The organism is Eubacteriales bacterium, assembly GCA_041390245.1.
Classification (GTDB): Bacteria; Bacillota; Clostridia; order Christensenellales; family JAWKQI01; genus JAWKQI01.
Genome location: JAWKQI010000002.1, coordinates 173,015 through 230,685 on the forward strand (window position 1 = coordinate 173,015; position 57,671 = coordinate 230,685).

63 protein-coding genes and 1 pseudogene (2 of these 64 running past the window's edge) are annotated in these 57,671 nt (G+C 37.4%); 11 read left to right on the plus strand and 53 right to left on the minus strand.

The window, feature by feature from the left end:
* Positions 1-199, plus strand: the 3' portion of a protein-coding gene (locus R2876_03940; protein MEZ4357764.1) for a TrkA family potassium uptake protein. Its footprint begins 470 nt before the window's first position; the window shows 199 of its 669 coding nt (coding positions 471-669); the start codon falls outside the window, past its left edge; it ends in the stop codon at positions 197-199.
* A gap of 56 nt (positions 200-255) precedes the next feature.
* Here the strand turns inward: R2876_03940 and R2876_03945 are convergent, their stop codons facing one another.
* The 5 genes from R2876_03945 to R2876_03965 all read right to left on the minus strand — a co-directional run bounded on the left by R2876_03945 (position 256) and on the right by R2876_03965 (position 6,553).
* Positions 256-594 (minus strand): P-II family nitrogen regulator, encoded by a 339-nt coding sequence (locus tag R2876_03945; GenBank protein ID MEZ4357765.1) that lies wholly within the window; start codon positions 592-594, stop codon positions 256-258.
* 15 nt (positions 595-609) lie between these two features.
* Positions 610-1,857, minus strand: coding sequence for an ammonium transporter (locus R2876_03950; protein ID MEZ4357766.1), 1,248 nt, complete (start codon positions 1,855-1,857; stop codon positions 610-612).
* A 302-nt stretch (positions 1,858-2,159) separates the two neighbouring features.
* Positions 2,160-4,217, minus strand: coding sequence for an ABC transporter ATP-binding protein (locus tag R2876_03955; protein MEZ4357767.1), 2,058 nt, complete (start codon positions 4,215-4,217; stop codon positions 2,160-2,162).
* Complete coding sequence (locus R2876_03960; GenBank protein ID MEZ4357768.1) at positions 4,214-5,941, minus strand: ABC transporter ATP-binding protein; 1,728 nt, start codon at positions 5,939-5,941, stop codon at positions 4,214-4,216. Before R2876_03960 ends, R2876_03955 begins: the two co-directional genes overlap by 4 nt.
* A 42-nt stretch (positions 5,942-5,983) precedes the next feature.
* Positions 5,984-6,553 carry a TetR/AcrR family transcriptional regulator gene (locus tag R2876_03965; GenBank protein ID MEZ4357769.1) on the minus strand — a complete coding sequence of 190 codons (570 nt, stop codon included), beginning with the start codon at positions 6,551-6,553 and terminating at the stop codon, positions 5,984-5,986.
* A gap of 190 nt (positions 6,554-6,743) precedes the next feature.
* On the opposite strand from R2876_03965, the gene R2876_03970 reads away from it, so the two are divergent.
* A complete protein-coding gene (locus R2876_03970; protein ID MEZ4357770.1) occupies positions 6,744-7,034 on the plus strand; it encodes a hypothetical protein in 291 nt (96 codons plus the stop codon).
* Positions 7,035-7,228: 194 nt separating this feature from the next.
* Positions 7,229-7,705, plus strand: coding sequence for a DUF4489 domain-containing protein (locus tag R2876_03975; GenBank protein MEZ4357771.1), 477 nt, complete (start codon positions 7,229-7,231; stop codon positions 7,703-7,705).
* A 137-nt stretch (positions 7,706-7,842) separates the two neighbouring features.
* Here R2876_03975 and R2876_03980 read toward each other — a convergent pair whose 3' ends face one another.
* On the minus strand, positions 7,843-9,045 hold the full coding sequence (locus tag R2876_03980; GenBank protein ID MEZ4357772.1) for an ATP-binding protein: 1,203 nt from the start codon (positions 9,043-9,045) through the stop codon (positions 7,843-7,845).
* Positions 9,046-9,297: 252 nt separating this feature from the next.
* On the opposite strand from R2876_03980, the gene R2876_03985 reads away from it, so the two are divergent.
* Positions 9,298-9,741, plus strand: coding sequence for a cell wall hydrolase (locus R2876_03985; GenBank protein ID MEZ4357773.1), 444 nt, complete (start codon positions 9,298-9,300; stop codon positions 9,739-9,741).
* Positions 9,742-9,766: 25 nt separating this feature from the next.
* Positions 9,767-10,336, plus strand: coding sequence for a hypothetical protein (locus R2876_03990; protein ID MEZ4357774.1), 570 nt, complete (start codon positions 9,767-9,769; stop codon positions 10,334-10,336).
* Positions 10,337-10,386: 50 nt separating this feature from the next.
* Here the strand turns inward: R2876_03990 and R2876_03995 are convergent, their stop codons facing one another.
* Together R2876_03995 and R2876_04000 are read right to left on the minus strand one after the other, a co-directional pair.
* Entirely contained in the window at positions 10,387-11,862 is a 1,476-nt protein-coding gene (locus R2876_03995; GenBank protein ID MEZ4357775.1) for a DUF92 domain-containing protein, read from the minus strand.
* Between the two features lie 5 nt (positions 11,863-11,867).
* Positions 11,868-12,698 (minus strand): phytoene/squalene synthase family protein, encoded by an 831-nt coding sequence (locus R2876_04000; GenBank protein ID MEZ4357776.1) that lies wholly within the window; start codon positions 12,696-12,698, stop codon positions 11,868-11,870.
* A gap of 402 nt (positions 12,699-13,100) precedes the next feature.
* Here R2876_04000 and R2876_04005 point away from each other — a divergent pair, with 402 nt between their 5' ends.
* Positions 13,101-14,843, plus strand: a complete 1,743-nt coding sequence (locus R2876_04005) for an ABC transporter ATP-binding protein (protein MEZ4357777.1) — start codon at positions 13,101-13,103, stop codon at positions 14,841-14,843.
* Positions 14,844-14,903: 60 nt separating this feature from the next.
* On the opposite strand, the gene R2876_04010 is transcribed toward R2876_04005, so the two are convergent.
* The 12 genes from R2876_04010 to cysK all read right to left on the minus strand — a co-directional run bounded on the left by R2876_04010 (position 14,904) and on the right by cysK (position 22,256).
* Positions 14,904-15,263 (minus strand): GIY-YIG nuclease family protein, encoded by a 360-nt coding sequence (locus tag R2876_04010; GenBank protein MEZ4357778.1) that lies wholly within the window; start codon positions 15,261-15,263, stop codon positions 14,904-14,906.
* Positions 15,260-15,553, minus strand: coding sequence for a DUF2087 domain-containing protein (locus R2876_04015; protein MEZ4357779.1), 294 nt, complete (start codon positions 15,551-15,553; stop codon positions 15,260-15,262). Before R2876_04015 ends, R2876_04010 begins: the two co-directional genes overlap by 4 nt.
* A gap of 2 nt (positions 15,554-15,555) precedes the next feature.
* Positions 15,556-16,038 (minus strand): DUF6530 family protein, encoded by a 483-nt coding sequence (locus tag R2876_04020; GenBank protein ID MEZ4357780.1) that lies wholly within the window; start codon positions 16,036-16,038, stop codon positions 15,556-15,558.
* Between the two features lie 98 nt (positions 16,039-16,136).
* Positions 16,137-17,042 carry a ribonuclease Z gene (locus R2876_04025; protein ID MEZ4357781.1) on the minus strand — a complete coding sequence of 302 codons (906 nt, stop codon included), beginning with the start codon at positions 17,040-17,042 and terminating at the stop codon, positions 16,137-16,139.
* 47 nt (positions 17,043-17,089) lie between these two features.
* A complete protein-coding gene (locus R2876_04030; GenBank protein MEZ4357782.1) occupies positions 17,090-17,749 on the minus strand; it encodes an undecaprenyl diphosphate synthase family protein in 660 nt (219 codons plus the stop codon).
* 146 nt (positions 17,750-17,895) lie between these two features.
* Positions 17,896-18,492 carry a hypothetical protein gene (locus R2876_04035; GenBank protein ID MEZ4357783.1) on the minus strand — a complete coding sequence of 199 codons (597 nt, stop codon included), beginning with the start codon at positions 18,490-18,492 and terminating at the stop codon, positions 17,896-17,898.
* 95 nt (positions 18,493-18,587) lie between these two features.
* On the minus strand, positions 18,588-19,619 hold the full coding sequence (locus R2876_04040) for a hypothetical protein (GenBank protein ID MEZ4357784.1): 1,032 nt from the start codon (positions 19,617-19,619) through the stop codon (positions 18,588-18,590).
* A gap of 3 nt (positions 19,620-19,622) precedes the next feature.
* A complete protein-coding gene (locus R2876_04045; protein ID MEZ4357785.1) occupies positions 19,623-19,964 on the minus strand; it encodes a PadR family transcriptional regulator in 342 nt (113 codons plus the stop codon).
* A gap of 192 nt (positions 19,965-20,156) precedes the next feature.
* Entirely contained in the window at positions 20,157-20,309 is a 153-nt protein-coding gene (locus tag R2876_04050; GenBank protein ID MEZ4357786.1) for a hypothetical protein, read from the minus strand.
* A gap of 161 nt (positions 20,310-20,470) precedes the next feature.
* The gene (locus tag R2876_04055) at positions 20,471-20,896 is read right to left on the minus strand and encodes an RrF2 family transcriptional regulator (GenBank protein ID MEZ4357787.1); all 426 of its coding nucleotides are present in this window, start codon (positions 20,894-20,896) and stop codon (positions 20,471-20,473) included.
* A gap of 5 nt (positions 20,897-20,901) precedes the next feature.
* Positions 20,902-21,300, minus strand: coding sequence for a RidA family protein (locus R2876_04060; GenBank protein MEZ4357788.1), 399 nt, complete (start codon positions 21,298-21,300; stop codon positions 20,902-20,904).
* A gap of 23 nt (positions 21,301-21,323) precedes the next feature.
* Positions 21,324-22,256 (minus strand): cysteine synthase A, encoded by a 933-nt coding sequence (cysK, locus tag R2876_04065; protein ID MEZ4357789.1) that lies wholly within the window; start codon positions 22,254-22,256, stop codon positions 21,324-21,326.
* A gap of 182 nt (positions 22,257-22,438) precedes the next feature.
* Here cysK and epsC point away from each other — a divergent pair, with 182 nt between their 5' ends.
* On the plus strand, positions 22,439-23,353 hold the full coding sequence (epsC, locus tag R2876_04070) for a serine O-acetyltransferase EpsC (protein MEZ4357790.1): 915 nt from the start codon (positions 22,439-22,441) through the stop codon (positions 23,351-23,353).
* Between the two features lie 44 nt (positions 23,354-23,397).
* On the opposite strand, the gene R2876_04075 is transcribed toward epsC, so the two are convergent.
* The 4 genes from R2876_04075 to R2876_04090 form a co-directional block, all read right to left on the minus strand.
* Positions 23,398-24,318: a CorA family divalent cation transporter gene (locus tag R2876_04075; GenBank protein MEZ4357791.1), complete on the minus strand. Its 921-nt coding sequence runs from the start codon at positions 24,316-24,318 to the stop codon at positions 23,398-23,400.
* Positions 24,319-24,383: 65 nt separating this feature from the next.
* Positions 24,384-25,622, minus strand: a complete 1,239-nt coding sequence (locus R2876_04080; protein ID MEZ4357792.1) for a hypothetical protein — start codon at positions 25,620-25,622, stop codon at positions 24,384-24,386.
* A gap of 279 nt (positions 25,623-25,901) precedes the next feature.
* Entirely contained in the window at positions 25,902-26,885 is a 984-nt protein-coding gene (gene msrB / locus R2876_04085) for a peptide-methionine (R)-S-oxide reductase MsrB (protein MEZ4357793.1), read from the minus strand.
* A 17-nt stretch (positions 26,886-26,902) separates the two neighbouring features.
* Positions 26,903-28,045 carry an aldo/keto reductase gene (locus R2876_04090; GenBank protein MEZ4357794.1) on the minus strand — a complete coding sequence of 381 codons (1,143 nt, stop codon included), beginning with the start codon at positions 28,043-28,045 and terminating at the stop codon, positions 26,903-26,905.
* Between the two features lie 233 nt (positions 28,046-28,278).
* Between R2876_04090 and R2876_04095 the strand changes: the two genes are divergently transcribed.
* Positions 28,279-29,709 carry an MFS transporter gene (locus R2876_04095; GenBank protein ID MEZ4357795.1) on the plus strand — a complete coding sequence of 477 codons (1,431 nt, stop codon included), beginning with the start codon at positions 28,279-28,281 and terminating at the stop codon, positions 29,707-29,709.
* Between the two features lie 45 nt (positions 29,710-29,754).
* Here R2876_04095 and R2876_04100 read toward each other — a convergent pair whose 3' ends face one another.
* The 13 genes and pseudogenes from R2876_04100 to R2876_04160 form a co-directional block, all read right to left on the minus strand.
* Positions 29,755-29,982, minus strand: coding sequence for a hypothetical protein (locus R2876_04100; GenBank protein ID MEZ4357796.1), 228 nt, complete (start codon positions 29,980-29,982; stop codon positions 29,755-29,757).
* Positions 29,983-30,053: 71 nt separating this feature from the next.
* Positions 30,054-30,677: a hypothetical protein gene (locus R2876_04105; GenBank protein ID MEZ4357797.1), complete on the minus strand. Its 624-nt coding sequence runs from the start codon at positions 30,675-30,677 to the stop codon at positions 30,054-30,056.
* Between the two features lie 24 nt (positions 30,678-30,701).
* A complete protein-coding gene (locus R2876_04110; GenBank protein ID MEZ4357798.1) occupies positions 30,702-31,013 on the minus strand; it encodes a DUF192 domain-containing protein in 312 nt (103 codons plus the stop codon).
* Between the two features lie 46 nt (positions 31,014-31,059).
* Entirely contained in the window at positions 31,060-31,722 is a 663-nt protein-coding gene (locus R2876_04115; protein MEZ4357799.1) for a type II secretion system F family protein, read from the minus strand.
* A 96-nt stretch (positions 31,723-31,818) separates the two neighbouring features.
* A complete protein-coding gene (locus R2876_04120) occupies positions 31,819-31,980 on the minus strand; it encodes a hypothetical protein (GenBank protein MEZ4357800.1) in 162 nt (53 codons plus the stop codon).
* Positions 31,981-31,994: 14 nt separating this feature from the next.
* On the minus strand, positions 31,995-32,921 hold the full coding sequence (locus R2876_04125) for a type II secretion system F family protein (protein ID MEZ4357801.1): 927 nt from the start codon (positions 32,919-32,921) through the stop codon (positions 31,995-31,997).
* Positions 32,922-32,946: 25 nt separating this feature from the next.
* Positions 32,947-34,271 (minus strand): annotated as a pseudogene (locus tag R2876_04130) (CpaF family protein).
* A gap of 22 nt (positions 34,272-34,293) precedes the next feature.
* Positions 34,294-35,400 (minus strand): AAA family ATPase, encoded by a 1,107-nt coding sequence (locus R2876_04135; protein MEZ4357802.1) that lies wholly within the window; start codon positions 35,398-35,400, stop codon positions 34,294-34,296.
* A gap of 53 nt (positions 35,401-35,453) precedes the next feature.
* Positions 35,454-36,149: a Flp pilus assembly protein CpaB gene (gene cpaB, locus R2876_04140; protein ID MEZ4357803.1), complete on the minus strand. Its 696-nt coding sequence runs from the start codon at positions 36,147-36,149 to the stop codon at positions 35,454-35,456.
* 15 nt (positions 36,150-36,164) lie between these two features.
* Complete coding sequence (locus R2876_04145; GenBank protein ID MEZ4357804.1) at positions 36,165-37,142, minus strand: pilus assembly protein TadG-related protein; 978 nt, start codon at positions 37,140-37,142, stop codon at positions 36,165-36,167.
* A 13-nt stretch (positions 37,143-37,155) separates the two neighbouring features.
* Entirely contained in the window at positions 37,156-37,644 is a 489-nt protein-coding gene (locus R2876_04150; GenBank protein MEZ4357805.1) for a TadE/TadG family type IV pilus assembly protein, read from the minus strand.
* The gene (locus tag R2876_04155; protein ID MEZ4357806.1) at positions 37,616-37,777 is read right to left on the minus strand and encodes a Flp family type IVb pilin; all 162 of its coding nucleotides are present in this window, start codon (positions 37,775-37,777) and stop codon (positions 37,616-37,618) included. Before R2876_04155 ends, R2876_04150 begins: the two co-directional genes overlap by 29 nt.
* A gap of 22 nt (positions 37,778-37,799) precedes the next feature.
* Entirely contained in the window at positions 37,800-38,444 is a 645-nt protein-coding gene (locus R2876_04160; protein ID MEZ4357807.1) for a prepilin peptidase, read from the minus strand.
* Between the two features lie 398 nt (positions 38,445-38,842).
* On the opposite strand from R2876_04160, the gene R2876_04165 reads away from it, so the two are divergent.
* Positions 38,843-39,907, plus strand: coding sequence for a hypothetical protein (locus R2876_04165; GenBank protein MEZ4357808.1), 1,065 nt, complete (start codon positions 38,843-38,845; stop codon positions 39,905-39,907).
* A 27-nt stretch (positions 39,908-39,934) separates the two neighbouring features.
* On the plus strand, positions 39,935-40,879 hold the full coding sequence (locus R2876_04170; GenBank protein ID MEZ4357809.1) for a M15 family metallopeptidase: 945 nt from the start codon (positions 39,935-39,937) through the stop codon (positions 40,877-40,879).
* A gap of 64 nt (positions 40,880-40,943) precedes the next feature.
* Here the strand turns inward: R2876_04170 and R2876_04175 are convergent, their stop codons facing one another.
* Both R2876_04175 and R2876_04180 read right to left on the minus strand, forming a co-directional pair.
* On the minus strand, positions 40,944-42,299 hold the full coding sequence (locus tag R2876_04175) for an NCS2 family permease (GenBank protein MEZ4357810.1): 1,356 nt from the start codon (positions 42,297-42,299) through the stop codon (positions 40,944-40,946).
* A 209-nt stretch (positions 42,300-42,508) separates the two neighbouring features.
* Positions 42,509-43,066, minus strand: coding sequence for a phosphoribosyltransferase family protein (locus tag R2876_04180; protein ID MEZ4357811.1), 558 nt, complete (start codon positions 43,064-43,066; stop codon positions 42,509-42,511).
* Positions 43,067-43,264: 198 nt separating this feature from the next.
* Between R2876_04180 and R2876_04185 the strand changes: the two genes are divergently transcribed.
* A complete protein-coding gene (locus tag R2876_04185; GenBank protein ID MEZ4357812.1) occupies positions 43,265-44,749 on the plus strand; it encodes an MBL fold metallo-hydrolase in 1,485 nt (494 codons plus the stop codon).
* A gap of 32 nt (positions 44,750-44,781) precedes the next feature.
* On the opposite strand, the gene R2876_04190 is transcribed toward R2876_04185, so the two are convergent.
* The 14 genes from R2876_04190 to R2876_04255 all read right to left on the minus strand — a co-directional run.
* Positions 44,782-44,997 (minus strand): hypothetical protein, encoded by a 216-nt coding sequence (locus R2876_04190; GenBank protein ID MEZ4357813.1) that lies wholly within the window; start codon positions 44,995-44,997, stop codon positions 44,782-44,784.
* A gap of 17 nt (positions 44,998-45,014) precedes the next feature.
* A complete protein-coding gene (locus tag R2876_04195; GenBank protein ID MEZ4357814.1) occupies positions 45,015-46,202 on the minus strand; it encodes a Ger(x)C family spore germination protein in 1,188 nt (395 codons plus the stop codon).
* Entirely contained in the window at positions 46,199-47,299 is a 1,101-nt protein-coding gene (locus tag R2876_04200; protein MEZ4357815.1) for an endospore germination permease, read from the minus strand. Before R2876_04200 ends, R2876_04195 begins: the two co-directional genes overlap by 4 nt.
* Positions 47,292-48,911 (minus strand): spore germination protein, encoded by a 1,620-nt coding sequence (locus R2876_04205; protein ID MEZ4357816.1) that lies wholly within the window; start codon positions 48,909-48,911, stop codon positions 47,292-47,294. The genes R2876_04200 and R2876_04205 overlap by 8 nt, the downstream gene beginning before the upstream one ends.
* Before the next feature lie 154 nt (positions 48,912-49,065).
* The gene (locus R2876_04210) at positions 49,066-49,365 is read right to left on the minus strand and encodes a hypothetical protein (GenBank protein MEZ4357817.1); all 300 of its coding nucleotides are present in this window, start codon (positions 49,363-49,365) and stop codon (positions 49,066-49,068) included.
* 397 nt (positions 49,366-49,762) lie between these two features.
* Complete coding sequence (locus R2876_04215) at positions 49,763-50,032, minus strand: hypothetical protein (GenBank protein ID MEZ4357818.1); 270 nt, start codon at positions 50,030-50,032, stop codon at positions 49,763-49,765.
* Between the two features lie 186 nt (positions 50,033-50,218).
* Positions 50,219-51,553, minus strand: a complete 1,335-nt coding sequence (locus R2876_04220; GenBank protein ID MEZ4357819.1) for a cohesin domain-containing protein — start codon at positions 51,551-51,553, stop codon at positions 50,219-50,221.
* A gap of 11 nt (positions 51,554-51,564) precedes the next feature.
* Entirely contained in the window at positions 51,565-52,641 is a 1,077-nt protein-coding gene (locus R2876_04225; protein MEZ4357820.1) for a cohesin domain-containing protein, read from the minus strand.
* Positions 52,642-52,673: 32 nt separating this feature from the next.
* Complete coding sequence (locus tag R2876_04230; GenBank protein MEZ4357821.1) at positions 52,674-54,671, minus strand: SpoIID/LytB domain-containing protein; 1,998 nt, start codon at positions 54,669-54,671, stop codon at positions 52,674-52,676.
* A gap of 336 nt (positions 54,672-55,007) precedes the next feature.
* A complete protein-coding gene (locus R2876_04235; GenBank protein ID MEZ4357822.1) occupies positions 55,008-55,364 on the minus strand; it encodes a NifB/NifX family molybdenum-iron cluster-binding protein in 357 nt (118 codons plus the stop codon).
* Position 55,365: 1 nt separating this feature from the next.
* Entirely contained in the window at positions 55,366-55,797 is a 432-nt protein-coding gene (locus R2876_04240; protein MEZ4357823.1) for a thioesterase family protein, read from the minus strand.
* Between the two features lie 56 nt (positions 55,798-55,853).
* Positions 55,854-56,675 carry an MBL fold metallo-hydrolase gene (locus tag R2876_04245; protein MEZ4357824.1) on the minus strand — a complete coding sequence of 274 codons (822 nt, stop codon included), beginning with the start codon at positions 56,673-56,675 and terminating at the stop codon, positions 55,854-55,856.
* Between the two features lie 59 nt (positions 56,676-56,734).
* Positions 56,735-57,094: a DUF134 domain-containing protein gene (locus tag R2876_04250; protein MEZ4357825.1), complete on the minus strand. Its 360-nt coding sequence runs from the start codon at positions 57,092-57,094 to the stop codon at positions 56,735-56,737.
* Positions 57,095-57,357: 263 nt separating this feature from the next.
* Positions 57,358-57,671 carry the end of an ABC transporter ATP-binding protein gene (locus tag R2876_04255; protein ID MEZ4357826.1) on the minus strand. Its footprint extends 502 nt past the window's final position, so the window shows 314 of its 816 coding nt (coding positions 503-816); its start codon lies off the right edge, out of view — the gene reads right to left on this strand; the stop codon is at positions 57,358-57,360.

The following is a 57,671-nucleotide window of genomic DNA, read 5'->3' on the forward strand; positions in this document are numbered from 1 at the left end:
ATGGGAGAACAAAACTCTAAGTGATATTGAACTTAGGAAAAATTATGGGTTAAACGTTATGGCTATAAAAACTCCTGACGGCGAACTGAATATCAGCCCGCTTCCCGAAAATGTTCTTAAACAAAAGGATATACTAGTAGCTATAGGCCGCCTTGAAGATATTCAAAGGCTCGAGTACTCCTCTAATAAACGTAAATAAAATTTATATAAAAAAGAGACATATTTTATGTCTCTTTTTAGTTGCTTATATAAAGATTACACTGCATCGTCTCCGCGCTCACCGGTACGTATACGTATTGCATTTGCTACATCGTATACAAATATCTTGCCGTCCCCCACGTCATCGCACTTTGCAGCACTCATTATTACGTTTAAAACCTTATCTAGGTCCTCATCTTTAACTACGAGCTCCATCTTGATCTTAGGAAGCATATGAAGTTCTATAACCGTACCGCGGTATACCTCTTTCCATCCTTTTTGCCTCCCGCAGCCCATAACTTGGCTTATTGTAACGCCATTGACGTTTATCTTTGAAAGTTCCTCTTTTACATCCTCAAATTTACTCGGACGTACTATCGCTTCTATCTTTTTCACTATGTATTCCTCCTCTTAGTCTAATCCTGTAAAGGACGGATAAGCAGATTCGCCGTGTTCTGAATAATCAAGCCCCTCACTTTCATTCCTGGCTGAAACACGGGATCCTTTAAATAATTTTAACACTTTCATGATAATAAATGTACCTGCAACTGCAATTCCGATTGTTACGCCTATGGATGCAAGCTGCGGAAGAAGCAGCGATCCTCCGAAGAAAAGGCCTTCGCTTGTAACCGCAGAATTAACTGTACTGGTTGCAAATAATCCGGTGGCAATTCCTCCCCATATACCCCCTATTCCATGGCATCCAAAAGCATCTAACGAATCGTCGTATTTAAATTTATGTTTAACAACGGTCGTAAAAAACATACAAAGCGGGCTAACTATAAACCCAATAACAATAGATGCCCAAATAGGCACATAGCCTGCACCCGGGGTTATCGCCACAAGGCCTACTACGATGCCTGTCGCTGCACCAAGTGCTGTAGATTTCCCGTTGAATATTTTATCAAATATCATCCATGATACTAAGGCGGCTGCCGCAGCTGTGTTTGTTGTCATAAAAGCATGAACAGCTGTTGCATTTCCGCCAAGAGCACTTCCGGCGTTAAATCCATACCATCCAAACATAAGTATCGCCGCTCCTAAAAGCACGAACGGAATATTATGCGGCACAAATTGCGACATATCATTATGTTTACGTTTGCCGAGCATGAGGCAGGCGACAAGTGCGGACACACCGGAACTTATATGAACTACGTTTCCGCCTGCAAAGTCTAATGCTCCTAAATTTCTCAAAAAACCTCCTACTCCCCAAACCATATGTGCAAGCGGATAATAAACGATGATAGACCATACCGCTGTAAATATCATCTGGTGAGAAAACTTCATTCTTTCAGCTACGGCACCTGTTATCAATGCAGGAGTAATTACCGCAAACATCATCTGAAAAGCCGCAAATAAAAGATGTGGTATACTGCCGGCATAATCTGCATTTGGAGTACCACCTACGCCGTTTAAAGCAAACCAGTCTAAGTTGCCTATTATACCGGCAGTGTCAGGGCCAAATGCCAAAGTATAGCCGATAAGAACCCACATTATGGAGGCGACACCGATGATTCCATAGGAGCCCATCATAGTATTAAGCACATTTTTTCGCCTAACCATGCCCCCGTAAAATAAAGCGAGCCCCGGTGTCATAACCAGTACCAACGCTGATGATATAAGCATAAATGCCGTGTCGCCTGAATTGATTGTATCCATAGATAAACCCCCTACTAAAAATAAAAAAGGCGCAAAGAAAACACACTGGTTCATCTTTGAGCCTTTTAATTACTTGAAATAAATAAAAATTATATAAATTTTATTTTGATTTGCTGATCTTATTGACACCATTGTCAATACAACCAACATCAATTATAACAAACAATAATCAAAATGCAATAAATATTTTTTATAATTTCATAAAAAATATTTATATAAAGATTATATAAACTCCAATCAAAAAAGCGCACCTAAGAAATTTTCTCTAAGCGCGCTTTAATTTATAACATTAACTAAAGTTATTAGGCCACGTTATTCCCTGTAAACTGGCTGTTATAAAGATCTGCATAAAAGCCGTTTTTCGCCATAAGTTCTTTATGGTTGCCTTGCTCTATTATTTCACCTTCGTTCATGACCAATATAGTAGAAGCATCCCTTATTGTCGAAAGCCTATGCGCGATTACGAAATTTGTTCTGCCTTTCATCAATTCTATCATGGCATTTTGTATATATGCCTCAGTACGTGTATCTACACTGCTTGTAGCTTCGTCTAATATAAGTATAGGCGGGTCTGCAAGAAGTGCCCTTGCAATCGTCAGGAGCTGTTTTTGGCCTTGGGATATATTCGATGCTTCTTCATTTAATATGGTTTCATATCCATCCGGCAAAGTACGTATGAAGTGGTCTGCATGCGCCATCTTGGCTGCCCTTATGATTTCTTCATCCGTAGCATCTTCCTTGCCATAAGCAATATTTTGTTTTATTGTTCCCCCAAACAGCCAGGTGTCCTGTAGAACCATACCAAACTGGTGCCGCAAGTTGTCTCTGGGTATACTGTTAATGTCCACTCCGTCAACTGTAATCTTGCCAGTATCTACCTCGTAAAAACGCATAAGCAGGTTTACAAGGGTAGTTTTTCCCGCACCCGTCGGGCCGACTATAGCAACTACATCTCCCGGCTCAACATATAAATTCATATTCTTAATCACAGTTACGCCCGGTTTGTATCCAAAGGACACATGCTCTAAAGTAACTGCACCTTTGGGATATCTTATGATATTATCGTGGCTGTCTGGCAAAATTTCTTCTTCATCTAGAACTTCGAAAACACGCTCTGCGGAAGCCACTGTAGACTGCAACACGTTTGCTATCTGTGCTACCTGCATAATTGGCTGGGTAAACTGCCTTGAATACTGTATAAACGCCTGAACATCGCCTATTGATATTCTGCCATTAATGACCATAACACCGCCTATCGCGCAGACAAATACGAATGATAAATTGCTTATAAAGTTCATTATCGGCATCATTATTCCCGATAGGAACTGCGCTTTCCAACCGACAGTATAAAGACGCTCGTTTATTTCATCAAACTTTTCAACGCTTTTTTCCTCTTTGCCAAACGCCTTTATTATTGTATGCCCCGCATACATTTCTTCTACATGGCCGTTTATATTACCTATTTCCTTTTGCTGGCCTTTAAAATACTTCTGCGATTTCTTAATTACCATCTGCGCCAAAAGCATGCTTAGTGGCAGTGCTACAATACTTACGAGAGTGATAATCCACGATATAGTGAACATCATTACTATTATGCCGATCAAAAGCGTAATAGACGATATTACCTGCGTAACACCTTGAGCTAATGTCGTTGAGACCGTATCTATATCGTTAGTAACTCTTGATAATATTTCTCCATGCGTTCGCCCATCAAAATATTTGAGTGGCAGCCTGGCTAATTTCTCATCTATCTGACGCCGCATATCGTATACGATAGTCTGTGATGTCTTAGCCATTACAAACTGCATTATAAATGAAAACAAAGCGCTTATCGCATATAGTATAAGTACTAATAATACTATATTTGCAATCTTTGCAAAATCTATTTTTAACTGGTTTGCTTCCTCCACCTTTTGCATACTGGAAGAGAGTATAGACATCTGCTCTGGGTTGCTCGTATCTACGTTTTGCTGAATCAAGCCCATTATTTCCTGCTCGTTAAGATCGCCGCTCGTTATTTTATCTATGACATCTTCAGGCAAAATCTCTTTTAAGTCTTCCATCGCCTCTATCTTTGCAGCTGTTGGTACAAAAAGTTCTGTCGTAGCATTACCTAATATCTTAGGCCCGAAAATCGAGAACGTCGCGCTGCCTATTGCCATAACTATTACGAGTATCAACGCTACTTTATGTTTTGCGAGGTAAGTCATAAGGCGTTTTAATCCGCCTTTAAAGTCCTTTGCCTTTTGAATAGGCATACCGTGCATAGGCCCTCCTGGGCCTCCCGGGCCACCTCTTTTAGGGCCCTTGTTAAAATTGCTATTTATATTTTTATATTCTTTATTTCTATTTTCACTCATTTAAGTTCCTCCACTGACAGCTGTGATGCAACTATTTCTTTATATGTAGCGCAATTTTTCATAAGTTCCTTATGTGTTCCCTGCCCAACAGCCTTGCCTTCGTCTAATACTATGATGTTGTCTGCGCTCATAATAGTACTTACTCTTTGAGCAACTATAAACACCGTAGCGTTTTCTATTTCACCTAAAAGAGCCTGCCTTAACTTTGCATCTGTTTTAAAATCCAGTGCTGAAAAACTATCATCGAATATAAATATCTCCGGCTTTCTGACAAGTGCCCTCGCTATTGACAAACGCTGCTTTTGTCCCCCTGAAAAATTTGTTCCGTCCTGTGCGACCGGGGCGTTTATCCCATCACTTAATTCTGAAACAAATTCTGTGGCCTGTGCTATATCAATTGCTTTAAGCATCTCTTCGTCTGTCGCATCCTCCTTGCCATAACGGATATTGCTTGCTATCGTTCCGCTCATCAGGTTTACTTTTTGCGGTATAAAGCCGATTTTAGCCCTAAGTGCTGATTGCGGATAATCTTTAACATCTACCCCGTCTACAAGCACCTGGCCTTCAGTTGCGTCGTAAAACCTGGGTATCAGCTTGACAAGGGTGGATTTACCGGACCCTGTGCCCCCGATAACTGCAGTTATCTCACCCGGCTTAGAGGTAAATGAAATATTTGAAATAGCTGCCTCTTGCGCCCCGTGGTAATAAAAACTTACATTTTTAAATTCTACATAACCTTTTAGCTGAGTTCTAGGCGCTATATCCGTAGTATCTAAAATAGTTGGTTTTAATGCAAAAATCTCGTTTATGCGTTCTGCGGCGGCGGTTGCCCTTGGCAGCATTACAAACATCATAGTTGCCATTATAAGAGCAAACATGGTCTGCATTACGTATTGCTGAAAAGCCATCAAATCGCCAACTTGAGTCTGCCCTGCATCGACACGATGGCCCCCGAACCAAATTACCGCAACCATCGCAACATTTAAGACAAGCATAATAGCCGGAAACATTGCGCCCATCCAACGATACGCTGTTATTGAAGTATTCGTAAGATCTTTATTTGCTTCATCGAATCTTTCTTGCTCGTATTCGTCTTTGTTAAAGGCACGTATTACACGTATCCCGGTTAATCCTTCACGCAAAACAAGATTTACTTTATCTATCTTTCTCTGCAAAGACTTAAAAAGCGGTATTGCCTTCATTGCAATTAGCAATATAACCAGCGACATAAATATGATTATCACAACTAATAACCAAGAAAGCCCTGCGTCTGTATCAACTGCCATCACGATTCCGCCTATGCACATTATCGGTGCGGATAAAAGCATGCTTAGTATCATTACCATAACATTTTGTATTTGCGTAACGTCATTGGTAGATCTCGTTATCAAAGAAGCGGTACCTATTTTATCAAATTCATTTAACGAATAGCCCTCAATCTTTTTAAAGATGTCTCTCCTTAAATCTCTCGCAAAACCTACAGATGTCTTTGCTGCATACAGCCTGGCAATTATAGTACATACTGTTACTATCAGCGTATATCCCAGCATTACAAGCCCGGTTTGAATTATAAATCCTATATCTTCTTGTACTACGCCTTTGTTTATGATGTCAGACATAAGGTTTGGCAAATATAGCTGGCTTAAAGACTGTATGGTCGTCATAATTACAACAAGTATAGCTGCCCACTTATAGGGTTTTATATACTTAAAAAGCTTATTCATATTTAATCCTTTCTTAAAAACTTAATAAATTTATGTTAAACCCTAAGGTTTAAGTACACTGATAACTTTTTTTAGCATCCAATCAAAATATTTATTCTCATCTTTTTCATGGTCGTTTTTAGCGAAAAACTCCCTCATATAATACCCCGTGATATTGGTTACAAAAAATTTTACCGCCATTTTAGGGTCCGCATCTAGTTTACCTTTTTCTTTCATGGCAGAAAAATATTCAATCAAGTTATTTTTAAGGCAATATTCATTATGCTTTATATCCATCTCCGGAACAGAACCTCTTATCATATCGCGCATTATCATCCTGAGTAACGGCGAATTTTGCTTATACGTTTCCATCATATGATATGCTATGGCTGTTAAGTCGCGGTCTAAATCATAAGTTACGTTATTCTTAAGATAATCCCTTACCCTGTACTGGCGCATAGAACCCCTTATAGCCTGGTCAAAAAGGTTGCGCTTGCTTTCAAAATGCCGAAATAAAGTTATCTCGCTAACCTTTGCAAGATCGGCTATCTCTTTAGTTGTAGCCGCAGCAAAACCTTTTTTCTCAAAAAGTTCTATTGCCGCTGAAACTATCCTTTCACGTGTTTCGTTCATTCCTTACTCCTAACACATTAATGTAAGTACTTACTTACATTACATCAGTATATCATTATTGTCAATACAAAATTAAATATTTTTATCAAGCTCAGCAAACGGTTGCTTATATGATTTAACTAAAATATGTAGTATACTAAAATTCAAGTGTTTATTTAAGTTTTTAAGGGTAATTTTAAGGAGGCTCAATGTGAAAGAAATATTGGAGATGTGTATGGTATTACTATTCGGTGTGGCATGGCCGGCATCTATAGCAAAAAGCCTTAGAGCAAAAACCGCTAAAGGAAAAAGTATAATGTTTTTATTTGTCGTCTTTGTCGGGTATCTCTGTGGCGTAGCTTCCAAGCTTGTATCAGGAAGCGTTAACTATGTAATATTCTTTTATATACTTAATTCAATTATGGTATTAACAGATATAATTTTATATTTCAGAAACAGTATGATAGATAAGCGAAATGAAAATAAAAACGCAAACGTTTAAATGATATGAAAAAAGCGCCATTTTATAGATGGCTCTTTTTTATTACAAACGTTTATCTTTTAATTTAAAATATATACCCTCTTTTATTGTATAGTAACAAAAGACAAATATACAGAGTAAAATACTACTGGACTGGTACAGACAATATATTTTAAAATTTGCCTGTCTAAATATAAAAAAGAGAGAAAATTTTTATGTCTAATTGTTGTTTTAGATCACAAACTAACTCATGTTCAAATAAAGAAGCTGTACTAAACGTAGCTACTGGAGGTGTTGGTCCGCTTTCTATCATAAATACACTATCTGCAGACCCACTAAACGCAGTAAGTGTAACAATTAATGCAGCACGGCTTTCCAACCCTTCAATATTACTAAATTTCACAAGTATCATTTCTCTCCCGCTCGGTATTTCAGTTACTTTAAACTTTGAAATTTACCGTGCCAGAGAAAATGGCGCGCCTGCTCATATAGGTTCCACTTACACTTTTTCAACTCTTGCAACAGCGTTAGAATCCGAGTCTTTCGCATTTCAGTTTTTCGACAGTGATTTAGATCCTGCCACCTACACCTATTCAGTAGTGTTGTCTACTAACTCGTGTATTGATATAACTCCTGGGCTCACAATCGTTAATGCAACATTAAGCGCCCTGGCTGTTTCTAAGAGCGACTAACTAAGCATATATCTTACATTCAGAAGGTTTTATAACCTGTCTGAAAATTATCATATATTCACCTCTTTTTAATTAAAGAGGTGAAATTTTTGCAAATTAAAAGCTTCTTGGTTTAAAGAAGCTTTTAAAATATATTTTTAATCATCCTCTGTGCTTTTTATATATTCAATAAACTGGCGTGCCGCCCTTGGAGAACGGCCTCCTCGGTTAAGCGCATATTTTTCTGCCTCGAAATCTAATTTTGCGTCATTCATCTTTATGCCATACTGCATTTTTAACCCATGTACTATCTTTAAGTAAAGCTCTTTATTCGGCTTAAAGAAACTAACCAAAAGGCCGAACCTGTCTGAAAGAGAACATAGCTCCTGTATGGTCTCGTTTACATGGATATCATCCCCGCTTCTATCAGAAAACGACTCTTTTACAAGATGCCTTCTGTTACTCGTTGCATATATCAAGATGTTCGGTGTTTTCGAAAAAACTGAGCCTTCTAAGGCTGCCTTTAATGCATTAAAATCATCGCTGTCCCTTTCAAAAGAAAGGTCATCTATAAATAAAATAAACTTAAGCGGGTTCTGGGTTAACTCCTCTATTATACCCGGGATTTCACCAAATTGCTCCTTCGTGATCTCAATCAGCCTTAAGCCTTTATCCTTAAACTCATTTGCGACGGCCTTAACGGTAGACGATTTCCCCGTCCCCGCATCGCCGTAAAGCAGCACGTTTGCAGCTGGTTTTCCTTTAAGCAAAGAAATTGTGTTATCTACGATGGCTTTTCGCTCTTCCTCATAACCTTCCAAATTGGAAATTGTTATTTGATCCGGCCACCTGACAGGAGAAATATTGCCGTCCTTTACAGTAAACATATGATATTTTGAATAAATGCCATATCCAAACGTAGTTATATTTTTTATCCTTTGCCTGTATAAAGATAAAAAATTTAAGTTTTCATTTTCCCATTCGGGCAAGTAGCCGTTATAATCTATGTTATTTTTTACTTCTATAGAGGTAAGGCGTGATATTTTTTCCAATATATTTATTTCGTCTTCTAAATTCTTTTCAAGTTTTGCATCGACATCATTTTTTATATATTTTAACACGTATAAATTTTCATCTTCAAAAACAAGGTTTAAAATATAATCCGTTAAGTTAACCGTTTCTAAAAACAGCTCACTTGCAAAAGAAGAATAGCTGCTAACACGCTCTAGTAAACTTTTATCTGAAATACTAAGCATTTTAGAAAGTTTTTTTATAACTTTGTCATTTAATAATTTTTTAAAAATAACCAGCGAATTTAATTTTAAATTCATCTCTTCTAAATTGTTCAACTTATAAATCATTCCTTTCAAAAATGTCTTTTGCATTTTATGTCTTAATACTGATATTATAAATCCTAATGCATTAATCGTCCATAATTTTGATAAAAGGCTTAGTAAAAAACTGCACGCTGCTTTTTTAAGTGTTCCTCCCCTTTTTTCGTTTTTATTCAACAAACTTTATCAATTCGCACTTTTGATTAATATACTATAAATAAATGTCAGAATTACTCGACAAAATTTATTAAAAGCTGAGAAAGATGTGGTGAAACAACTATGCCTATGTCAACAAGAGAAATGTTTGCACGTATGATAAAATGCGAAGCAGGCGGAGAGGGAGAAAATGGCATGAAAGCTGTAGCGACGACAATAATGGACAGAGTACATGTGGCCTACGGCGAATACTTGCGTACAGGTCAAGGTGATTTAAGGCTTATATTGGAACAGCCCGGGCAGTTTACATGTTATATGACAACTATAAACGGTGAACCTAATCCGCAAAACATATGGAATATGGTTCCAGAGCAAATACATTATGATATCGCAGATTGGGCTCTTGCTGGCAACGTACATCCAGGGGCCATAGAAACGCTTTGGTATATGAACCCTTTTGATCCAAATTGCCCTTCGTATTTCCCATATAATAGAACAGGGGTACAGTTTAATAGAATATTTAAACATTGTTTCTATCAGCCTACATCGCTATATGCATTGACATAAATATTAAGAAAGGGGGTTAAAAATTATGATATATTCATGCTATAACGGCTCAAACAACTCAAATATGAAGTATCAATGTAATTGTGACTGTATGCAATCACAAATGCAAAATCAAATGAAAAACCAGATGCAAAACCAGATGCAAAACTCAAGTGGTCAGGCTCAAAGTTACCAAATGCCAAGCTCTCAAATGACTAATAATCAAATGTCTGGCGCTCAAATGCAGAACGGAACTCAAATAAGCCAGATGCCAAACAGCAACCAATCTACGTCAATGACAACTATACCTAAAAGGCGTTCAAAACTTGCTGCCAGTAATTCTAATAATATGGCCAGCTCATATGCACTCGCGCCTCAGGCCGGTAATGCGCCTACAACGGTAGAAAGCCCATATTATACTGCCGGATTGCTTACAAATTTCATAGGTCAAAATATGCGGGTAGAATTTTTGATTGGAACATCTGGAGCACTGGTAGACAGGATAGGAACTCTTGTCGAAGTTGGTGCAAGTTACATTATTTTGCAGCCGATAGATTCAGACGATCTTTTAATATGCGATCTATATTCAATTAAATTTGTAAATGTGTATAGATAAATATACAAAAATAAGCCTCAAAATAATTTTGAGGCTTATTTAATATACCTTTACCCTAAAAGTATTGCGGTAAGTAATATAATTGTGCCAGAAGCAAAACTGCTTAATAGATTTACGATATCGTTATTTACAAATTTAAATCCGCGTTTTAATTTTGTCCTAACGCCTTCTACAAAAGGCCTTTCGGTCAGTTTATTTGAACCCGGATGCTGAAACTTAGCCTGAATTGTATCCCCTAGAATACTGTCCAAAACAGAACCGATTATGCCTCCTAAAAAGACTATTAGTAATACAAAGCCTTTGTTTATATAAAACCCGTTTGACGTATTATAGAAAAAGCTGATAAAAGTTATTATTGAAGCCCCTACTACAGAGCCCAAAACTCCAAGCTTTGTCACACCACCTGAAATACCCCTTTGTACAAATTTTCCTGTTAATATAGACCTCGGATCTTTGGTGCTCAACATACCGATCTCAGAAGCCCATGTATCAGAAGCTGCTGCTGAGATGCAAGCCATATAAGCAAAGGCAAAAGGTTCAAACTCCGTAAGTTTATAAACAAGTGCACAAAGCATGGCGATACCGCCGTTCATTATTACTTGAATCAGGTTTCTAGTGCCTGGCCTTTGATGCACTAACTGTGCAACCTTTATTTTTTTGCTTTTCCCAATGGCTCCGGCAACAACGGAAGATATATAAAATGCAGCTAACATTCCAAAGAAAACGTACCCTCCCGAATAAAATATTACTGTGCCTATTACCAAGGCTCCTAAACCTGCAGGTAATGTAAGTGCCTTTTTAGCCCACGCCGGAAGTATAATCAAAAAAGATAGTGAAATCCCCATTATTATATCTGCATTTAAAGAGTCTGTATTCATCCATGTAATCAAAAGTGCCAGCCCCAAAGGCAAGGTTAGGTTGTCAAATCCAAGCGGAGTTATAAGTTCTATTAAAGCTGCGGCCATCGCCAATATAAACGCATCTCTAATTACATTTTCAGGCCTAAATATCAGCAATACTAAGGCAGATATTGTAAAAGCCGCTACAAATAATATCAAAGAGCCCTCCAGCGTCTTTTTCATATTTTTAAACGGATAACGTATCTTCCCAAATTTCTTGCCCACAATTGCTGCGAACCCGTCTCCGTATCCCATTGAAAGAACTGCTATTAAGCCTATCCATTTGGCATCTGGAACTGAAAATGTCCATAACGCTAAAACGAGCAAAGAAACCGCATACCAGACAGTGCCTAAGTCTTCTATCCCTTTTCCCCTCTCCATAGACTTAATTATATTAAACCTGTAAGAAAGATAATTGGCAGCTACAAATAAAGCCGGTACGGCTGCCGCCCACCATGGGCCGTCAAAAAACAATATGGCAATTATCCACCAGTTTGAAACTGCTATATGTATAAACTTCCTGCCGCCTTCATTGCTTAGTTTTCCTCTTTTTTGCAATAAAGTTGCAATAGCTATTATTAATATGATAAACGCCAAGGAAACCAGTATCCCAAAAATATTCTGCATCCGTGTTAACCCACCTTTAATAAAATATTTAATTTATCAAATAAATTTAGTGAAAATCGTTTTGTAAGGCACATGTACCCTCCCTGACGTATCTTATCAATTATCGCTTTATAAAGTTTAAGCGAATTTAAGACAGCCTTTTGGCTGTCAGCGTCATAGTAACTAATACTTTTAATTGCTTTTTGATAAAGTTTTTCGGCCATATCGGCATAGTGTTCCCATAACTCAATAAATTCTTTTTTAACTTCTCTCCTATTTAGCATTTCCTCACTAACGCCATACATATTCATAGTTTTTTTACTTAAATAAATCCTTCCGAGAGTCAGGTCCTCTCCCACATCCCGCAGGATATTTGTTAGCTGCATAGCCTGCCCAAGGTGCTCGGCCGCGCCTTCAAGTTCTTCTTTGTTATTAACGGCAACCACAGGCAAAAGCATCCTTCCGACGGTTCCGGCTACTAAACTGCAATAATCAAGCAAGGCCTCATCATCTTCCGGCTGTTTGAAATCTAAATCCCGTTTTTGGCCTTTTATCATATCATCATACGGCTCGCGCGCGGCTTTAAACCTATCAAATACATACCTAAGCGCTCTCCACTGAGGTTTATCCGGTATATTTCCTAAACGAAACGCTTTCCATTCATCTGTAATCTTTTCAAAATCCGCACCATTATTTTTAATGTCTACAGAATCATCTAAATTACGGCAAAAAGTGTATATCACCCATACAGCTCTTTTCTTTTCAGACGGTAAGCAGTTAAAAGCAATGTAAAAAGACTTTGAATGTCTTTTTGTTATCTTTTTGCAATATAAAAAATCCTTTTTTAATTGGTTCATCTTCTATCATCCTCAAGCAATCATAGCAGTTTAAGCGATCTTTTATCTTTTACATAACCGAAAATGGATTTTTAAGTGTTATTAAATATTTTTAAGTAAAGTGCATTAAATAAGATTACCAGGCTATAAGAATTAAAGATTTATGAAATGGTTTTTCTTTTAAAACGTTCCTTCGCTGTTTAAGTATTTTAATTAAATTGTCGACTATATAAAACAAATACTTTTATATTATAACTAAAAAACCCCTAAAATAGCAAATCTAGTATTAGCTATTCCTTGAAGCCTTATAATTTTAGGCTTTATTTCTTACATTATTTTTTACTTTGTCGATGTACAAGATTACTATGTGGGAGTATAATATTTGATAGGCTCCTGCCTATAATTTTTATATAAGGGATATTTATGAACACAGAAAAACAAAAGAATAAAAGCAGTTTAAGGCTGTTCGTATCATACTACCGCCCCCACTTAAAGCTCTTCATACTTGATTTATGTTGTGCGCTTTTAATTTCTATTATAGACTTGGCTTTTCCGCTTATAACACGGTACTCGATGAACAATCTGCTACCTAATGACCTATACAGCGCATTCTTTTTGATAATAGGATCATTGGTATTAGTATATATTTTAAGATCTATATTTTCTTATATAGTAGCATACTGGGGCCATACTCTTGGCGTACGTATGGAAGCAGATATGCGAAGAGATTTGTTTACCCATATGCAAAAACTCTCCTTTAGGTTTTATGATAAAAACCGTACTGGGCAATTAATGTCCCGTGTAACTAACGATTTGTTTGATATAACGGAACTTGCACATCATGGCCCTGAAGATTTGTTTATTTCACTTGTAACGATAATCGGGGCATTTGTGATAATGCTTACGATAAACGTAACGCTGGCGCTCGTGATTATTGTTTTAGTCCCCATCGGCATCTTATTTACGTTGATGCAGCGCAGGCGGATGATGTCTGCATCCAGAAAAGTAAAAGAAAGGACTGCCGGAATAAACGCAGGGCTTGAATCCAGCATTTCCGGTGCACGTGTTGCCAAGGCGTTTACAAACGAAGCTTATGAAGTAGACAAATTTATGGAAAGCAACGAAAAATTCAAGCTTTCCAAAGGCGAATTTTACTCTGCAATGGGCATATTCACAAGTGGGGTAGATTTTTTTACCAACCTTTTCAATATAGCTGTTATTGCATGCGGCGGCTACTTGATAATGCAAAAAAGTTTCGATTATGTAGGGCTCATAACCTTTACACTTTACGTCTCCGCATTTTTGCAGCCAATACGAAAACTTGCACAGTTTATGGAGCAGTTTTCAAGCGGCATGGCTGGTTTTGGCCGCTTTAAGGAGCTTTTAAATGAAGCCCCGGAAATATTAGATTCACCAAATGCAAAGGAACTTAAAGACGTTAAAGGAAATATAGAATTTAAAGACGTAAGTTTTTCCTATAACGACAAAACCAATGTTTTAAGCAACTTGAACTTAAAGATAGCCGCTGGTAAAACACTTGCGCTTGTCGGCCCTTCCGGCGGCGGAAAAACCACCCTTTGCCACTTGATCCCGCGTTTTTATGAGATAAACAGCGGGCATATAACAATAGACGGATATGATATAAAAGACGTTACGCTCTTTAGCCTTCGTTCAAATATAGGTATCGTATCTCAGGAGGTCTTCCTCTTTGCCGGAACTATACGCGAAAACATACGCTATGGTAATATAGATGCAACCAACGCTGAGATTATTGAAGCTGCTAAGCGCGCAGAAATACACGATATGATAATGGAAATGGAAAACGGATATGATACTTACGTCGGCGAACGCGGTATCAGGCTTTCCGGAGGGCAGAAACAGCGTGTAAGCATTGCCCGTATCTTCCTTAAAAATCCTCCGATACTGATACTGGATGAGGCGACTTCTGCCCTTGATAGCGTGACCGAAACAAAAATCCAGCAATCCTTCGATGAACTTTCAAAGGGGCGTACCACTCTCGTCATCGCACATCGCCTTTCAACTGTTAAAAATGCCGATGAAATAATAGTCATAGATGAAGATGGAATAGTTGAACGCGGTACACATGAAGAGCTGTTAAATAAAGGCGGCATGTATTCTAAACTTTACAAAAGCCAGTTTAAATAATAAAATAAAACGGCCGCTATGCCGTTTTATTATTGCCGCTACTATATTAATTTTGAGTGCTTAAATTTTCTTTTTATATGGCTTCATGCCTTCTTTTATAAGTTTTTCTTCCCAAACCATTTGAAGCAGCGCCAGTTCTTCGCTGTAATCTGTTTTTGACTCGTCTTTATCATATTTAAGTTCTTCAAGTATATCTATCACAAAATTCTCTTCGCCAAAGTCGTTCCACTCCTTCTGAAGCTCAAGATTTACATGTATTCCTCCGTTAAGCCTTACTATCGTACCGTTAACAACACCCCTTAAGTCTTTTGTAGCCATAATATAGTATTTTTTATTCGCTCTTGAGCGTATCATAAATACTCCCATTTTCGGTTTCATCTGTTTATACTGAAGCTTCAATTCCTTTTTCCGATCCATCATACTCTATCCTCTTTTTCATCATCGTTAACCCAATATTTTTCTCCGTTTGGAGTTCTTTTAAGAAAGTTATAATCTACAAGCAGCCTTCTTAAAATAAAATAATCTTTAAAGGTATGCCACTTATCAATAATCTGATTTACTTCTTTTTCACTATACATTTTTCCCACAGTAAATTTACCTGCAAGATATTCAAGCAGCGGAATTTTAGTCCTGTTTGGCGACGGTATCTTTATTATCTTTCCCTCATCGTCTAAAAATGGCGATATGCTTACACTCTTTTTCCTAGACACTTTTAATAACCCATTTCCTCTAAAATCCCGCTTAATGCAAATAAACGTTCACCGATCAATTCATCGTCGTTGCTTAATGCCTGGTTAAATAACTGTATGTCCTCGTCTATCATTTCATTATCTGTGCAAACGGATACTGTCATAGCATCTCCCTGCAAACCTACCCTGTCTATTATAGGCTTTTTAATATCGTATAGTTTTTTATGCTTATATGCTTCTTCCATAAAATATAGCTTGGCCCTGCAAATCAATATCGCCAGATCCAATACCCGGTGAAGCGGTAATTCCTCAGACTGCCTGGACCATTTTTCTCCCGTATGCCTCCAGACCTTGGCGGAAATATCTACTTTCCCCCTGTCATTCCACTGGGCCAGCCCTAAAGAGAGCCCTTTAGAATCTGTATTATAAGCATATCTGCCGTCTACATTTTCATAATTCTCTGATACTATAACAGGTTTATGCTTTAAAGTTGTCGGTATTTTCATCGCATTTCGCCCTCCTTTTTACTAAATTACTAATTTACTAAATTCAATTATAATATTGCATTATCCTAAAGTCAATATGAATTAAAAACAGACAAGTCCTAATCGTCATAAAAAATAGTTTTTTTCATTAAGTCTTTTCCTGAAACAGAATTTGAAAAGATATTTTTGGCATTGTCTATAAACATATCCGGATCTTTTATAGACGGGCTGAAATGAGTGAGCCATAGCTCTTTTACCCTGCTTTCTTTTGCCAGAGTCGCCGCCTCTATAAAAGTCATATGTTTATTTTGTATGGCATTTGATAGTTTTTCGTTATCGCCGTATATACCTTCGCAGATGAATAAATCGGAGTTTTCAGCTAAATCAATAAGCCCTTTCGTCGGCCTTGTATCCGTACAGTATGTAACTTTTATTCCGCGCCTTTCCTCCCCCAATACCATACCCGGATTATATAATTTGCCATTATTTTTTACTGTTTCGCCGTTTTGCAGCCTGCGCCAAAATGCTATCGGAATATTTAAGCCACGTGCTTTATCAACGTCGAATTTACCCGGGTGCTTAATATTAAAACTATATGATAAACATGGTATTTTATGGTCTACTAAAATACTATCTATAAATATATTCCCTATACGGTATGTCGATTTAGCATTTATTTCAACTAACTTAACTTCAAAAGGTAGCTCCGGTGCAATTACCCTTAAGCCCTTGACTATATTTTTTAATCCCGGCGGGCCAAATAATTTAAGCGGCGCTTCTCTGCCGCTGTTAGCTAATGCCAGCAATAACCCTGGTAAGCCTGCAATGTGGTCTGCATGATAGTGTGTAAAGCAAATAGCATCTATAGCCTTAAAGCCCCAGCCGGCAAGTTTTATCGAGACCTGTGTCCCCTCTCCGCAATCTACCAGTATCATCCTTCCTAAATACCGGTATAGAAGCGCCGTCAACCTTCTATCGGGCAGCGGCATCATACCTCCGCATCCAAGTAAACAGATATCAACCATAAAACCCACCTTATAAACCGCATTTTAACTATCTTTATTATAAACCCTTAGCCGCCTAGTGTCACATCCTGGCTTTGATACCAATTAAGGGCTTCATAGAGATGTTCCTTTTTAAAATCCGGCCACATTTCATCTACTACATAAAAATCCGCATATATAGACTGTATAGGCAAAAAGCCGCTTAAACGCCGTCTGCCTCCCCACCTTATAATAAGGTCTATCCTTGCAATATCCGAAGATGCTATTTTTCCAGAAAAGCTTTTAGGTTCTTTAAATTGTCCGCTTGTATCGGCATAATTTAAGTCCCAGTCCCATCCGTAATTGACAAGAAAATTTACATTAATGAGGCCTTTACCTATAGATACCCTGTGTGTATACGGAAGCAATTCCTGCGGGAACATAGGAGAACTCGTATTGCCGACTATCAAAAGATTAGCATCGTATTCTGAAATCTTAGCAACCGAATCTACACATGCCTTCTTAAATGCCCTGGTTTGGGCGCTAGGACGTTTAGTATTATCCTGTGTAAAACCATAAAATGTAATTTCCTTTATGCCAAGATCGATGCACTCCTTATAAAGCTCAAGCCCAGGGTCTATACCATGGTCATACCCATCCTCTTTATTTAGGCCGTTTTTCTTAGCCCATCTCCTGTTACCGTCTGGGATAATTCCTATATGCTGTGGCAAACGCTGGTATCCTTCCATAAGTCTATACCTACCTATTATAATTTTTATTGCTGCTTAAAAATTATAATGTAACATTTGCCTCTTATTTATTCTAAAGACTTTAAAATATTAAAAAATTTTGCAACAAAAAAGGCGGCTTAACTAAACCGCCTTTAATTAAAATTTTATGGCCAATAGACCTGGCTCACAGCAACTACTTCCCCGTCTTCTACTTCAACATAGTAAAAAAACGAATCTAATACTAAAGACGAGTTAAGTTCATAAAGGTTATATAGATCTTCTAAATCCGCATCAATTCCGTCAGCTCCTTCGACCATCGTCCCATCCGAATGGTACATAAGTTTTAATGGGATTTCTCTTAAGTCAATAGTCCTAAGCTGTGGGTTGGTATTTTTCTCGATAAACTCTGAATCGGCAAAATCCTCTACCTCTGCCTCTGCGTCTGCAAGAGTATAGCCTTCATTATCTACAAGCCACTCTACTGCATCATCTCCTTTGAGCATTTCAAAATAGTCAAAATCTGCCCATCCGCGTGCCGGGTCAAAAGAGACCATGTGTGCATAACTTGAATACATACTGGCAGAGTTAGAAGGCCCTGGGCTCATGCCTATAGGGGTTTGTGTAGAATCTTTAAGTTGTGTATCCGATGGTGAAACAGATGGAGTAACAGTATTTTGTCCCTCAACTTGTTGGGTAACTCCACAAGCAGCTATAATAAAAAGCATAAATAGACAAATCAATATACAAATTGCCTTTTTCATAACCGTCCTCCTGATATTTATTTTTTATATATGTTTAATTTAATTATACATATTTTTACATATGATTCAATCAAACTTCCCTTTGTAAAAATTTCCTATTTCACTGCGCTAATATTTTTATAGTTAAGCGACTTTACTATGGCCGCAATAGAATCTACGATATAGCCGAATGAAGCGAGGCCGACAATTATCTTAGGTAAAATAGACCAAAAATAACTTATCTTAGCGCTGGTACTTACACCTATATTATAAGCGGAAGTCACCGCCTCAACAAAACTTTGGTTCCATACATCGGGAGAAATAAATACAAAGATAGTAACGACCATTGAAATTACATTTATAAGCGTTATTGCCGCTGCAAGTTTAACCGTATACCGGGATGATATAAGCTTAAATATCTCTTTTAGTATACCAAGCAGTATAATGGCGTTTATCAGCGGAAGCATATTATTAAGTACCGCTAAATTAAAAACAGGAATTATTGAAATCTGATCGCCTGACCATACATAAGCGCCAAATAATTGCGGAGCTACATCAAAAATTATTAATATCAACACTAAAAATATAATGCCAACAATGGGTTCGCCCTTTTTTATCCTTGCCTTTTTAGTTGGTATCGGTGGAAGGTCCTGAGCTTTCCACCCCTTACCTTTTAACATCTCACTCGACGGTACAAAATACTGTATCAAAGCAAAGACTATTGTGACACAGGCAAAGGCCTGAAATAGCCCCGACAAAACAGATGATATAAACTCCGCGATAGCCTCTATTACGCTTGCCGGCGGAGTTGTAATGTATTTAACAGTCATTGCAATCACTATGCCAAAACCTGCTACGGCAATCACTATTTTCAGCACTAAAAAGTATATATCAAAGTAATCCGGCCCTATAAGATAGCGTGTTGTTCCCCTGTATTTGGCGGCAAGCTCCGCCGGCCTCCCAAGTTCTTTAAGCACTTCTTCAACGTCTTGTTTAGAAGGATTTTCAGACCTGCTTTTAAGCATGTCCTCAATAAGCCCGCGAAGCTCCTTTTCGATATCTGCCCGCTGAGATTTAGGCAGCCTTATAACAACGTAGTATATGTATCTGTTGATTAATTCGTCTGTGTATTTTTCACTATTCTCCATGGATCATCTGCTCCTCTCTATCAATTTATCTATAGTACTTTCCATATCTGCCCATTCTTTTATAAGTATATCGTAGACTTCTTTACCCATGTCGCTCAAACCATAATACTTGCGTGGCTTGCTGCCTTTTGTTTCCCATTCGCTTTTAAGCAGTCCTTGCTTCTCTAGCCTCCTCATTAATGGATACAGTGTGCCTGGTTCAACTTGTATGCCCTTTTCCTTAAGTGTTTCAACAAGCGAGTAACCGTACTTTGAAGTTTTAAGCTGGCTTAAAACACTGAGAACTATGGTTCCGCGCCTAAGTTCTAAAAGTAAATTGTCTACTATACTATTAACATCGTTCATAATGTCATCTCCTTAACAGAATTATACTGTGTGCCATACATTATTGTCAATGTCGTATTATTGTTTATTTTGTAATAAAAGGCATCTTATTGGCTTTAAACCTCATAAAATAATATTCCTCTTAAAACAAAATAAAGTGCACTGCACTTTAATGTACATTGCACTTTATTCTCTTATTATGCCGGATGAAAACTATCCGTCATGCGGGTTTGCTTCTCCGCTGTGTATCACACGTACGTCCTCCGGCATCCCTATCTCATCATCAAAATGTTGTGTTTCATCATCATCTATCGCGAGCTGAGATTCAGAGTCTTTTTTGTTTTTCGATTTTTTATACTTCTTCAACGATCTTTCACCTTCTTTTGGCTTTTAATTATATTTTGCACATATAGGCTACTTTTAATCGTTTTATCAATCTAATTTAAAATATTTTAACAGTATATTTATATAATTTTAAACATCATTTTATAGTTTTTCTAAATCGCATATAACACATCCTGTGCTTATCAAAGTGAATCAAGAGCATATTGTCTTTTTACTAAATCAGCCAGCGTTACATTGTCGATAACACCGTTTATTGCTTCGTTTAACTGTTCCCAAAGTTCAAGTGTTGCGCATTTTAATGATCTCGGGCAGGTATTCTCCCCGCTTTGCATGCATGTAACAGGCGCAAGGCTGCCTTCTATAAGCCTTAGTATCATACCGGCAGTATAGTCTTTTGGAGGCCGCGATAATTTATACCCGCCTTGAGCCCCACGTGCGCTCTTTACAAATCCTGCCCTGCTTAATACGGTTATTATTTGCTCTAAATATTTGTCAGATATGCCCTGCCTTATTGAAATGCTTTTAATAGTAACGTAACCATCATTGCCATTCATAGCTAAATCTAACATAAGCCTTAAAGCATAACGTCCCCTTGTCGATACTTTCATCTTGTTTACCTTTCTATTTTTAAGCTTATTACTGCAATAGCATCTATTTCTATAAGTACGTCTTTAGGTAACTTTGCCACCTGGACGCATGACCTGGCAGGATACGGCTCTTTAAAATAAGACGTATAGACTTCATTGACATTTGCAAAATCGTTTAAGTCTTTTAAATAAACAGTAGTCTTAATTACATCTGACAATGAGGCTCCGGCCGCCTTAAGAATAGCACCCAGGTTTTCAAAAACACATTTTGCTTGGGAAATAATATCGTCGCCGGCGATTTGTCCGCTTTTTGGATCTATTGGTATCTGCCCCGATGTAAATAACATATTGCCTGCTTTTACTCCCTGGGAGTAAGGGCCAATAGCTTCTGGTGCTTCCTTAGTTCTTATCTCTTCTTTTTTCATCATTTAAAACCTTTAATTTATAATTATTCGCTGAATAACGGCGTAGACAAATATCTCTCGCCAGTATCTGGCAGTATAACTACAATCGTCTTCCCTGAATTTTCCGGCCTTCTTGCTATTTCAGTTGCTGCCCATAAAGCCGCCCCAGAGGAAATTCCAACTAACAGGCCTTCCTCCTTAGAAAGTTCCCTGCTGGCTGCAAACGCATCTTCACTCTTGGCTTTTATAATCTCATCATAAACAAACGTATCTAAAACTTTCGGTACAAAGCCAGCTCCTATTCCCTGTATCTTATGCGGGCCTGCCTTTCCGCCCGACAATACAGGTGAATCTGCCGGTTCTACCGCTATAACTTTTATATTTTGGTTTTTAGTTTTTAAGAACTTGCCGGCCCCTGTTATTGTGCCGCCCGTACCAACACCTGCAACAAAAAAATCTACTTTCCCAGCTGTATCATCCCATATTTCCGGGCCTGTAGTCATCTCATGGGCTTTTGGGTTAGCCGGATTTACAAATTGCCCGGGGATAAATGAGTTTTGTATTTGGCTTGAAAGTTCCTGAGCTTTTTCTATTGCCCCTTTCATGCCTTTCTCCCCTTTAGTCAATACAATCTCGGCTCCATAGGCCTTTAATAGGTTTCGCCTTTCAATGCTCATGGTTTCCGGCATAGTAAGTATTATGCGGTATCCTCTTGCAGTTGCTACTGCGGCAAGGCCAATACCGGTATTTCCGCTTGTCGGCTCTATAATTACACAGCCTTTTTTTAGCATACCTCTTTTTTCTGCATCTTCTATCATTGCCTTTGCGATCCTGTCCTTTACACTGCCAGCTGGGTTAAAATACTCGAGTTTCGCCAGGATCGCAGCACTTAGATTATGGGCCTTTTCATAATTTACAAGCTCCATAAGCGGTGTTTTTCCGATTAGATCTGTTAAACTTTTAAATACTCTAGACACAGGTATAGCCTCCGTTAAACTAAAATTAATTCATATATGTTTAATATGATTATATTGTCAAGGTTCCCACTTGTCAATCAGTATTCTTATTTTTTCTATATGAATTATATGTTTGTTGACAATGGTCTTCTTTTAACTTATCATTAAGCTAATATTATGGGGTATAAAAGGAGAATTTTTCAATGGACTTAAAAGACTGGCTCAATAAAAACTCAAAAGAAGTTTCTTCAGTTTTGGCAGATGAAAACAGGAAAAGCCTTCTTGGGAATAAAGTACTTAATTATACGACGCGTGCCCAAATCATAGATATCTTAAAAGAGCTGCGTTCTTTGATTTTGCCCGGTGTTTACGATAACCAGCCTATTGATGATTCAGAACTCAATACCGTTATAGAAGATAAAATGAAGGTAGCATCATCTAACCTTTTTAAAATAATCAAAAGCATACTTGTTCATGAATGTGTTAAATTCAAAAGCCAGGAAGATTGCATAAAAATGGCGGAACAATTAACAATAAAGACTTTTGAAGGATTGATTGAGGTAAGAAAAACTCTTGATTCCGATATAAAGGCGGCATACGAAGGCGACCCGGCTGCTAAATCATTTGAAGAGATAATTTTAAGTTATCCATCTCTCGAGGCTATAAGCATCTTTCGTATAGCTCATTTGATAGCTACCCTTAATATACCTATAATCCCCCGCATAATGACAGAATACGCGCATACTATCACTGGAATAGACATACACCCGAATGCTACTATAGGAAACAGCTTTTTTATAGACCATGGTACAGGCGTCGTTATAGGTGAAACTTGCACCATAGGAAATAATGTAAAGCTATATCAAGGTGTAACACTTGGCGCAAAGAGTTTTCCGTTAGACGAACACGGGCGCCCGATAAAAGGCATTAAGCGCCATCCGGATATAAGAGACAATGTCATTATATACTCCGGTGCAACGATTTTAGGCAACATAGAAATTGGGCATCACTCGGTTATAGGCGGAAACGTCTGGCTTACTAAATCTATCCCTCCCCATTCAAGTGTATTTAACACCCAGCCAGAACCTTTTATAAAACAAAAAACAAATAACGTATAATAAAAAGCCGCTAAATTAGCGGCTTTTAAATTAATAAGCAATATTTAGAACCACTTGTGCTTTTTAAAGTATGTAAGGCAAAACACGACTATAGCAACTGACAAAACTATAACTAAAGGATATCCTAGCGGCCATTTAAACTCAGGCATCTGCAAGTTCATCCCGTACCAGCCGACAAGAAGAGTAAGCGGCAGGAAGATTGCAGTAATTACCGTAAATATTTTCATTATATTGTTTAATCCTATATCCACTTCTGCCTGGTAGGCCTCGCGGACCTGTGTTACATAGTCTCTAAGGTTTAAGATATTATGGTACAGGCGGTCTACCCTGTTAGTATAGATTTTAAAATACCTAAGCGAATTTTCATTAAGGATACTGTTTTCATTTTCCTGCAATTCATCCAATACGTCTAGAAGCTGTTCGTAATATCGCTTAAACGCCATCAGCCTTTTACGTAAAGATATTATTTCTTTAACGCAGTCTCTTTTTTTAGAAGCAATGAGTGCATTTTCTAAATTAGAAATTTCCTGTTCTATTTTTTCAAGCACATTCACATCATTAGCAGTCAGCTTTTCAAAAAAAGTGCTTAATATCCTGTTAAATCCTGTATTTAAACTCTCGTTATCTATTACTTTACGCATCATTTTTTCAAGTAAAGTAACATTTTTAGATATAAATAGTATTACTTCTTTGCGTACATATATATATACTCTCTCTGTCTGAGCGGCTAAAGTCTTACGGTTTAGTACATTTACACAAATAAAATCAAATCCTTCATGGTTTTCAAATGCCATAGCGTTGTTCCCGGCCAAATCCTTTAGTAACCTGCCGTTAAATCCAAATTTTTGCAATACTGTTTCACTCTTGTCGTAGCTTATAAAACCGAAGTATTTATGCTGATCTGTTATGGTTACATTTTTAATATCTGCTTCATATACTTTACCGTTATCAATTGAATACAGCATATTTATATCATCCTTATCTTCAACTTTATATTATTATACTTTATATTTACTTTAATAGCGATACGTTAATCTATAAAATCTTTAATTTTTCCCCATATGTTCTGTGCATCTTGAAAATCGGCATAATGTTTTTCGACATTTCTATGATACCGTTCTAATTCTTTATATATATTTTTAAAATTTTCATTTTCAAAAAATTCACAGACTTTAGGTATGGTAATTTCTAATTTCGATCTGATTTTTTCTATTTCATTTAAGTAATTTTCCCTCTTAGTTATGTAAAGGAACAATGGTTTATACCTTATCCAGCCAATGCAAGCCCGGTAAAACCTCAATACTATCGCTTTAGAATCTGCTGTTGCCGATTTTAATTTAATCGGAAGTACTCCGTCTAATAAATGGTTATATGTACTAAACCCATCGTGGAAGGTATAACATGGCACTTTCAAGACTTTTCGGTTGCTTAGAGTCGTACTTAAAAACGTGTCTTCCCCCCTGGCACCAGGAGGATTATAAAAGGCATTGACACGTTCAGGTTCTGTTAAATTGATACATAAATTAGCGCCGGAAATAAATTTTGCCCTGTTTACCTCTTCTACTTCTTCTGCTGTATCTTTGATCAGCACGCTTGTATCTGCATATGTCGCACCGCCGTTGTTCATAACCGTTTTAATCGTATCCCAATTGACTATATCGTTGCTTATTGCTTCAATAAACATCCTAAAATCAGCTTCTGTTAAAACATCATCAAATCTAATATATGGTATCGGAGAGATATAACCGCAATGGTAGCCATGCGTTATATCTGCATTTTTTATATAATGCAGGTGGGTATTTAAAACATGCTGCCCGCTCCAAAGTGCTGTGTGCCTGGTTTTGGTTACTGCTATAGGGTATTCATCATCATCTAAAAAAACTAAATAGTCTATTTTATTCTTTATAGCAAAATAAATAACGGAATTACGCTGGCCGGAATACCCGCCGCAAAAGAAACGCTTTGCCTCATTTAAATCGACGACGTTATTTCCAACCAGAAAATCTATCTCCTGCCTTATCTTTTCCCTTCCTATAAAAAACACCTCGTCGATCATGCTTAACAGATCATTATTTATATTAGTATAATCGGTTCTTTTGGTATTTGAATATTTTACATCATAAGCAATCAATAGATTTAATTTAACTTTTTGGTCTGTAGTCAGCCCGCTTTCCTTCCAGTTGTAAATATATGTTTTTAAAACCCTTTGAAAGCTTTTTCTCCCTGTTGCAAAACCTATACCTAAATTAACAATGTTAGTTTCATGCATCCTAATGTTCACCTCCAAAAAATAAATAAAAATCAAAACGCATGCGAAAGATCGCAAGCGCATAAAAAACTAAAATAATATTCAAAAATGCCTTTATCAATGCTTACGAGATTAGCCGTCGGATCGGATTTAATAAGCATGCCGAAGTTACGAATTTACCTAGTTATGGTCTGCCGTTCATAAAAAATTAGGCTTTAACGCACCTTTATTCTAAGGCAGATTCGAAGACATGTCAAACAAATGGCATTTAAATAGTACTTATAAAAAACCAAATATCTTTTAATTTTTCCTGTTCTTTATAAAGTATATAAAATCCCCGTAGCCCTCTTCTTCCATCTGTTCCAGTGGTATAAATCTAAGTGAAGCACTGTTTATACAATACCTTAAGCCCCCTAATGAATCAGGGCCATCGGTAAAGACATGCCCTAAGTGGGCATCTCCCGTTTTGCTTCTTACTTCCAAACGCCTCATACCGTATGAGTTGTCGGGCAGTTCCTTGATCAAACTTGAATCTATTGGTTTTGAAAAACTTGGCCATCCGCATCCTGAATCAAACTTGTCACTCGAGACAAAAAGCGGTTCTCCTGTCGTTACGTCTACATAGATGCCTTCCTTGAAGTTATCGTAATATTCGTTTGCAAAAGGCGGTTCGGTTACGCTATGCTGCGTTACATCATATTGCATTTTAGTGAGCGTCTCTTTAAGTTTTTCTTTGGAGCGCGGGCCATATTTTAGGCTTAAGTCTCTTGATTGCTTTGCTTTTTCAAAGTGTTTTAAGTTAATATGGCAGTAACCATAAGGATTTTTATCCAGATATTTTTGATGGTATTCCTCTGCCCGGTAAAAATTTTTAAGTTTTAAAACTTCAATAGCGATTGGTTTATTAAGACTTCTCTTTAATTCATTCATAGAGTCTTCTATTACTTTCCTATCGGCATCGTCTACATAATATACTCCGGTGCGGTACTGTATGCCGACGTCGTTTCCCTGGCGGTTTAAAGACACCGGGTCTATAACCTCATAAAAAAGCTTAAGTAAAAATTTAAGGCTTATCAAATCAGCATCATAAATAACTTTAACGACCTCAGCATGTCCTGTATCTTTGTAACAGACTTCTTCATACGTGGGATTTTCAGTGTTTCCGTTCGCATATCCAACTTCGGTTTTAACAACGCCGTAAATATTTGAAATATACTTTTCTACGCCCCAAAAACAGCCTCCAGCAAGGTATATTTCCTTTAAAATCCTATTTTCATTGCTCATACTATTACCTCATTGGTTTATTCAAATAGCGCCTTTACTTTTTTCAGTTCTTCTCGTATTGAAATGCCCTGCGGGCAATGTGTTTCACACTTTCCGCATTCAACACAGCAAGACGCCCTGTGCTTTGGTCCAATAAAGAAGTTATACTCGTCTTCTCTTCCGAATATATGATAGTTATTGTATAAGTTAAAACAAGCCGGAATATTCACTCCGGAAGGGCATGGCATACAGTATCCACACGCCGTACAGTTGACCCGCGTCCTTGATATAAATGCATTTTTTGCTTCTTTAATAGTTCTTAACTCTTCCTCCGATAAAGAATTTGGCTTTGCATCATTAGCTATATCCAAATTTTCAGTTAATTGATCCATTGAGTTCATACCGCTTAACAACGTAGATACTTGTGGATGATTCCATACCCATCTTAGGGCCCAGCTGGCCGGGCTTCTCTTTATATTGGCCTTGCCAAAAACGTTTTCAACTTCTTTGGGAATTCCTTCGGCGAGTTTTCCTCCCCTTAAAGGCTCCATTATCGTAATGCCCAAGTCTTTTTTTGCTGCATACCTTAGGCCTTTTATCCCTGCTTGAAAATCCTCGTCTAAATAATTATATTGTATCTGGCAAAAAGACCAATCGTAAAAATCTACTATTTCATTAAACGTCTCATTATTGTCATGAAAAGAAAATCCCGCATACTTTATCCTTCCGTCTTTTATCGCCTTATCCAAAAACTCGCCCACACCCAACTTTTTCACGTTATCAAAATGCGTTTTATTAAGAGAATGAACAAGATAAAAATCTATAAAATCAGTATCTAGCCGTTTCAACTGTTCGTTTAAGTATTTATCCATATCTTCTCGGCTATTAATAAGCCAACTTGGAAGCTTAGTAGCCAGATTTACCTTCTCACGATAGCCATCTTTTAAAACTCTGCCGACAAATGGCTCGCTCTCGCCCCCTTTTGCCATACCCGTACCATGATATGTATACGCTGTATCTATATAGTTAACTCCGTTATCAATGGCATACCTGATAAGCTCAGTAGCTTTTTTTTCATCGATCTTTGTCGTGTCACCGCCCGGAATAAGAGGAAGCCTCATGCAACCGAACCCCAAGGCTGAAACCATCTCATTCGTTTTACCAAATCTTCTATACTGCATTACTTATTCCTCCCGTTATCTTATTATTATTTTTTATATTAAACCATGTATTAATAATTATATTATAATATCTATAGAAACATTATAACATATAGTGTTAAAATATATTTTATGCAATGTAATATAAAATGATTTAGGATGATACTATGTATTGACAAACCCAGCCCTCGTGCTTAAAGTATGATGTAAAGTACATTTAGATAATCTATGTTTCGGAAGGAATTTAACATAAAATGAAAAATGAAAAAATAGGTTTGATGCTATTTTCAGTAGCACTTGGCACCTTTATGTCCGCATTAGACTCAAGCGTTGTCAACATTGCTATACCAGTAATAAAAAGCTATTTCGACGTGCCTCTGGCAACTGTGGAGTGGGTTATAGCAGCATATCTAATGGTAGTCAGCAGTATATTGCTGTTTTTCGGGCGTTTATCAGATCTATATGGGCAAAAACGCGTTTACATAACAGGTTTTGCTATATTTACTATAGGGTCCGCACTTTGCGGGCTTTCCAAATCTGCAGAAATGCTTATTGCTCTTCGTGTTTTGCAAGCTATTGGTGCTGGCATGATGTTTTCTACAAATTCAGCTATTATAACACAGCATGTCCCTGCAAAAAACCGCGGTAAAGCGCTTAGCGTAACTGCAATTGCCGTTGCCGTCGCGCTTTCTACCGGCCCTGTCCTCGGCGGTACTCTCGCCGGTACACTTGGCTGGCAAAGCATATTTTATATAAACGTACCTATCGGAATAATCGGTATATTTCTTGCTGTTAAATTCATACCTTCAGATAAAAAAGCTCCTGCCGCGCCATTGGACATACCGGGAAGCGTTCTTATATTTGCAGCGCTATTTTTTATATTACTCCCTCTAGACCAATTAAATGAAGGAATGAACCGTTACCTCGTAGCTGCAATGCTTATATCCGGTGTAATATTGGCTGTTATTTTCGTACAATATGAGAAAAAAACCAAATACCCTATGTTAAACTTAAAGCTGTTTAATAACCGTGTCTTTTCAGCAAGCCTCTCTGCGGCTCTGTTTAGTTACATGGCACAGTATATAATGATCTTTTTGATACCGTTTTATTTGCAGACTGTCCGGCTCTTTACCCCTGCCATGTCAGGGCTGCTCTACATTCCCATGCCTCTTGCAGTATTGATAGTCGCTCCTGCCGCTGGATATATATCGGATAGGTTCGACACCCGTTTCATAAGTTCTGCAGGAGTAGGGATTATGGCTATAGGACTTTTCCTTTTAAGCTATTTAAATGTATCTACACCTATTTGGTATATAATAATGTGTATGATAATAACCGGCATTGGATTTGGAATGTTCCAAACACCTAATAACAGCGCTATAATGAATCATGTACCGGTAGTAAATAGAGGAATTGCATCCGGCATGCTTGCAACTGCAAGAAATATCGGCATGGTTACTGGCGTAGGGATTTCCGGCGCATTATTCTCCTTCTTCTCAAACCGCGCCAATGTATTGTATACAAATGAAGGACTTTTACAAGAACTTGTCACTCAGTATTCTTTTATCTATGCACTTCGTATTACCTTTATCGCCGCAAGCATAATCGCGTTAATTGCGGCCGTGGCATCACTTACAAAGGGAAAAGTAAAAACGGCAAAAATGCTTGAATCACAGCCCGACTAAAATACATGAATAAAAAAGCGCCTTAGTTTTTAAGGCGCTTTTTTATTAAACTAGGCTTTTATACTGATCTTTTTTATTTATCTCCTTTAAATGAAGATGTTTTACCGTATCCCCTTCTATAAGGTTTTCCATATATCTAACTGAAGTTAAAAAGCTTTCCTGTAAGCGTTTTAAGCATTCCCGCTGGTTATAGAATATCTCCCTGTATCTTTTTATGATAGCCTTTTGCTCATCTTCGAAATGTTCCTGCTGCTTTGCGATTTCTTTTTTCACCACTCCTTTCTTGAATAAGCTGTTCATTCATCCCTTTAATTAATTGATATTGCTGAGTAAGAGTTTCAAACTTATTCTTTTCTTTTCAAGCATTTTGCTTGATCTTTTGCCTCTTTAACCGCTGATTCGATCTGCCCTTTAAAGGTTTCTTCATTTGCTTTCTGAGCCTTAAATTTTAATTTAAGTTCGTCATTTTCTTTAGTTAAAGAATTTATTTCATTATTTAGCTGCTCAATTATTTTTATCTTATCCTTTATATCAGCATGATTTCTTTGCTTTTCGTTAAGTTCATTACTTAACTTTTCATTTTCATTTTTAAGTGTTTTTTGCTTTTCGTTTAAAGAAGAAAGATCGTGTTTAAGCTTTTCTTCTGCACTCTTTATAGCATTGTATTCCTCTTTAGATAAAGCTATCAGCCCCTTTTTTTCTAGATACTTAGAAGTATCTTTTACAATTTCTTGAAGTGCCTTTACCTTTTCTATTTGCTCGTCTCGTTCTTTTGTTATACCAAAAATATTCGTACGCATCTCATCATATCTTTCGTTATACATAGCCTCCATACTCTGGATCCTGCTTAATAACTTCTCGATATATTGATCTACGTCTTTTGTACGGTATGTTCCTAAATATTTTTTTAAGGCCTCTTCTTTAACTTGCCCTTCCCTTATCTGTCCCAGAAAATCATCTGTCTTCATAAGCGTTAAACCTCCATTTCCTACTTAAATTAACTGCTCTATCTTCAAATAATCTCCTGTAAATATTCCAAAATCGTTGGCAGTGCCTACCGGCACTTCCAAAACAAAGTGAGCCTTACTCACAAATTTCCCCACCTTACCAGGCTCCAAAGTTTCAATATGTAATATTTGCATTTTTTTATCAACAAATAAAATATCTAAGGGAAAACGCATATAAAATGTATGTACTTGTTTACAAGGTTTTATAATCAGCCCTTCGCCCGGCAAAAGTCCTTTTTTGCCTATAAGTCCCTTAAAACGCGAAAAAACTGACTGTGCAATGTTTACCTTATCCAAAATTAACTTTTCCTTGTAATATACACTTAAATGCATTTTCCCCGCCTTATTTAAGTACATTAATTATTGTCGGCCCAAGCAATATAATGAAAATAACCGGGAATATGAATATTACCATTGGCAGCATCATGCGTACCGGGGCTTTCATCCCTTTTTCCTGAGCCAGTTGCCTCCTATTTATTCTAAGCTGCTGCGCCTGTGATCGAAGTACGTTTTTCATTGGCGTTCCGTATTGTTCAGACTGCACGACAGCCGATGCAAAAGTCTGAAGCTCGGAAACGTTGCTTCTCTGGCTTAAGGCAGACAACGCTTCTCTCCTTGGCCTCCCCATCTGTACCTCTCTATACACCTGATTAAGCTCGTCGACAAGAGGTCCGCTGAACCGGTCTATAACTTTTAACAGTGACGAATCAAAGCTAAGCCCCGCCTCTATGCTGACACTAAGAAGGTCCATAATATTCGGCATCTGGTTTTGTATATTAAGCTGCCTTATCTTTACCCTGGATTTAATGAAATAACGCGGAGCCAGAATTGCGGCAATAGCTGCGAACAGTATTATAAGCAGTTTGATCTGTGCGTCTACGTTTAAAATTAAAACGGTAAAAATACCTAAGAAAAGTATTCCGACACTGCTCATAGTTTTAAGAAACATAAATTCATGAACAGGGAGGTTAATGCCCGCCATATGCAGATCTTTTTCCAACTGCATATTACGGCTTTTATTTTTAGCCAAGTCCTTGTTTAAGCCTTTAAAAATCTTTTGAAAATTGAGACAGCAGCATTTTTAAAGCCGGCTCAATATATCTTAGTAAAAGCTTTTTTCAAGCTCTTCATCAACATACACGGTCTCCCTGTGCATATGTCTAAGCTGCTGTTTTTTTGTCATTTCCCTTCTTATTTTGCCGGAAAAACATATTAAAGTAATAAACAGCGCGAAAACTGATGAACTTATAATTAAAAATACCACTATAACTTCTCCTTTTAGTATTTAACAGTAACTATTTTCTTAATGATGATAAAGCCTATCAGTTCCATTACCGTAGCGGTAATCAACATGCCTATGCCCATCGTAGTATCAAAGAAAGTCTTTATATAAGCTGGATTTATGATCATAAGCAGCCCGCCTATAAACACCGGGATAAGGCCGACAACCACGCTGCTTATACGTCCGGATGCAGTCATTACCCTTATATCGTCTTTTAACTTAAGCCTTTCTTTTATTGTGACCGAAATATTTTCTAAAATCTCCATCAAATTACCACCTACCTGGCGCTGGATTTGAATGGCTGATATCGTAAGCATAAGGTCCGTGCTCTTGACCCTTTGAACCATGTTCGCCAAAGCCGTGTCGATATTACCGCCAAATTGAATTTCTCTTATCGTGCGGTCAAACTCTTTGGCAATAGGATCTGGCATTTCCTGTGCAATATTGTTCATAGCCTGCTGGAAAGTAAGCCCTGCGCGCAGGCAATTGCTCATTAACAGCAATGCATCGCCAAGTTGCTTTTCAAAAAGTATAAGGCGCTTGTCTTTAGCCCGTTTTACTATAATAATCGGAGACAAAATACCCAAAATTACTATAGCGAAGATAGTGATAGGATGTGCGCCTAAAAGTAACAGTATCCCTCCCGGTAAAGTTGTAGCAAGTATCCAAATTGTCAAAAATTCTTCTGGCCGCATACGTATCCCGCTTGAAGAAAGTTCTTCTGCAAATACCTTGGATACCGGGTTTCTTTTTCTCTCGCTCTTTTTTTTATTCTTAACTGGATGCGGCTTGTTTTCGGTGCCTGCGATGGCCCCGAGACGTTGCTTTATTCTGATTTTATCCCTTTTTATAAATGCAAGTACAAAAATAATAACAAAAAATATGAATAATGCAGCTAAAACAGCCAGTATTATATTTTGCATCCTAAAGCCACCTCTTCACTAATATTTAGCTAAACCACTCTTCAAAAATGGCTATGCCGTTATTCCTTATTTTATCTAAGCACTGCGGTCGTATGCCAGTGCTTTTAAAATGCCCTTTAAACCGTCCCAGGCTATCCATCTGTCCTTGCGTTTCAAAGACAAATAAATCCTGCATGCTCACTACGTCCCCTTCCATACCGGTGACCTCTGTTATATTGGTAATCCTACGTGTCCCGTCCCGTAACCTGGATTGCTGAACTATTATGTCAACGGCAGATGCTATCTGGTTTCTAATGGCAAAAAGAGGCAGATCCATGCCTGCCATTAAAACCATGGTCTCAATACGGGCTATCGTGTCTCTGGGCGAATTTGCATGCGCAGTGGTAATAGAACCATCATGTCCCGTATTCATTGCTTGAAGCATATCAAGCGCCTCGCTGGAACGCACCTCACCGACAATAATACGGTCTGGTCGCATCCTAAGTGCATTTCGCACTAAATCCCTGATATTAACCCGCCCCTTTCCTTCTGTATTTGCAGGGCGGCTTTCAAGTGTAACTACATGTGCCTGGTTTAGCTGTACCCTGCGGCATCTTCTATGGTAACTATACGCCTATTCCCGGATATAAAACCTGATAATACGTTTAATAGAGTCGTTTTTCCGCTTCCTGTTCCGCCGGATACGATTATATTCAACCGGCCTTTTACACAAGCCTCGAGAAAACTCATCATTTTAGGAGAAACAGATTCAAAGTTAATAAGGTCCTTAGCAGTATATGGGGTTTTAGAGAATTTTCGTATCGTAATTACCGGCCCCACAAGAGATAGCGGCGGTAAAATAACGTTTACCCTAGAACCGTCCTTGAGCCTTGCATCTACCATAGGGCTCGCCTCGTCAACATGTCTTCCAATAGACGAAACTATCCTGTCTATAACGTTTAACACATGCGTTTGGTCTCTAAAGGTCACATCTGATAGCTGAAGTTTTCCTTGCCTTTCAACGAATACCTTATCATATCCGTTTACCATAATTTCTGTAATGCTAGGGTCTGATAATAATACTTCCAACGGACCATAACCCATAATATCGTCAAACAGTTCTGTGGCAATGCGGTTGCGCTCTGGGCGGGTTACTTCTTCTGCCTCAAATTGCAAAATCTCATCTAGTTTGTCTTTTACCACTTGTGCGTCTGTATTGCTTTCCTTATTTAAGGCTTCTATGGTCTTAACCCATACACGTTCCTTTAATTTTAAATAAGCTTCATTTGCCTTTGCTTTAGGAGCTTCCTGCGCCCCTTCCTTAACCGGAGTTTCGTTGGCATTTTGTTCAAATCTCTTTAATAAACCCATGTGTCCCTCCTGTTAAATTTATTCAACCCAATGGCTGGCTAATTTCCGCATCCCCTGCGAAACAGCTGACCGGGGCATGCCCATAACAAATGGTACCTCTTTCCTGGCTTAACTGAAGCGATTTTTCATCGTTTGGCAAAACAAAGGAAATAGGGCGTTCCAAAACCCTTTCGAAGTCTTTATGAGTTAAAATAGCCTTATGGTCTGCGTTAAGCAATAACAAAACTTTCTCCTCCTGCTGAAGCTTATTAAATATATTAAACATAGCCTTTGCAGCGCGAAGATTTGGGATGTCCAGCCGCGACACCAATACTATATCGTCCGAGTTTTCTATGGCAGTCAAAGTGCTTTCACTTAAATCGCTCGGCAAGTCAAGTACTATGAAGTCATAATACGGCCGCATGATATTAACTAAAGCTTCGACATGCTTAGGCGTTATATACTCTGCAAGCTCCGGAGACGATGGGGCACTTAAAACGCTTACCCCACTTGAATGCTGCATGCTGAAACTCTTAATATCGTCGATAGTAAAAGAGGATTTTTCCTGTACTAACTCTGATATTGTATCTTTAGCAGAAATGTTTAAAAGCACTGAAACGTCCCCGAATGTCAGGCATAAGTCTATCAAAGCTGTCCTCCTGCCTGTTTGCGCCAGTGCGACAGCGAGATTTACGGCAACAGTGGTCTTCCCTGCTCCCCCTTTGCCTCCATATATAGAAATAACGTGCGGTTCGCGCCCGGCCTCGCCTATACGCCCTCTCTCGAAAACTGCGGCTTTTAGCAACGCATCGTTCAATGTACTTAAATCTGAACTATCTACAACCTGCCTTATGCCAACCTGCATAGCATTATTGATCAGTGTAATGTCCACTTTATTGCTAAGAAGAACCACGGCACAGCCCGGGAAACCTTGATATATCCTTTGTGCAATATCCATCATGCCGGTATCTCCCTCTTCCTGGACCAATAAAACTATATGAGGAGCATACCCATTTATTTTAGTGAGCAAAGAATTATCTAAAGCAGAAAAGCCCAGCAAAACTAAGCTTTCTTCATTAGCTATCTCCTGACGAAGAATAAGGCGCATTTCCTCACTATTAACTACTGCCAATACCTTGTATTTTGCCATTAACGCGCACCATCCTTGATAATATATTTAAATTAAAATCTTAAATTCATAATTTAAGAAGACGGATAATTAGGCGGATTAACTACCTTGTTATCCAATACCGGTCTAAGTATCAGGCATAAACTGCCGTTTGTTGCTGCATAGTTTATCTTTAAAGCCTGTTCCGGTGTGGCGCAAAGAGTTACAGTGGTATAGCTTTCACTTATGGAATCAGTAGAACTTAACTGTTTTACGCCGGTCTTGAGCACCGGTATATTTTCTGCTATTAAAGTAGAAGCTGTATAGCTTTTCCCCGTTTCATCGTATAAAATTACAGTTGCAGCCACATCTACAAAATCTCCCTGGGCAATGTATCCGGAGACTCCGGAAACATCGTCTACAGAAACTGATATAGCCCTTTTCCCATCGTCCAAAGTATAAGAAAGCGACCCATTCTCTGTTCCCTTTTCCAAAAGGTCTGGTGAAAGTACCTGTTCTTGAGTAAGCAAAGGATATTTGGTTATCTTGCCTAGTACCTGATCTAAACTGGTAACTGCACGGTAATTTATACTTTGGCTCGGCAGCTCAGCTAATTCAACCATATCTTCTGTGATAAGCGTATTAGCTGGTATATCGCTGACCGCGACTACTACCTGCCCTAAATCATTTGACTCAGAATTTATATTTTGTTCAAGCGAAGATGCAAAAAAGTAGACAGCAATGCCTACTATAATAGCCATACATATTGCAAACAAATAAATCTTTTTCAAGCTTTCCCTCCTGGCTTATTCTACTAAACGTGCACGGTATATTCCGTAATCGTTGATTCCTCCCAAATTTCCATCTGTATCTCCTTCGTCCGTTTGTAATGTTACCCTTGAAGCAATTATTTCCCCATCTTCATTGATACCTTCCAATACAAACGATATAAATCCTACTACCTCAATATTTTTGCTATCTATAAAGTTATAAACTATTAACGTTACAACACGTGGACAATCGGCTTCAAAATGTTCGGCAGTGCATCCCCCAGATCCAATATAATGAGTACATTGGTTAAACCGTGTCGTAAAAGCATCATAAGTTGGCGTTGCCATATTACCAGGTTCTATAGGTAGTATATCTCCTACATTCAACACGCCGTTATACCCAAAAGCAAGCCAACTTGCAAAATCCTGTGCGCCGCCGCCCTGCATGCCGTCTAAGTCAAGGGCCCCAAAGAAACCTTCTGTACTATCCCCTGAACCATACTTTATTACGATATGTTGGCATTGATTTTCTTCCATCGCTTGTGACAGCCTGCTAACTTCAATCCCAAGCGGAGCTACAGAAGTCGAAGATGTCACAGGATCTAACTTTACCTTTGCTATTTTTTTAACTGTAGTTGCATCTACCCCAATAATAGATCCAAAACCATATGATACTTCTTTTTTTAACTTAACGCGCACTCCATAATAATTTCCATCGTAAATGTCTTCTAGTTCAACCGTTTCTATGCACTCTTCGTTAAATCCATTTTTTATGACATACTCTTTAACGGTATCCTTAACTAGCTGTATCTGCTCATCATCGTCAACTGCGGCAGGTAGTATCGTAGCACCCGCATAAGCCGCAGCATCTGCTGTGTTTTGAGTCGTACTTTCCTGGATGTAAGCTGAACCTAAATCAATTACTAGCCCACATACAGCTAACATTGCCGTAAAAGCTATAGCTGCCACAACAGCAGCAGCTCCATTTTCCCGGTGTAAAATATTCTTAAACAAGGTAGCCTCCTCCTTAGCCGATCCGCATTATACTGGTAGACTCGACGGTAATCTGCTGATCTGGTAAGAAGATACCGGTAATAGGTGTCAATACTTTTACACTTTTAGTGACTTTTACCTTCACGTCTTCTTGGTTAACCTCCACAGTAATGCCGATATCGGCTTCATCTCCAAGCCCTGAAACCGATTTTATGCGCTCAGTAACAAGATAAGTAAGATCTTGGGCATCGCTGTTAACGATAGCATATCTGGCGCCTTCCCTACTGTAATTGTTCACTGTCAACTGGTTGGAAAAAATCCAGCCAAAGTCTAAAATACCGCATAGTATCAAAACAATCAGCGGGATTACGAAGGCGGCTTCCACAATGGATTGGCCTTCTTCTTTTTTTAATAGATAGATACTCCTAGCCTTTATAGTAACCGCCTCCTTTCCGCTATAGCCTATTTTTGCTAGTTTCGCTAAAACCTCTTCATCAAGAAGGTAGTGCGGAATTCGCAGCATCGAACATCGATTTGATCTTCGGCCCTAAAATAACCAGCGCTGCTATTGCCGCCACCGCTATTAATCCTAATATAAGGCCATATTCGACCATACCCTGTCCATTTTCGTCTGCAATGATCTTTTTGAAGTTCATGATATTTCCTCCTTTATTGTTTTTATTTAATAACCATTGACAGTGGAAAAATAAGTGTTAACATCATTCCTATTGAAAATGACGGTCCTATAGCTACTTTGGTCTTAAGTGTTCCTTTTTTACTGATAAGTAAGTAGATAAAATATATTGCCATGACCGCCGCCATTATTAAAACTGCCTGAAAAACTCCCATAATCCCTAGGCAAAACCCCGAAGCCGCCGCTAGTTTTACATCTCCCCAGCCTATTTCTATTTTCAAAAGTGAAGGAACGAGAAAAATAACAAATCCCGCAAGTAAACCGGCTAATGCAGGTAAAATAGACTCATAATCCCCTATAACTACAATTGAAACAATTTTAATTATTAATAAAGCTGCAATAAGTTCATTTGGTATTTTTCTTATACTTAAATCTACCGCCGAAAGACTTAACAATACAAAAAAAATCATTATATATTCAATTCTTGTAATTAAATCTTTAATAAATATGGAAATTATGAAGCTCCCTAGTGCCCCAACTAATATCCATAAGAACGAACCTAAACGGCTATTTAAAAGTACGCTTGCACTCTGTCCATTACGATTTTTGATTAGACTAAAAGAGAGATGGCGTATACACTCACCCATCACCCCACCAATTATAATAGCCGTCAAAACACCAAAATCCATGCTATTTTCTCTCCATATTTAAAAGCTTAAAATTTTGTAAAAATAAATACTGCCCACCCTATTTAAGCTATTAGTCAGCATTTTGCATAGCGGATTTTTATCCGTCTGGTCTTTAAATTTACTTAAAATACTTGGCAGTATTGCCCAATAATTGTCATTTGCTATATAATTCGACTGAATTCTTGAATTTTTTGGAATATTTTTTAAAAATTATTTTTACCAATTTATAACATGCGCTATAAAAAATCACTTTTTAACATTTTTTTATTTTCATTTTTACTATATTCCACTTGGAATTGCATGACTCATCTTGGCAATTTAAACACATAGAAAATGCTTATGTAATAATATAGAAGTTCCCTTAGTAATTATTAATATTAAGGAAAAAAAGGATATATATGAAAACAACCAACACATCGTCTTTTAGCATATTTACAATTGCCTCAGCCTATATCGGTACAGTCGTAGGCGCTGGTTTCGCCTCCGGACAAGAAGTACTAAGATTTTTCAATGCCTATGGAATTATTGGCATACTCGGAATAGCCATATCAACCTTTTTATTTTTCTTTGTTGCTTATACTGTTCTAATGCTTGGAAGGAATTTAAAAGCTAAGTCGCACGTCGACATAGTTCTTTATACTAATGGAGACGTTTGCGGCTCTTTTATAGACGTAATTATAATTATATTTTTATTTGCCGGGCTATCGGCGATGATTGCAGGGGCAGGGGCTATTTTTAAAGAACAATTTTCAATTTCTCCAATCTTAGGAACACTTGCAATGGCCCTGCTTACCCTTTTTACAGTTATCACAGGTACTAAAGGAGTTTACAATGCTATTAGCTATGTCGTTCCCTTTCTTATAGTCTCTGTGCTGTTTATCTCCATTTATAGCTTGCTAAACAATCCCATTACCAATAGTGAGATACAGATTGCAAGCGATATAGGTGGTGCAACGCCAAACTGGCTGGTTTCCTCGATAAACTATGCATCCTATAATCTAGTCGTTGCAATTGCGGTTTTAACGCCTATGGGGCCCCTTGCCAAAGATAAGAAAAAACTATTTTGGGGTGCACTGTTGGGGGCTCTAGGGCTTGGAATATGCATGGTTGCCATATATTTTTGTTTAATGACAAATATAACGAGTATTTATGATATGGAAGTCCCTATGATTGAAATAGCGCGTAAAATATCCCCGGTAGCTAAGGTTTTATTTGCCATAGTTTTATTTGCGGAAGTATATACGACTGCCGTTGGGAATTTATACGGCTTCATCCGTCGTATACCGTTTAGGATTTCAAAAACTTATCTCGTAATAATTACGACTTTACTAGCTTTTATCGTAGGGCAATTAGGATTTTCCAATATGGTCAGATACTTATATCCGGTAGTCGGATACGGTGGGCTTATATTCTTAGCCGGTATCATCTATGTCTGGATAGCCAAGAGAAAATCCATTGTTTAAGTTAAAAATCTAAGGGGTGTTAGATATATGCGCAAGCTTAAAATAATAGCAGAAATATCTGTTTTTATAATACTTGTTTTAACGTTAAAGTTGATAGCATCAGAGCAAATTTCCGGAGATAAAAGCGTTTATAACGACGCCCAACAGCTGTCTTATGAAATAACGGCAAAACGGGATCTGTTAGCCTTGATGATGGCTTACCCCGAGTATATTTCAGGCTTTGAAAAGACAGATGATAATATCATATATGTAATAATGAAATCCGGAAATAAAATAGTCTACGACGACATGAAGGTTAAAAGTTTCAATGAGAAAGTTGCCAATGCGGACATAGAAGATTCAATGAGCCAAGTATACCCCCTGTCAGATATCAGCACTATAATGGAAGAAGACTTTGACCCTGGGAGAATAAGAAATTATGCCCTTTTAAACGAAGTTTATGGCAGTTCGCAAAGTAAAATAGAAGCTAGCCTCACAACTGTAACTCTTGGTTCAAGGAACTGCCCGTTTAATAAAAACAACAACGCAGCTGCTTCATTAAAAACTGCATTTCAGGAAATATCCGGCCTTTTAATCAGCAGCTCTAATGTGTATAGTTTTGTATATCCGGTAAACGGAACATATAATTATAGGGCCATATCCGGAACCGGCCTTTTAAGCCCCCACTCTTTTGGTATAGCAATAGATTTAAAGAGCAACAAATGTGATTACTGGAAGTGGGCTACAAAAGAACAAGGCCAAAGCAGGCTCGATTCATACCCAAAAGAATTAGTTAAGATCTTTGAAAATAATTACTTTATCTGGGGCGGAAAATGGTCGCATTTCGACTTTCTGCACTTTGAATATAGGCCGGAACTAATAATCAAATCTAAATATTATATGGATTTAAATAATGACGACTCATGGTATTGCGGTTTCCCTGATACCGAACAAATAAAAAACTATATCAGTATAATAGAAGCAGCCCTATAATAAGAAAGCCGGCCTATATAAGCCGGCTTTCTTATTTCTTTAATTATATTTTTTGCTATTAAGACTAAATGATAGCCAAAATTACAAAGTTAAGTACGAATAAAACTGTAGCGATCCAAATAATTGGATGAACATCTTTGGCTTCTTTTTTGAATATCTTCGCTAAGCAGTAGAAAATGAAGGCCACTGCGATACCATATGTAATGTTATAACAGAATGCCATAAATATACCTGCAAAGAATGCTGGAACCGCCTCGTGAATTTCGGTCCACTGTATATCCTTAAATGAAGCAAGCATCATAACACCAACTACAACGAGAGCCGGTGATGTTGCTGCAAATGGTATAGCGCTTACAAAAGTCGCCAAAAATGCGCTTATAATAAAGCATATTGAAACGACGACGCTGGTAAGCCCTGTTCGGCCGCCGGCTTCAATACCAGATGCACTTTCGATATATGTTGTAGTATTAGACGTTCCGAATATTGCACCAACTGAAGTTGCGATAGAATCTGCAAATAAAGCTTTGTCCATCTTGGATTTAAAACCAGAGCTGCTTTCCATTGCTTTTTCATCTTCTGCGCTGAATATGCCGCTGCGGCGGCCGGTGCCGATAAATGTTCCTATAGTATCAAACGTATCTGACAAGCTGAATGAGAAAATTGTAAGGATTACTAGAGGCAACTTAGCTGTATCAGTAAACAGCGAGCCTAATCCTTGTGAAGTAAATATCGTACCAAATGTAGAAGGAAGTGCTGCAACCGCTTCGCTAAAACTTACACTGTCAGCTGTAGTAGTTACGCCCATGGGAATACCTATCAAAGCTGTAATAATGATCGAAATGAGTATGGCACCTTTAACTTTTAGCAAAAGGAGAATGACAGTAAGCAAAAGGCCGATTATAAACAGCCATAATGCCGGGGTGTTTAATATAGTCATTGCAGGAACTCCGGCTCCAAAATTAATTATACCTACATCTACAAGTCCGACATATGCAATGAATACACCAATACCACCGCCAATAGCATACTGTAAGCTCTTCGGAATAGCTTTAATAATGTATTTACGGATTTTAGTAACTGTAATCAAAATGTTAAGTAGCCCGCAAATAAATACTATCGACAGAGCATGTTGCCAGGAGAAGCCTAGCCCAAAGCATACCGTATAAACGAAAAATGCATTTAAGCCCATCCCCGGAGCCAACGCGTATGGAACATTGGCAAACAACCCCATCACAAGCGTACCAATAACAGACGCTATTATAGTGGCAAGGAATACTGCCCCCCACTCCATTCCAGCTTCACTAAGAATAGAAGGGTTAACGGCAATAATATATGCCATCGTGAAGAAAGTGGTGAGGCCAGCGATGATTTCCTTTGAAACCGTTGTGCCGTTTGCCTTCAACTTGAAAATTCTTTCCATTGATCTCTCTCCTTTTTTAGTTTTTTTATAGATTTGAAAATAACTGAAAGTATAAAAAAATTGTTCATGAATTATTCATATTTTATCTTATTATATATATAAATTCAATATTTTTTAGTAAAATTATCAATCTTTGTCGAAATTAAATGTTAAAATTATATTTAAAAAGTTAGCTTAATTTTTAAGCTAACTTTTATCTTGTTTTCTATTTATTTCTTAACTGTACCGTCCGAATTAAATAGCGGAAGCGGCTCTAGATATTTAATGTCGCTTCGGTTTTTAGCGTCACCTTCTGCTAAAATCGCCATTTTGCCGGCAACTATTCCCCCGGCTTTTTTTACTAGTTCCTCAACTGCATTTATAGACTCGCCAGTTGATATAACATCGTCTACTATCAAAATACGTTTGCCGCGCATAAATTCAGCATCGTCAGCATCAAGGTATAATTTCTGCGGCTTGGCCGTGGTAATAGAAACCACATCTGCTTCGAAAACATCCCGCATGTATAGCTTAGGAGATTTCCTTGCCAAAAAATACTTGTTTACGCCGCTCTGTTTTGCCATCTCGTAAATCAAAGGTATGCTTTTTGCTTCTGGGCTTATCATATAATCGTACTCTGGGGCTATGGCAAGCATGGCAGATGCACATTTAACTGTTAGCTCCACGTCACCAAAAATAACAAACGCCCCTATATATAAATCGTCCGTCACTTTACAGATAGGTAAGTTACGCGTAATCCCTGCAACTTTTAAAGGATAAGTTAACATCTTTAAGTTCCTCCTGATTTCTGAAACGCCAAAAATCGGTTTTATTATACAACATTTAGCCAAAAGTGTATAGTTCAATTTACGGTTTACAAGATACCTCTAAAGGTAAATAATTAATATACAATCTTCTTAGCAATTGTATAAAACCCATTAACGTTTTATAATAAATTTAAGAATACTAAATTGGGAGAGAAAATTTTGGTACGGAAATCTTTTATTACTAATATGCCGGATAAATCCGGAGCATTTCTTAAAGCATCCAAGATTATAGCGAAACATGGCGGTAATATTGTCAGAGTAAGCTACAACAAAGCAGTAGACCCCCGCATGCTTTTTTTAGATATCGTAGCATCTGAAGATAAATTATTAGAAATAGAAAAAGGCCTCTTTGACATCGGATATATAAACGATAAAATCACGGAAACCAGAGTTATAGAAGTATCGGTGAAGATTCCGGATAACCCCGGGTCTGTATTGCCCGTACTTGAAATTTTAAATAAGTATCATATCAACATCTCCTACCTTAACTCAAGTGCTACCGGCTCTTCGTATCAGGATTTTAAAATGGGGCTTTTAATTGAAGACCCTAAGATCATTAAAACTTTGCTAGACCAAATAAGTGAAATTTATCAGATAAACATCATACAATGTGACAGCAGTGAAGAAAATTTGGACAACACAGTATTTTATATACGTCTTGCCAACGATATGCAGCGCCTGCTTGATTTAACCCCTGAAAAGACAATGCAGTTTATTACAGAATCCAATAGGATACTTCAGGTACTGCAGGCTAACGGTGAAGATGCAAATAAAGTATTTAAATACATCCGCCGTTTTGCATATTATATAAGCCAAAATCGCGGAAGTAATTTTAAAGCAGACATTGAAAGCTTTTATTTAAGCAAAACTATTAAATTATATAGTATACAGCCGCCATGCGGCAGTAATACCTACGTATTTGATACTCCAGACGAAATAGTATTAATTGATACCGGCTATGCAATTTATGAGAATGAAATGCACAAAATTTTTAATTCTATTATATCTGGCTTTGACACAAGACCAGTGAAAATTTATATAACTCATACTGATGTGGACCATTGTGGGCTTCTTTCAAAACTTAAACATGCCGAAATAATTGTAAATCAAAAAAGTGCTGACAGCTTAAAAAGGCAATACCTTGGCCTTCCGGATAACCGCGAAGGCACCGATTTAAATTTAGGATACAGTAAGATAAGCCAAATAATATCCGGCTACACACCTCCGGATGCAAGCCGTCTTAAAATACTTGATAATGGTACCCCTAAAGAACATGATGATTTAATTGAGATAGGAAAGATAAGCATCAGCGGCCTGGAATTTATCATATATGAAGGCAGCGGCGGACATATTCGCGGTGAAATGGTCTATATATGCCCAAAATTGGGTATTATTTTTACGGGAGACATCCTCGTTAACATAAGCGGCTTTTCTCAGGAACTGGCAGAATTTAATTCTCTTGCACCGTATCTAATGAAAAGCGTCAATATGGATTCCAAAAAAGCTACGGAAATGAGAAATCAAGTTATAAAGCTTGTTAAAGAAGTTTCCGTTGCTAACCAAAAGCCATGCATCATTTGCTGCGGCCACGGGCCAGTATCAAAATTTATTAATGGTGAACTTATATCCTATAATCAAAAGTAATAATTTTCACTAAGTAAATTTAAATGTAACTTTTACTTTTGTCCGGTTATCGCCTTTATGATTGCCGCTATGCCTTTATTAGGATTTGGAATGTGTACATCAAGGATTTGAAGCACACTTAGAACAACTCCTAGCGTTAGCATAACAAATACAGCTACTATTTCTATCCAATGCTTTTTTTTAAGTATACTTGGTATACAAATGGCCGCTACTCCTATATAAACTAAAATACACCAGATAACATTCATAACACTATCCTGCTCCTCTATTCCTCTGGTTGATATGATTCAGGATATAAGCTCATACCCACAGAGTTAATTCTTGCATCCACCTGCACGTTAACTGTAATATTCTTTATTTCTTCGTCCCAATTCTTTTCAAGCTTTTTCCATTCTTTAGGATATTTACGGTAAAATGCCTTGCCAAATCCAAAGATATCAACACCCCATTCTTTTTGTATTGTATTAAGAGCGGCGTTAACTTCGTCTGTAATAGCCTTAGCATAATTTTTTTGCAGTTTTTTAAATGGTTCTTCTTCAGTTAAATTAACGTTTTCAGACAACTGCTCACCAATTCCCCCTTGCGCCGTAATATTAATGGTCACATAAAGCTTTTCATCTTTTATTTCCGGTATAACCGAAACTGCTGTACCTGTTATTAAAATGGATACTTTTTTATCCTCTTCTCGCGGAGAACTAACAATAATAATACCGCTGACAACCTCACCTAATATCCATAAAAAACCCCGCGTCTCCGTCTTATTTGCCCAGCCTATTAATTTATCTTTATTAAAAATCGCCGTGTCTTCAAGCGCTGGAATAGCTATTTCCTCATCTTTTGATTCCTTCTCTATCGTTGTTATCCCAGGTGCATAAATACTTGCGGTTTTGCTGGCAAGTATTTTATGTATGTCAAATAGCGTCATTTTAGTTCTTTGAGACGTAACATAAGTAACGTCTAATAACATTTCTATCGTTTTAGCTGGTATTTTCTCTTGTTCGCTGGTTGCTTTGACGATATCCTCTGCCTTGCCTCTTGCGATCAATATATACTCAAGATTCCTTGTTTCACGGTTACGGTCCAAAAATTCCGTTACATCACCGATACCATCCCTTGCTACCTCTTCTCCAATTATAACTATCTTATTGAAAGGAAAGTATAGCCTTCTGCACGACGTTTCCGTTGCACTTCTGATAGCATCATATACGGTTTCCCCTGTACTTGTTATAATAGTTACTGCATTCCCGCTTCCGCCAGTTCCATCACTCCCTGCTGAGTTTACAGCGTCGGGTTTAAGTACTTGAAATGTAAGACTTATTTTCCCATCTTCCGTTTTATCTATACCCATAGCCTCAACAATAGCTAACGTATTAATTTCCCTACTGTTCCAGCAACCTGACAAGATAACTACCAATAATATCAAAACAATAAAAAGGCTTACGTACTTTTTCATTTCTTAATTACCCCTTTTTTTCTTATTAAGCCTATTACCAGTAAAATCAACGGTATTATAAACATATACAGCAGCGAATACCATGTAAGTATCTTATAAGATGTAAAATTACTAAGTTCTACAGCATTGGCAGCCATTAAAGCAACCAATGGTACAATTAATGCACCCAAAGGGATAATAAGAGGCTTATAATCTTTCATATTGAATAGTTGCCCTAACCCTAATACGGCCAGATAATAGAAGAAAAATATTTTTATAAATACCCCCAAAACCCAAATTCCCATATGGATAGCGTCTATTCTTTCCATAAAATTACCCATGGTAGCTATTCTTACAATGCTAAAGTATGGAAATGTGCGGCTCTGTGCTTCATCTATTCCCAACACAGCGATTATAGTAACCGTCATAACAGTCCAAAATAATAAAGTTACTAAATTCCCCTTTATAAATACACCCTTGGCTTTCTTTGGGTTATCTAATTTAGGAAGTATCATCGCCATGGCCAATACTTCTATAGACCTGGTCGCTATTGTAAAACCACCGCTTAATACCGGTAGTATTCCCTTTTCCATTACAGGGGTTAATTCTTTAATGTCCATATCTTTTAATAATAACAATGCTAATGATGTAATTGATATCATTACTAAAACTGCAACTATTTCTGAAATACGCCCCAGCACTTGAATACCTTTACTTACGGCATATGCACAGAAAATTAACATACTGATTGTAAAAAATAAGGTAGGCGTGTCAGGCATTACAGCAGTTGTAATGAATAAATTAAATTGACCCAAAGTTAATACCACCATGTGTATAAAAAACAACACTATTAAAAAACCTATTGCCTTCCCAACTACTTTGCCGAATATAGTTTGGCTGTATTCAATGATGCTCTGATTAGGAAATTTCTTATATAAAAAATAGACAGGAATAGAAAGAATCAACTGTATAACTATAGAAAATATATTGGATATCCATAAATCCTGATTGCTTGGCGGAGAATTCAACGCTGGCCAATAAGTAATTGTAACAACCACTCTGCTTACAAATGTTAAAAATATAAGCTTTTTTGCGTTGATTTTACCTTTTTCAGCCATTAGATTTTCCCTCTTTAAATGGTTTTTTATCTTTAGGTTGGTTTGGCCTTTGATTGGTCTTTTGCCTAAAAATGTTATTCTTACCTATGTTATACGGCCTTTTAATCATAGCCCACCATGGCACCCTTATAAATGTATCTTTCATGCCAGATAAATTAGACGGAGCGATGGGAGAAAAATATGGTATACCATATGAACTTAACGAACATAAATGCGTAAGCACAAATGCAAGGCCAATCATAATTCCATATTGTCCTGCTATCGCTGCAAGCACTGTTAACATGAGCCTTACTAAAGCTATCGCGTCGTAATAAGGCGTTACTACAAAAGAAGTTATTGCCGTAAGGGCTACAACGATTACCATAGGCGCTCCCACTATTCCAGCCGAGACAGCAGCCTCGCCTATAACTAAAGCTCCCACAATACTAACGGCCTGTCCTATAACCTTTGGCAGCCTTACACCGGCTTCTCTTAATATTTCAAATATAATAAGCATTATTAAAGCTTCTATAAAAGTAGGGAAAGGAGTTCCTTCCTGTGCCACTGCAATAGTTATTAGTAGCGGTGGCGGTAGTAGTTCCTGGTTGTAGCTGGTAATGGCAATATACATAGATGGTAAAGTAATTGCGAGGAGGAAAGCTACCCACCTTAAAAACCTTACTACAGAGGCAAAAAACGGGCGGGAATAATAATCCTCGCTATTTTGTAAACCCTCTACAAATAAATAAGGTACGGTTAAAACCATAGGCGTCCCATCCACTAGTATTGCTACTCTTCCTTCAAGCATTTTTGCACATACTATATCAGGTTTTTCAGTATTTCCTACCGTTGGAAAAACTGAAAAAGGTGCGTCTTGTATATAAGATTCTATGTAACCGGATTCTAGTATTGCATCGATTTTTATCCTTTTAAGCCTCGACTTCACTTCTTTTACTGTGTTGTCATCTGCTATACCATTTATATAAGCTATACAGATATTAGTATTGCTCTGGTTGCCAATTACCACCGATTCAAATTTAAGGTTATGGTTTTTTACTTTTCTACGCAAAAGTGCCTTATTAATGCAAATCGTCTCAACAAATCCTTCTCTTGGCCCTCTTACAACTGTTTCTGTAATAGGCTCTGTAACCGCTCTACCCATACAACCTCGTATAGACGCGATTATTGCTGAAGGTGCACCGTCTATGAAAATGGCAACATCACCTGACAAAACTAAATTAATTGTCTCTTCTAAAGTCTTTGTTTCCTCTACGCTTGCAACAGATAGCGCACGATCTTTTACAAAATTGTAAACATTTTTTTTATCAATACCTTTATCTGGCTCTGTGATATGTGTGCCAATCATCAGGGATTTCATTAAACTTTCATTTACAATCGTCTTATCGGCAAGCCCTTCTATCATCACTATAAATGCTTTTACATGCTGATCTATACCTAATTCAAATTCACGTATTATGATGTCGTTAGCATTTTCGAAATAATTTTTAACTCTCTTTAAATTAAGCTTAATATTCTTGGATACCGGCCAGTTGTCATCTGTGTTTGTAACCGTACTTTCTTTCTCTTGATTTATACTAATTGATCTAAATATTTTCTTTATTGTTTGTATCATATGTTTGATTAATCCTCATTATAAACTTACCCATATTTTGTCCTGCTTAAAGTTTAATATTCATTGATCTGCTTTTTGCGTACTTAATTTGGAAAGTTAAAAAGTGTTTTACTAAAATAAAAAACCCAAATGTTATTATTGGGTCTTAATGATATCAACAACTTATTCTTTTCTTACATATGCAATATACAAACGTATACTTTAAATTATAATTTACTCCTCTTTTTTCATTGTCTAAACATTTATTTTTAAACTCAGTGCTTAAATCCTTTTGAAACCCTATGTAAGCCATAGCCACTCCGATAGAGGTAAAAAAATTAGCAAATGCTTTTATCTGAACAGAACTTAACCCTTCGGCTAAAATTTCGGCTATCAATGTAGTCATTGTAGCTTCACATCCAAGAGGAAGCCCCTGTAGAAAAAAATTGCAATTGTAGTATTCAGGCTGGTCCATTTATTTATCTCCTAATCAGTAATTAATTACTTTATAATATGAAATAAATTCCCCGTAAGTTAAAAAGTATAAACAAAAAAGAGCAAAATATTTAACAATAATGCCCCTTTTTATAATTGAACTTAAAGTAAGCCGGCCTTTAGCCCTTTTTTACAGTTATTATCTCCCTTTTCCTTTTGCCTAAACTGGTTATATATCCGAAAGAAGCTATGATGAAAAGTATTAGCCCTAATATTATAAAGACAAGTACATATTTAGAAGACGTACCCGCTATTCTAAACATATGTTATAAAGCAAAAACCTGAAAAAAAGCTGAAATGCAGTAAAAAATAACAATAATAAAAAGGCCGTAGTTTCTACGGCCTTTAAAGAACTTTTTTATAAATACATTTTTAAATTAGTCATCTAACATAACTATCTTGGCTTTAATACTTTCCATTCCGTTTAAAGCTTTCTCAAGCTTTAACATCTCATCTCTGTCTCCGGTTAATTGTAGGACAAGAATACCTTCATCAGAACAAACATTTTCTGTTTCATGTAATCCCAGGCGAACTTTGATAGAACAGCCGAATTTAGATAACACTTCTTGAACTTTTGGGGATTTGTCTCTCCTTGCTCCAATTTTAACAACCATGATATTGCATGCCATAACTATACTTCCTTTCATACTTTTTGTCATAAGCGCAGCCTCAATTTTTTCTGATCGGTTTTAATATTTAATATTCTTTCCAGGTTGCCTTAAATTATAAATATTTTACCATCTTACTAAAAAACTTTCAACTAAACTTAAGGGTGCAATGGCATAATAAAAAACGCCGCTAAAGCGGCGTTTTTTAATTATAACGTAACCATCTTACTCTTTGTCCTTAGGTTCTTCCTCTGTATTATTGAGATCTTTAGGTTCTTCTACTGCCTCGCCAGATTCTTCCTCTGTATCATTTAAATTCTCCGGCTCTTCTGCATCATCATTGGTTCTGTCTTCTGTACTATTAAGCTCTTCTGGTTCTTGTATTGCGTCCTTAGTTTCACCAATTTCTTCTGCTGCTTTCGTAGATTCTTCAATATTAATGCTTGATAAGGAGTGTTTCCCGGCGGCAGCCCTCTTTTTGACAAGTAACACTATGCAAGTGATGATTAAAATTAAAATTAACGCTGAAAGTGCCACAAACACTATCATCATGGTATAATTTGATTTTAACGTTTCAAGAAATCCCGGCGTTGAAACCGTTGTTTCTTCCGGTTCTTCTTCTACAGTAACTGTCCTTTCTGTATAACGCTGCAAAGTGCCTTCAATGGTATCGTAAGTGTAAAAACCTTTTCCACCTTCTGAATTCATAACATAAACCAGATAAAATCCGGGCGTTTCCTCAGACTGCCATGCCTTAACGGAAGTTTCATTAATATCCATAGTCGTTTCCGTGTACCCGTCTGGAACAGTTACCGAACTATCCGGTTCAACAATAATGTAAGTCTTGCTTACAGTAATAGTCTGATATTTATATAAAGACCCGTTATCCAGGACATAAAAGCTGCCGTTTCCCCCGTTACCGTCCGTTAAATAAACAAGCGTAATGTTATTACCTGTAGCTGCCTGAATACTTTGTTCTTGATAAGTCGAGTCTGTTTTTGTAAAGCCGGCAGGCAGTGTGATATCATCTGTTAAAGTAGTCCAAAGATAAAGCGTCTGCTCACCTACTGTCACCGGTATTGCCGTATCTAACGGGTTTACTGTAGGTGTTGTAGAAACTTCCGGGTCCTTTGTTGTCGTGGTTGTACCCGCCGTTTGTACAGTAACTGATCTCGACGCGCTTACCGTACCAAGAGAATTATAATCCCAATCTATAAACTCGGTGGTATTGACTGATACAGTTGTTTTGCCAGCTTTTAATGCCTTAAATTTTATAGTTGTGCTAAGCGAAGATTTTCCTTCGGCAGAGGCGTATAATACTATTTTCCCGTCAGAAGTTCCGCTACCGGATACGTATTTCAAAACGCTTTTGTCATATGAAAATGTAGCCTGTACAACACCAATATTGCTAGCGCTAAATTTTACTGTTACGGAAAATGTACTCCCTACAGTAGTTGAAGCCGGCGCGCTTACAGAAGCGCTTGCAGCAAATGCCGTTAAAGGGAACATAGATATGACCAATGCCATTACCAATAATATTGTAAGAATACGTTTTTTCATTTCTTTCACCTTTAAAATTTATTTTTTTCCTTTCTAGCCTTGACTTTGATAGCAAGCAATAGCGTTAAAACGGCAAGCAATGCGCATACCGCCGCCATAATACAAATGACAATGGTATTTTGTGTATCATTTAAAGCCACCGGGGCTTTAAATGACGTGCTGGTAGTAGAATCCAGCAATACCCTTTGCATGGTACCGTCTGCTTTATCATAAAAGTAATATCCTATCGTTCCAGTAGAGTTCATTGCATAAAGCAATGTAAACTCCTTATTATTTAAATCTGATACGCATGCAGGAACTGTCATCCCATCTATTACTGTAGTAGAAAGCGAGTACCCTTCTGGGACATATTCCGGGGATAAAATCGTATAATAATTATCTGTCGTTATGCTTATATACGGAGAAAAAGAATTTAAATCTGAATCATATATATAAAAACTGCCGGCGCTTGTCTCATCTAAAAGATAAAGCAATGATAAACCCATGGCAGCGTTATATGCAGACTCTGCTTTTGTACCTTCAAACGATATTTCTTGCACTTCAAACCCATCTGGAAGGTCTAAGTCTGAAAGATCATTTAAAATATAGAGTGTTTCTCCATTAAGAGTTATTTCAATAAGGTCATTAGAGTTATCATTTGAAGTATTTATCGATATGTTGGTTTTTAAAGTTGGACTTCCAACGCTCTTGTTGCTTTCAAATCCAGTTATTTCACTGCTTGTAACTGAAAAATATGCTTTCCCAGTTTTCAAAGCACGGAACCTTAAACTGTAGCTCATGGTATATTCCGTGCCGGATCCGATATCTAGAATACCCCCGCTGCCGTTGCTTAGTTCAACGGCGTTTCCGCCACCGGATATATATTCCATTTTATCGGCATCATACTTAAGAGAAGCCTGCAACGTCCCTATGGCTTCATCACTGCTTGTAAATGTGACAGTAACGGTAATTGTATCGCCTATGTAAACTGTTTCAGGCGATACTTTTGTTTTTAAAGTTACCGATGCCGCATTTGCCACAGGAACTGAAACAAAAAATATTAAAAATGCTATGCTAATTATAAAAGCTCTTAAACAAATACGTTTCATACTTCTCCTTTACTGGCTTACCTGAGAAATACCTAAAGGTGCTTTTGTACTTGTAATAGGTCCAGAACCGATACAGAATTGTTTTTTGAAGTGTCTGCAGCCTTATAGTAAGCACCACTTAGCGATGAAACACCTAAAAGGTGCTTTTGTATACGCAAAAGATCGACAATCGATACTTTCCCATCTCCGTTTACATCCCCGTAAATAACGAGATAATACAATTGATAAGTTAACCCACTGGTATATAGTACTTTAAGCATATCCCCAGTTACTACTGTTTCGCTAGTCTTTTGTACCCACGAAGATGACCAAAGTTCAATCGAACCGTTTGTTATCGAAAGATTAGATAAAAAAGTGTTTGCGCCAAGACTATAGGATAATCCCGTTAAATTGCTTCCGCCGACTTTATATGAGCCCGCAGAAAATATCGGGGTTTCGCCTTTCGTCGGCAATGCAGGTGGAGTGGTATCATATGTTGTTATTGTAGTACCCATAAAGTAAAATGCAAGTATTTCACTGTAAGGCTTATTATATGCAGAAGATGCCATTGTCTGCGCGCCGCGCTGGCTCATTCCTACACCGTGCCCATACCGCCTGTTTGTTACGGTATATCCTCCGGCAGAAGTTTGTACTCCACGCATACTGTAATCAGCTATCAAATACGTATGTGAAAGTTTATACCCGTCGTTATAATTCATAAGCGTAATGGAAATATTTACATCTGTAGATGATGAAAGGCTTCCTGAAGTTAAATATTTTACCGTTACGTTTGCATTGGCCGTTACATAGCAGCGGCTGCCCGTGCCAGGCCAGCGTTCCGTGCCATTTGTAAAACTGTTTATTCTTATTATTTTGACGTCTGTCGCCGCGTTTATTGACTTGCCGGAAGCTTTAAGGTTATTATAAGCGTTTTCTTGGATATCAGCCAAAACGGCGTTTGCATACAGGTAATTACCGTTAGCTGTTAGACAAACGTAGTCTCCGTGTATATAAGCTTCTGTACCATTAAAGTTTATCTTATACCAATCGCCAGACGTAGAGATGTACGTATAAACCGAATTAACAGGAGCTGTTCCCACTACTGAATAAGAAGTACCCGGGCCGCTTCTAACATTACAGCTTTCCTTTAAGTGTACAGTTCTCACTACATAGCTTCCGGATATAGAAACGTAATCGTATCCGGAAGTACCTTCAACTTGTGATGGAACATATATATTTTGATAAGGGGTAGAAGGATTTTCCGTATCGTATGTATCGTCTCTTTGCGCAAGATACGGATAAGCCGCATTTTTTGTAGCGCCGCCGCCCCAGGCGTTTCCCGGCAGTTCTGTCTGTCCGCCGTTAGAAGCAGCATAGTAAGTGGATATAATAGACCCACTATATGTAAGAACCTGCCCCCTTGTCCCGTCTACTGCGGCAATAACATTGGTATAAGAAGAATTGTATCCCTTATAAACCTGGTCGGAAGATGTATCTCCAATATCATAAGAAGATGAAGACGAAAGTGACTTGATAGCATAACCCCTTGCACAGACTGCCTGAGCTTTAAGCGCTTCTAAAGGAAAAGAATTGCTCATTTCATATGCCACAACACCATAAAGATATTCTTCTAATGGGACTTGATTTATTACTAATAATTTACCAGAACTGACTGTGAAATTCATGTTACCTAGATAATTGAAATTGGTTCCATAATATGTGTTATAAAGCGTCATATAATTATTGCCAGAGCCGGCATTACACCGTATAAATGTCAGTGATGTACCTACATCTTTATCTACACCACTCCCACTAATATGAACGTTTCCCCCTGAGACGGAAACGGTATATGTGCCACGTGAAAGCGAGATACTTGAATCTTCAGAAATGATATATTCCCCGTCCAGCGCTACAGACACACTAGTTGCGCTAATGGATAACTTAACCCTGATAGTCTTATAGTCGGTAGCGGCTTCAGCCACCGTACCAGGAAATAAGATGGAGATTAAAATAATAATGGTTAATAATGTTGTAAATATCTTTTTTCTCATGTTAGATAAATCTCTATTAATCCGTTCAATATATTACATTTTTGTTACAAATAATTAAAAATTTAATACTAATATTATACAATTCTTTTAAGTGCTTGTCAAACATTATAAACTAAAAAGCCTAAAAAATAAACTTATATTTACATGCTATCTGTATTTAAATAAAACCAAAATATACTAATCTATATACTATTCGTAAAATAATTACATGATTTTATAGTTTTTCAGCTTATTTTAAGATTTTTTATAGTTAAAAATCAGAAACTAAAAAAGCATCTTTTAATATACTTAAAAAGGTGCTTAAATAGTATGGCATTATTATTTAAATATGTATGTTTAATTTCCGCATTCATCGTGGTGGGCATGTTCATGGCAAACAGAACCCGTGGATTTAAGCGCGCCGCTTAAATACGCATTTACGGCATCTGCAGCTTTACCGCTTGCACCAGTAATTGTCTTTATCCCTTTATCATTAAATATTTGAATAGCACTACCGCCTATACCCCCTGCAATTACAATTTCTACGCCTAAATCATTTAAAAAGTTTGGCAGATACCCAGGCCTGTGCCCTGGATTTGGTATAGATCCACTATCAACGACTTTGTTATCTTCTACAACATAGATATTAAAATTCTCACAATGTCCAAAATGTTCTGTGACCATGTCTTTTTCACTTGCAACAGCAATTTTCATACTAATTTTCTCCTTTTTCTTTTATAGTTATTTCATTTAACATTGAAAATAATTCAGGTAATGCTTTTTTGGCGTCGATCGGTTTTAAGTTTTTATCCGTCCATGCATGCATGGTTTCACCTGTAGCTATAAGCTGATTGGTTAATACATTAAACACCTGATATTCAAAGCATACGCGTACACGCGAACAGCTTTTAAGTGTAGTTAAGACCACAACATCATCCTCATATTTTGCAGGTGATCTAAATCTACAATTAAGTTCATATAAGGGAAACAAAATACCCTTTTTCTCGATTTCGCTATATGAAAAACCTACTGCTTTTAAAAAATGCGTCCTCCCTACTTCAAACCAAACTGCATAATTAGAATGATGTGCTATTCCCATCTGATCTGTTTCAGCATACCTCACATTTAAAAAAGTTTTTGTCTGCATATCAGTTCCTTCCATATATTAATTTATATAATATCTTTATTTTCAAGATAGTGGCTTTATATTTTTATCACTCTGCCCGTGGCCAGATATTCGATTTTATCTCCCATTATATCTTTTAGTTGGTTATAAGGGTCAACACCTGTACAATGGCATGTGTAGTATTTTATATTTGTGTTTTTCAGCATTTCCCCTATTCGTCTTACAAAATCCGGATCTTCACTTTTTTTTGCAGAATTACTATACAGGTGAAAACCTCCAAAAACATAATCGGGAGCTCTTTTTTTAAGGTCAATTGAATGGTTTAATATATTAACGATACCGTTATGTGCACAGCCGGCAAAAACAAACATTTTCCCTGCCTCTGTAACGATCATATTCTGTTCGTGTTCAAATGTATCTTCAACAATTTTTCCCTCTTCTTCTTTCATAAGGGCTTTATTACATTTTGAAAGCTGTTCTTTGCCCGGTACATTTGAAAATACTTCAACGCCTTTGTCGATAAAGAAACGCTCCGTTGTAAATATTATACGGTCATTACATTCTAACCCTTCATCGAGTCCTATGAACTTTAAACCATCTAGATATTTGGAATAGTAGCTGCCAAATGCCTTTGGGTGAATATATATTAAAGCTTTGGTATTTTCCTTTAAAAAATACTTTAATCCGCCGCCATGGTCTATATGGCCATGCGATATTACAACTAAATCTACATTGCTTATATCAACACCGAGTTTTTTTGCATTTCTTAAAAAAACATCGCTTTTGCCTACATCAAATAATATTTTCAGCTTTCCTGTTTCAATATAAAGGCTAAGCCCGTGCTCCGCTTCATAATCTTTTAAATAGGCCGTATTTTCTGCTAATACCTTTACAATCATAATAATCCTTTTCCTCTAAAATCCACCTACAATGGTTTTCTGCATCACATAGTTCACATTTATCGTTCCCCTCTTTTACAACTATGTTTTTGGCAGCCGCCGCAGATACAAGTTTTTTCAAGGCCATCGCACAATTTGTAATCTCCACCCTCGATTATAAGTACTTTACCATGTACAAGAAAATCTGCTAATTTTTTTCTGGCGCCATTGTATATCCCCTGAACTGTAGTCCTTGCAATATTCATTTGATTTGCACATTCTTCCTGATTAAGCCCTTCAAAATCGATTAATCTTATTGTCTCATATTCGTCTACAGTCATAGTGATTAAATTATCTAAATTACCTCTGTAATTAAGAGGCCCAAATTGATTGCTATCAGGGAGACAGCAGACTCTTCTCCATTTTCTTGGTCTAGGCATAGTTTTAACCCTTTTTGCAATAAAATTTCAAACAGTATTTTACTGCCTTTTATCTTATTTTTAATTATCCTCTTCTTTTATAATCCCTATCCGGTATATTTACCATTTATATAGTTATTGACATATGTCATTTATTATTATATCCTTTTTTTGGCATATGTCAATAACTATATAACGAAAAAAGAGTTGGTATAAACCAGCTCTCATTTCGTTGTAAAAATCTATATATATTTTGGAGTGCCTTTATTTATATCTGATGTAAGTTAACCCATAGCATCCGACTTAATTTCTTCCGCATTTGAACCAAACACCAATTTCTCATCAGGGAATGGGACTATAACCGGGATACCCATATATTCGATAATATGGACGTGAATCCGATAAACTTCCTCGATGTTTTCAGGTGTCATCGTCTCCAATCCGCCGTATGAAAATACCTGTGAATCCTTAAGAAAAATGAAACGGTCACAGTAACGAATGGCTAAATTTAAGTCATGAATAATGAGCGCCACACATGTGTTATGTTCCTGTGCTATTTTTTTTACGATACGAAGCACTTCATGTTGGTTACGCGGGT

What these genes read in the sequence shown, in the direction of transcription:
- R2876_03960 (MEZ4357768.1), bottom strand. Translation starts at nt 5,941, where the DNA reads ATGAATAAGCTTTTTAAGTATATAAAACCCTATAAGTGGGCAGCTATA.
- R2876_04040 (MEZ4357784.1), bottom strand. Translation starts at nt 19,619, where the DNA reads ATGGAGAATAGTGAAAAATACACAGACGAATTAATCAACAGATACATA.
- R2876_04155 (MEZ4357806.1), bottom strand. Translation starts at nt 37,777, where the DNA reads ATGAACTTCAAAAAGATCATTGCAGACGAAAATGGACAGGGTATGGTC.
- epsC (MEZ4357790.1), top strand. Translation starts at nt 22,439, where the DNA reads ATGGACTTAAAAGACTGGCTCAATAAAAACTCAAAAGAAGTTTCTTCA.
- R2876_04220 (MEZ4357819.1), bottom strand. Translation starts at nt 51,553, where the DNA reads ATGAAAAAACGTATTCTTACAATATTATTGGTAATGGCATTGGTCATA.
- R2876_04160 (MEZ4357807.1), bottom strand. Translation starts at nt 38,444, where the DNA reads ATGGATTTTGGTGTTTTGACGGCTATTATAATTGGTGGGGTGATGGGT.
- R2876_03950 (MEZ4357766.1), bottom strand. Translation starts at nt 1,857, where the DNA reads ATGGATACAATCAATTCAGGCGACACGGCATTTATGCTTATATCATCA.
- R2876_04020 (MEZ4357780.1), bottom strand. Translation starts at nt 16,038, where the DNA reads ATGAAAATACCGACAACTTTAAAGCATAAACCTGTTATAGTATCAGAG.
- R2876_03965 (MEZ4357769.1), bottom strand. Translation starts at nt 6,553, where the DNA reads ATGAACGAAACACGTGAAAGGATAGTTTCAGCGGCAATAGAACTTTTT.
- R2876_04055 (MEZ4357787.1), bottom strand. Translation starts at nt 20,896, where the DNA reads ATGAAAGTATCGACAAGGGGACGTTATGCTTTAAGGCTTATGTTAGAT.
- R2876_04230 (MEZ4357821.1), bottom strand. Translation starts at nt 54,671, where the DNA reads ATGAGAAAAAAGATATTTACAACATTATTAACCATTATTATTTTAATC.
- R2876_04080 (MEZ4357792.1), bottom strand. Translation starts at nt 25,622, where the DNA reads ATGCATGAAACTAACATTGTTAATTTAGGTATAGGTTTTGCAACAGGG.
- R2876_03995 (MEZ4357775.1), bottom strand. Translation starts at nt 11,862, where the DNA reads ATGCAGAATATTTTTGGGATACTGGTTTCCTTGGCGTTTATCATATTA.
- R2876_04180 (MEZ4357811.1), bottom strand. Translation starts at nt 43,066, where the DNA reads ATGTTAACTTATCCTTTAAAAGTTGCAGGGATTACGCGTAACTTACCT.
- R2876_04030 (MEZ4357782.1), bottom strand. Translation starts at nt 17,749, where the DNA reads ATGGAAGGATACCAGCGTTTGCCACAGCATATAGGAATTATCCCAGAC.
- R2876_04045 (MEZ4357785.1), bottom strand. Translation starts at nt 19,964, where the DNA reads ATGAACGATGTTAATAGTATAGTAGACAATTTACTTTTAGAACTTAGG.
- R2876_04005 (MEZ4357777.1), top strand. Translation starts at nt 13,101, where the DNA reads ATGAACACAGAAAAACAAAAGAATAAAAGCAGTTTAAGGCTGTTCGTA.
- R2876_04225 (MEZ4357820.1), bottom strand. Translation starts at nt 52,641, where the DNA reads ATGAAACGTATTTGTTTAAGAGCTTTTATAATTAGCATAGCATTTTTA.
- R2876_04195 (MEZ4357814.1), bottom strand. Translation starts at nt 46,202, where the DNA reads ATGAAAAAGTACGTAAGCCTTTTTATTGTTTTGATATTATTGGTAGTT.
- R2876_03985 (MEZ4357773.1), top strand. Translation starts at nt 9,298, where the DNA reads ATGCCTATGTCAACAAGAGAAATGTTTGCACGTATGATAAAATGCGAA.
- R2876_04090 (MEZ4357794.1), bottom strand. Translation starts at nt 28,045, where the DNA reads ATGCAGTATAGAAGATTTGGTAAAACGAATGAGATGGTTTCAGCCTTG.
- R2876_04210 (MEZ4357817.1), bottom strand. Translation starts at nt 49,365, where the DNA reads ATGGACCAGCCTGAATACTACAATTGCAATTTTTTTCTACAGGGGCTT.
- R2876_03975 (MEZ4357771.1), top strand. Translation starts at nt 7,229, where the DNA reads ATGTCTAATTGTTGTTTTAGATCACAAACTAACTCATGTTCAAATAAA.
- R2876_04165 (MEZ4357808.1), top strand. Translation starts at nt 38,843, where the DNA reads ATGAAAACAACCAACACATCGTCTTTTAGCATATTTACAATTGCCTCA.
- R2876_04125 (MEZ4357801.1), bottom strand. Translation starts at nt 32,921, where the DNA reads ATGCAAAATATAATACTGGCTGTTTTAGCTGCATTATTCATATTTTTT.
- R2876_04025 (MEZ4357781.1), bottom strand. Translation starts at nt 17,042, where the DNA reads ATGGTTGATATCTGTTTACTTGGATGCGGAGGTATGATGCCGCTGCCC.
- R2876_03980 (MEZ4357772.1), bottom strand. Translation starts at nt 9,045, where the DNA reads ATGATTTATAAGTTGAACAATTTAGAAGAGATGAATTTAAAATTAAAT.
- R2876_04215 (MEZ4357818.1), bottom strand. Translation starts at nt 50,032, where the DNA reads ATGAAAGGAAGTATAGTTATGGCATGCAATATCATGGTTGTTAAAATT.
- R2876_04105 (MEZ4357797.1), bottom strand. Translation starts at nt 30,677, where the DNA reads ATGAAGACAGATGATTTTCTGGGACAGATAAGGGAAGGGCAAGTTAAA.
- R2876_04095 (MEZ4357795.1), top strand. Translation starts at nt 28,279, where the DNA reads ATGAAAAATGAAAAAATAGGTTTGATGCTATTTTCAGTAGCACTTGGC.
- R2876_04075 (MEZ4357791.1), bottom strand. Translation starts at nt 24,318, where the DNA reads ATGCTGTATTCAATTGATAACGGTAAAGTATATGAAGCAGATATTAAA.
- R2876_04235 (MEZ4357822.1), bottom strand. Translation starts at nt 55,364, where the DNA reads ATGAAAATTGCTGTTGCAAGTGAAAAAGACATGGTCACAGAACATTTT.
- R2876_03955 (MEZ4357767.1), bottom strand. Translation starts at nt 4,217, where the DNA reads ATGAGTGAAAATAGAAATAAAGAATATAAAAATATAAATAGCAATTTT.
- R2876_04135 (MEZ4357802.1), bottom strand. Translation starts at nt 35,400, where the DNA reads ATGGCAAAATACAAGGTATTGGCAGTAGTTAATAGTGAGGAAATGCGC.
- R2876_04250 (MEZ4357825.1), bottom strand. Translation starts at nt 57,094, where the DNA reads ATGCCTAGACCAAGAAAATGGAGAAGAGTCTGCTGTCTCCCTGATAGC.
- msrB (MEZ4357793.1), bottom strand. Translation starts at nt 26,885, where the DNA reads ATGAGCAATGAAAATAGGATTTTAAAGGAAATATACCTTGCTGGAGGC.
- R2876_03990 (MEZ4357774.1), top strand. Translation starts at nt 9,767, where the DNA reads ATGATATATTCATGCTATAACGGCTCAAACAACTCAAATATGAAGTAT.
- R2876_04000 (MEZ4357776.1), bottom strand. Translation starts at nt 12,698, where the DNA reads ATGAACCAATTAAAAAAGGATTTTTTATATTGCAAAAAGATAACAAAA.
- R2876_04115 (MEZ4357799.1), bottom strand. Translation starts at nt 31,722, where the DNA reads ATGCAGTTGGAAAAAGATCTGCATATGGCGGGCATTAACCTCCCTGTT.
- R2876_04240 (MEZ4357823.1), bottom strand. Translation starts at nt 55,797, where the DNA reads ATGCAGACAAAAACTTTTTTAAATGTGAGGTATGCTGAAACAGATCAG.
- R2876_04190 (MEZ4357813.1), bottom strand. Translation starts at nt 44,997, where the DNA reads ATGAATGTTATCTGGTGTATTTTAGTTTATATAGGAGTAGCGGCCATT.
- R2876_04205 (MEZ4357816.1), bottom strand. Translation starts at nt 48,911, where the DNA reads ATGATACAAACAATAAAGAAAATATTTAGATCAATTAGTATAAATCAA.
- R2876_04150 (MEZ4357805.1), bottom strand. Translation starts at nt 37,644, where the DNA reads ATGCTGCGAATTCCGCACTACCTTCTTGATGAAGAGGTTTTAGCGAAA.
- R2876_04175 (MEZ4357810.1), bottom strand. Translation starts at nt 42,299, where the DNA reads ATGGAAAGAATTTTCAAGTTGAAGGCAAACGGCACAACGGTTTCAAAG.
- R2876_04060 (MEZ4357788.1), bottom strand. Translation starts at nt 21,300, where the DNA reads ATGAAAAAAGAAGAGATAAGAACTAAGGAAGCACCAGAAGCTATTGGC.
- R2876_04245 (MEZ4357824.1), bottom strand. Translation starts at nt 56,675, where the DNA reads ATGATTGTAAAGGTATTAGCAGAAAATACGGCCTATTTAAAAGATTAT.
- R2876_04170 (MEZ4357809.1), top strand. Translation starts at nt 39,935, where the DNA reads ATGCGCAAGCTTAAAATAATAGCAGAAATATCTGTTTTTATAATACTT.
- R2876_04200 (MEZ4357815.1), bottom strand. Translation starts at nt 47,299, where the DNA reads ATGGCTGAAAAAGGTAAAATCAACGCAAAAAAGCTTATATTTTTAACA.
- R2876_04010 (MEZ4357778.1), bottom strand. Translation starts at nt 15,263, where the DNA reads ATGATGGATCGGAAAAAGGAATTGAAGCTTCAGTATAAACAGATGAAA.
- R2876_04035 (MEZ4357783.1), bottom strand. Translation starts at nt 18,492, where the DNA reads ATGAAAAAGGCAATTTGTATATTGATTTGTCTATTTATGCTTTTTATT.